Source organism: Salinibacterium sp. GXW1014 (assembly GCF_044769865.1).
GTDB lineage: Bacteria > Actinomycetota > Actinomycetes > Actinomycetales > Microbacteriaceae > Homoserinimonas.
In genome coordinates, this window is record NZ_JBIZWA010000001.1 from 841,582 (window position 1) to 895,872 (window position 54,291).

59 protein-coding genes and 3 tRNA genes (2 of these 62 cut by a window edge) are annotated in these 54,291 nt (G+C 68.0%); 29 read left to right on the forward strand and 33 right to left on the reverse strand.

Translation table 11 applies throughout. The features are described 5' to 3' along the window. Window positions 1-467 carry the 3' end of an o-succinylbenzoate synthase gene (locus ACIQK7_RS04145; protein WP_403021596.1) on the forward strand. Its footprint begins 517 nt before the window's first position, so 467 of the gene's 984 nt are visible here — the last part of the coding sequence; the start codon falls outside the window, past its left edge; the stop codon is at window positions 465-467. 3 nt (window positions 468-470) lie between these two features. Here the strand turns inward: ACIQK7_RS04145 and ccsB are convergent, their stop codons facing one another. The 5 genes from ccsB to ACIQK7_RS04170 are packed head-to-tail and all read right to left on the reverse strand — an operon-like array spanning window position 471 to window position 5,043. Then, complete coding sequence (ccsB, locus tag ACIQK7_RS04150; RefSeq protein WP_403023971.1) at window positions 471-1,382, reverse strand: c-type cytochrome biogenesis protein CcsB; 912 nt, start codon at window positions 1,380-1,382, stop codon at window positions 471-473. A gap of 47 nt (window positions 1,383-1,429) precedes the next feature. Beyond that, a complete protein-coding gene (locus ACIQK7_RS04155; protein ID WP_403021598.1) occupies window positions 1,430-3,064 on the reverse strand; it encodes a cytochrome c biogenesis protein ResB in 1,635 nt (544 codons plus the stop codon). Then, a complete protein-coding gene (locus ACIQK7_RS04160; protein WP_403021600.1) occupies window positions 3,048-3,800 on the reverse strand; it encodes a cytochrome c biogenesis CcdA family protein in 753 nt (250 codons plus the stop codon). Before ACIQK7_RS04160 ends, ACIQK7_RS04155 begins: the two co-directional genes overlap by 17 nt. Beyond that, complete coding sequence (locus tag ACIQK7_RS04165; RefSeq protein ID WP_403021602.1) at window positions 3,800-4,402, reverse strand: TlpA family protein disulfide reductase; 603 nt, start codon at window positions 4,400-4,402, stop codon at window positions 3,800-3,802. The genes ACIQK7_RS04160 and ACIQK7_RS04165 overlap by 1 nt, the downstream gene beginning before the upstream one ends. A 2-nt stretch (window positions 4,403-4,404) precedes the next feature. Further along, entirely contained in the window at window positions 4,405-5,043 is a 639-nt protein-coding gene (locus ACIQK7_RS04170) for a histidine phosphatase family protein (protein ID WP_403021604.1), read from the reverse strand. 129 nt (window positions 5,044-5,172) lie between these two features. On the opposite strand from ACIQK7_RS04170, the gene aspS reads away from it, so the two are divergent. Further along, a complete protein-coding gene (gene aspS, locus ACIQK7_RS04175) occupies window positions 5,173-6,501 on the forward strand; it encodes an aspartate--tRNA(Asn) ligase (RefSeq protein WP_403021607.1) in 1,329 nt (442 codons plus the stop codon). Between the two features lie 8 nt (window positions 6,502-6,509). Here aspS and ACIQK7_RS04180 read toward each other — a convergent pair whose 3' ends face one another. Both ACIQK7_RS04180 and ACIQK7_RS04185 read right to left on the reverse strand, forming a co-directional pair. Next, window positions 6,510-7,160, reverse strand: coding sequence for a hypothetical protein (locus tag ACIQK7_RS04180; RefSeq protein WP_403021609.1), 651 nt, complete (start codon window positions 7,158-7,160; stop codon window positions 6,510-6,512). Window positions 7,161-7,227: 67 nt separating this feature from the next. Then, a complete protein-coding gene (locus ACIQK7_RS04185) occupies window positions 7,228-7,626 on the reverse strand; it encodes a cupin domain-containing protein (RefSeq protein ID WP_403021611.1) in 399 nt (132 codons plus the stop codon). Between the two features lie 84 nt (window positions 7,627-7,710). Here ACIQK7_RS04185 and ACIQK7_RS04190 point away from each other — a divergent pair, with 84 nt between their 5' ends. Beyond that, entirely contained in the window at window positions 7,711-8,265 is a 555-nt protein-coding gene (locus tag ACIQK7_RS04190) for a hypothetical protein (RefSeq protein ID WP_403021613.1), read from the forward strand. Between the two features lie 4 nt (window positions 8,266-8,269). Here ACIQK7_RS04190 and ACIQK7_RS04195 read toward each other — a convergent pair whose 3' ends face one another. Continuing rightward, on the reverse strand, window positions 8,270-8,530 hold the full coding sequence (locus tag ACIQK7_RS04195; RefSeq protein ID WP_403021616.1) for a glutaredoxin family protein: 261 nt from the start codon (window positions 8,528-8,530) through the stop codon (window positions 8,270-8,272). Between the two features lie 84 nt (window positions 8,531-8,614). Between ACIQK7_RS04195 and ACIQK7_RS04200 the strand changes: the two genes are divergently transcribed. Then, window positions 8,615-9,373: an HAD family hydrolase gene (locus tag ACIQK7_RS04200; protein WP_403021618.1), complete on the forward strand. Its 759-nt coding sequence runs from the start codon at window positions 8,615-8,617 to the stop codon at window positions 9,371-9,373. An 80-nt stretch (window positions 9,374-9,453) separates the two neighbouring features. On the opposite strand, the gene ACIQK7_RS04205 is transcribed toward ACIQK7_RS04200, so the two are convergent. The 3 genes from ACIQK7_RS04205 to ACIQK7_RS04215 form a co-directional block, all read right to left on the reverse strand. Then, window positions 9,454-9,552 (reverse strand): 30S ribosomal protein bS22, encoded by a 99-nt coding sequence (locus ACIQK7_RS04205; protein WP_003792170.1) that lies wholly within the window; start codon window positions 9,550-9,552, stop codon window positions 9,454-9,456. A gap of 126 nt (window positions 9,553-9,678) precedes the next feature. Beyond that, on the reverse strand, window positions 9,679-9,873 hold the full coding sequence (locus ACIQK7_RS04210) for a helix-turn-helix domain-containing protein (RefSeq protein WP_325209672.1): 195 nt from the start codon (window positions 9,871-9,873) through the stop codon (window positions 9,679-9,681). Window positions 9,874-9,989: 116 nt separating this feature from the next. After that, window positions 9,990-10,526: an ArsR/SmtB family transcription factor gene (locus ACIQK7_RS04215; RefSeq protein WP_403021621.1), complete on the reverse strand. Its 537-nt coding sequence runs from the start codon at window positions 10,524-10,526 to the stop codon at window positions 9,990-9,992. A 95-nt stretch (window positions 10,527-10,621) separates the two neighbouring features. Between ACIQK7_RS04215 and ACIQK7_RS04220 the strand changes: the two genes are divergently transcribed. Both ACIQK7_RS04220 and ACIQK7_RS04225 read left to right on the forward strand, forming a co-directional pair. Further along, on the forward strand, window positions 10,622-12,046 hold the full coding sequence (locus ACIQK7_RS04220; protein ID WP_403021623.1) for a TrkH family potassium uptake protein: 1,425 nt from the start codon (window positions 10,622-10,624) through the stop codon (window positions 12,044-12,046). After that, complete coding sequence (locus ACIQK7_RS04225) at window positions 12,039-12,707, forward strand: potassium channel family protein (RefSeq protein ID WP_403021625.1); 669 nt, start codon at window positions 12,039-12,041, stop codon at window positions 12,705-12,707. Before ACIQK7_RS04220 ends, ACIQK7_RS04225 begins: the two co-directional genes overlap by 8 nt. A gap of 2 nt (window positions 12,708-12,709) precedes the next feature. On the opposite strand, the gene proC is transcribed toward ACIQK7_RS04225, so the two are convergent. Beyond that, window positions 12,710-13,543: a pyrroline-5-carboxylate reductase gene (proC, locus tag ACIQK7_RS04230; RefSeq protein ID WP_403021628.1), complete on the reverse strand. Its 834-nt coding sequence runs from the start codon at window positions 13,541-13,543 to the stop codon at window positions 12,710-12,712. 23 nt (window positions 13,544-13,566) lie between these two features. Here proC and ACIQK7_RS04235 point away from each other — a divergent pair, with 23 nt between their 5' ends. Together ACIQK7_RS04235 and ACIQK7_RS04240 are read left to right on the forward strand one after the other, a co-directional pair. Further along, a complete protein-coding gene (locus ACIQK7_RS04235; protein ID WP_403021630.1) occupies window positions 13,567-13,899 on the forward strand; it encodes a hypothetical protein in 333 nt (110 codons plus the stop codon). Window positions 13,900-13,958: 59 nt separating this feature from the next. After that, a complete protein-coding gene (locus ACIQK7_RS04240) occupies window positions 13,959-14,588 on the forward strand; it encodes a glutamine amidotransferase (protein WP_403021632.1) in 630 nt (209 codons plus the stop codon). On the opposite strand, the gene ACIQK7_RS04245 is transcribed toward ACIQK7_RS04240, so the two are convergent. After that, window positions 14,585-15,016 carry a nucleoside deaminase gene (locus tag ACIQK7_RS04245; protein WP_403023974.1) on the reverse strand — a complete coding sequence of 144 codons (432 nt, stop codon included), beginning with the start codon at window positions 15,014-15,016 and terminating at the stop codon, window positions 14,585-14,587. The two genes, ACIQK7_RS04240 and ACIQK7_RS04245, sit on opposite strands and share 4 nt — an antisense overlap. Before the next feature lie 51 nt (window positions 15,017-15,067). Here ACIQK7_RS04245 and upp point away from each other — a divergent pair, with 51 nt between their 5' ends. The 6 genes from upp (at window position 15,068) to ACIQK7_RS04275 (ending at window position 19,813) form a co-directional block, all read left to right on the forward strand. Continuing rightward, window positions 15,068-15,700, forward strand: coding sequence for a uracil phosphoribosyltransferase (gene upp, locus ACIQK7_RS04250; RefSeq protein ID WP_403021634.1), 633 nt, complete (start codon window positions 15,068-15,070; stop codon window positions 15,698-15,700). Window positions 15,701-16,037: 337 nt separating this feature from the next. After that, window positions 16,038-16,766 (forward strand): winged helix-turn-helix domain-containing protein, encoded by a 729-nt coding sequence (locus tag ACIQK7_RS04255; protein WP_403021636.1) that lies wholly within the window; start codon window positions 16,038-16,040, stop codon window positions 16,764-16,766. Between the two features lie 203 nt (window positions 16,767-16,969). Next, entirely contained in the window at window positions 16,970-17,413 is a 444-nt protein-coding gene (locus ACIQK7_RS04260) for a MarR family winged helix-turn-helix transcriptional regulator (protein ID WP_403021639.1), read from the forward strand. A 107-nt stretch (window positions 17,414-17,520) separates the two neighbouring features. Then, complete coding sequence (locus tag ACIQK7_RS04265; RefSeq protein WP_403021641.1) at window positions 17,521-18,747, forward strand: sensor histidine kinase; 1,227 nt, start codon at window positions 17,521-17,523, stop codon at window positions 18,745-18,747. Continuing rightward, a complete protein-coding gene (locus ACIQK7_RS04270) occupies window positions 18,744-19,409 on the forward strand; it encodes a response regulator (RefSeq protein ID WP_403021644.1) in 666 nt (221 codons plus the stop codon). The genes ACIQK7_RS04265 and ACIQK7_RS04270 overlap by 4 nt, the downstream gene beginning before the upstream one ends. Before the next feature lie 128 nt (window positions 19,410-19,537). Further along, window positions 19,538-19,813: an SHOCT domain-containing protein gene (locus ACIQK7_RS04275; protein ID WP_403021646.1), complete on the forward strand. Its 276-nt coding sequence runs from the start codon at window positions 19,538-19,540 to the stop codon at window positions 19,811-19,813. Between the two features lie 58 nt (window positions 19,814-19,871). Here the strand turns inward: ACIQK7_RS04275 and ACIQK7_RS04280 are convergent. Beyond that, window positions 19,872-19,944, reverse strand: a tRNA-Arg gene (locus ACIQK7_RS04280). Between the two features lie 137 nt (window positions 19,945-20,081). After that, window positions 20,082-20,402, reverse strand: coding sequence for a metal-sensitive transcriptional regulator (locus ACIQK7_RS04285; protein ID WP_403021648.1), 321 nt, complete (start codon window positions 20,400-20,402; stop codon window positions 20,082-20,084). Here ACIQK7_RS04285 and ACIQK7_RS04290 point away from each other — a divergent pair. Then, a complete protein-coding gene (locus tag ACIQK7_RS04290; protein ID WP_403021650.1) occupies window positions 20,401-20,619 on the forward strand; it encodes a heavy-metal-associated domain-containing protein in 219 nt (72 codons plus the stop codon). The two genes, ACIQK7_RS04285 and ACIQK7_RS04290, sit on opposite strands and share 2 nt — an antisense overlap. Then, a complete protein-coding gene (locus tag ACIQK7_RS04295) occupies window positions 20,616-22,877 on the forward strand; it encodes a heavy metal translocating P-type ATPase (RefSeq protein ID WP_403021653.1) in 2,262 nt (753 codons plus the stop codon). The genes ACIQK7_RS04290 and ACIQK7_RS04295 overlap by 4 nt, the downstream gene beginning before the upstream one ends. A 95-nt stretch (window positions 22,878-22,972) precedes the next feature. On the opposite strand, the gene ACIQK7_RS04300 is transcribed toward ACIQK7_RS04295, so the two are convergent. The 13 genes from ACIQK7_RS04300 to serS all read right to left on the reverse strand — a co-directional run bounded on the left by ACIQK7_RS04300 (window position 22,973) and on the right by serS (window position 35,841). Further along, a complete protein-coding gene (locus ACIQK7_RS04300; protein ID WP_403021655.1) occupies window positions 22,973-23,893 on the reverse strand; it encodes a carbohydrate ABC transporter permease in 921 nt (306 codons plus the stop codon). Then, on the reverse strand, window positions 23,893-24,837 hold the full coding sequence (locus tag ACIQK7_RS04305) for a carbohydrate ABC transporter permease (protein WP_403021658.1): 945 nt from the start codon (window positions 24,835-24,837) through the stop codon (window positions 23,893-23,895). The genes ACIQK7_RS04300 and ACIQK7_RS04305 overlap by 1 nt, the downstream gene beginning before the upstream one ends. A gap of 11 nt (window positions 24,838-24,848) precedes the next feature. Then, a complete protein-coding gene (locus tag ACIQK7_RS04310; RefSeq protein WP_403021661.1) occupies window positions 24,849-26,084 on the reverse strand; it encodes an ABC transporter substrate-binding protein in 1,236 nt (411 codons plus the stop codon). 164 nt (window positions 26,085-26,248) lie between these two features. Beyond that, on the reverse strand, window positions 26,249-27,397 hold the full coding sequence (locus ACIQK7_RS04315) for an NAD(P)/FAD-dependent oxidoreductase (protein ID WP_403021663.1): 1,149 nt from the start codon (window positions 27,395-27,397) through the stop codon (window positions 26,249-26,251). Window positions 27,398-27,504: 107 nt separating this feature from the next. After that, a complete protein-coding gene (locus ACIQK7_RS04320; protein ID WP_403021666.1) occupies window positions 27,505-27,846 on the reverse strand; it encodes a DUF6804 family protein in 342 nt (113 codons plus the stop codon). Between the two features lie 14 nt (window positions 27,847-27,860). Beyond that, a complete protein-coding gene (locus ACIQK7_RS04325) occupies window positions 27,861-28,859 on the reverse strand; it encodes a DUF2804 domain-containing protein (RefSeq protein WP_403021668.1) in 999 nt (332 codons plus the stop codon). Beyond that, window positions 28,859-30,643: a glycoside hydrolase family 2 protein gene (locus ACIQK7_RS04330; protein WP_403021670.1), complete on the reverse strand. Its 1,785-nt coding sequence runs from the start codon at window positions 30,641-30,643 to the stop codon at window positions 28,859-28,861. The genes ACIQK7_RS04325 and ACIQK7_RS04330 overlap by 1 nt, the downstream gene beginning before the upstream one ends. Then, entirely contained in the window at window positions 30,640-31,962 is a 1,323-nt protein-coding gene (locus ACIQK7_RS04335; RefSeq protein WP_403021672.1) for an MFS transporter, read from the reverse strand. Before ACIQK7_RS04335 ends, ACIQK7_RS04330 begins: the two co-directional genes overlap by 4 nt. Window positions 31,963-32,101: 139 nt before the next feature. Next, window positions 32,102-32,190: transfer RNA gene (locus tag ACIQK7_RS04340), tRNA-Ser, on the reverse strand. Between the two features lie 58 nt (window positions 32,191-32,248). Next, window positions 32,249-33,508, reverse strand: a complete 1,260-nt coding sequence (locus ACIQK7_RS04345) for an LCP family protein (RefSeq protein WP_403021674.1) — start codon at window positions 33,506-33,508, stop codon at window positions 32,249-32,251. A 28-nt stretch (window positions 33,509-33,536) separates the two neighbouring features. After that, window positions 33,537-33,624: transfer RNA gene (locus tag ACIQK7_RS04350), tRNA-Ser, on the reverse strand. A gap of 46 nt (window positions 33,625-33,670) precedes the next feature. Beyond that, window positions 33,671-34,576 carry an HAD family hydrolase gene (locus ACIQK7_RS04355; RefSeq protein WP_403021676.1) on the reverse strand — a complete coding sequence of 302 codons (906 nt, stop codon included), beginning with the start codon at window positions 34,574-34,576 and terminating at the stop codon, window positions 33,671-33,673. Then, window positions 34,573-35,841, reverse strand: coding sequence for a serine--tRNA ligase (gene serS, locus ACIQK7_RS04360; protein WP_403021678.1), 1,269 nt, complete (start codon window positions 35,839-35,841; stop codon window positions 34,573-34,575). Before serS ends, ACIQK7_RS04355 begins: the two co-directional genes overlap by 4 nt. Window positions 35,842-35,884: 43 nt before the next feature. Here serS and ACIQK7_RS04365 point away from each other — a divergent pair, with 43 nt between their 5' ends. The 8 genes from ACIQK7_RS04365 to ACIQK7_RS04400 all read left to right on the forward strand — a co-directional run bounded on the left by ACIQK7_RS04365 (window position 35,885) and on the right by ACIQK7_RS04400 (window position 43,911). Further along, window positions 35,885-36,859 (forward strand): diacylglycerol/lipid kinase family protein, encoded by a 975-nt coding sequence (locus tag ACIQK7_RS04365; RefSeq protein ID WP_403021680.1) that lies wholly within the window; start codon window positions 35,885-35,887, stop codon window positions 36,857-36,859. A 29-nt stretch (window positions 36,860-36,888) separates the two neighbouring features. Further along, entirely contained in the window at window positions 36,889-37,773 is an 885-nt protein-coding gene (locus ACIQK7_RS04370; protein ID WP_403021682.1) for a MurR/RpiR family transcriptional regulator, read from the forward strand. Between the two features lie 127 nt (window positions 37,774-37,900). Further along, window positions 37,901-39,028, forward strand: a complete 1,128-nt coding sequence (locus tag ACIQK7_RS04375; protein ID WP_403021684.1) for an ABC transporter ATP-binding protein — start codon at window positions 37,901-37,903, stop codon at window positions 39,026-39,028. 29 nt (window positions 39,029-39,057) lie between these two features. Then, window positions 39,058-40,410 carry an extracellular solute-binding protein gene (locus ACIQK7_RS04380; protein WP_403021686.1) on the forward strand — a complete coding sequence of 451 codons (1,353 nt, stop codon included), beginning with the start codon at window positions 39,058-39,060 and terminating at the stop codon, window positions 40,408-40,410. Continuing rightward, window positions 40,407-41,162 (forward strand): tyrosine-protein phosphatase, encoded by a 756-nt coding sequence (locus ACIQK7_RS04385; RefSeq protein WP_403021688.1) that lies wholly within the window; start codon window positions 40,407-40,409, stop codon window positions 41,160-41,162. The genes ACIQK7_RS04380 and ACIQK7_RS04385 overlap by 4 nt, the downstream gene beginning before the upstream one ends. 11 nt (window positions 41,163-41,173) lie before the next feature. Continuing rightward, window positions 41,174-42,070: a phosphodiesterase gene (locus ACIQK7_RS04390; protein ID WP_403021690.1), complete on the forward strand. Its 897-nt coding sequence runs from the start codon at window positions 41,174-41,176 to the stop codon at window positions 42,068-42,070. Continuing rightward, window positions 42,070-43,023 carry a carbohydrate ABC transporter permease gene (locus ACIQK7_RS04395; protein WP_403021692.1) on the forward strand — a complete coding sequence of 318 codons (954 nt, stop codon included), beginning with the start codon at window positions 42,070-42,072 and terminating at the stop codon, window positions 43,021-43,023. The genes ACIQK7_RS04390 and ACIQK7_RS04395 overlap by 1 nt, the downstream gene beginning before the upstream one ends. A gap of 9 nt (window positions 43,024-43,032) precedes the next feature. After that, entirely contained in the window at window positions 43,033-43,911 is an 879-nt protein-coding gene (locus tag ACIQK7_RS04400) for a carbohydrate ABC transporter permease (RefSeq protein WP_403021694.1), read from the forward strand. Window positions 43,912-43,949: 38 nt separating this feature from the next. On the opposite strand, the gene ACIQK7_RS04405 is transcribed toward ACIQK7_RS04400, so the two are convergent. The 4 genes from ACIQK7_RS04405 to pheA all read right to left on the reverse strand — a co-directional run bounded on the left by ACIQK7_RS04405 (window position 43,950) and on the right by pheA (window position 47,936). Next, window positions 43,950-45,131, reverse strand: coding sequence for an NADP-dependent malic enzyme (locus ACIQK7_RS04405; protein ID WP_403021696.1), 1,182 nt, complete (start codon window positions 45,129-45,131; stop codon window positions 43,950-43,952). A gap of 166 nt (window positions 45,132-45,297) precedes the next feature. Then, entirely contained in the window at window positions 45,298-46,455 is a 1,158-nt protein-coding gene (gene rlmC, locus ACIQK7_RS04410) for a 23S rRNA (uracil(747)-C(5))-methyltransferase RlmC (RefSeq protein ID WP_403021698.1), read from the reverse strand. Further along, entirely contained in the window at window positions 46,452-46,943 is a 492-nt protein-coding gene (locus ACIQK7_RS04415) for a hypothetical protein (RefSeq protein WP_403021700.1), read from the reverse strand. The genes rlmC and ACIQK7_RS04415 overlap by 4 nt, the downstream gene beginning before the upstream one ends. A 45-nt stretch (window positions 46,944-46,988) precedes the next feature. Further along, a complete protein-coding gene (gene pheA / locus ACIQK7_RS04420) occupies window positions 46,989-47,936 on the reverse strand; it encodes a prephenate dehydratase (RefSeq protein WP_403021702.1) in 948 nt (315 codons plus the stop codon). A gap of 35 nt (window positions 47,937-47,971) precedes the next feature. Between pheA and pgm the strand changes: the two genes are divergently transcribed. Beyond that, on the forward strand, window positions 47,972-49,630 hold the full coding sequence (gene pgm / locus ACIQK7_RS04425) for a phosphoglucomutase (alpha-D-glucose-1,6-bisphosphate-dependent) (RefSeq protein WP_403021704.1): 1,659 nt from the start codon (window positions 47,972-47,974) through the stop codon (window positions 49,628-49,630). Window positions 49,631-49,668: 38 nt separating this feature from the next. Here pgm and ACIQK7_RS04430 read toward each other — a convergent pair whose 3' ends face one another. Beyond that, window positions 49,669-50,505 carry a D-alanyl-D-alanine carboxypeptidase family protein gene (locus ACIQK7_RS04430; RefSeq protein WP_403021706.1) on the reverse strand — a complete coding sequence of 279 codons (837 nt, stop codon included), beginning with the start codon at window positions 50,503-50,505 and terminating at the stop codon, window positions 49,669-49,671. Window positions 50,506-50,715: 210 nt separating this feature from the next. Between ACIQK7_RS04430 and ACIQK7_RS04435 the strand changes: the two genes are divergently transcribed. From ACIQK7_RS04435 to ACIQK7_RS04450, 4 genes are all read left to right on the forward strand, one after another. After that, on the forward strand, window positions 50,716-52,023 hold the full coding sequence (locus ACIQK7_RS04435) for an ABC transporter substrate-binding protein (RefSeq protein ID WP_403021708.1): 1,308 nt from the start codon (window positions 50,716-50,718) through the stop codon (window positions 52,021-52,023). A gap of 85 nt (window positions 52,024-52,108) precedes the next feature. Next, the gene (locus ACIQK7_RS04440) at window positions 52,109-53,131 is read left to right on the forward strand and encodes a carbohydrate ABC transporter permease (RefSeq protein ID WP_403021710.1); all 1,023 of its coding nucleotides are present in this window, start codon (window positions 52,109-52,111) and stop codon (window positions 53,129-53,131) included. After that, entirely contained in the window at window positions 53,128-54,072 is a 945-nt protein-coding gene (locus tag ACIQK7_RS04445; protein WP_403021712.1) for a carbohydrate ABC transporter permease, read from the forward strand. Before ACIQK7_RS04440 ends, ACIQK7_RS04445 begins: the two co-directional genes overlap by 4 nt. Beyond that, a protein-coding gene (locus tag ACIQK7_RS04450; RefSeq protein ID WP_403021714.1) for a glycoside hydrolase family 1 protein crosses the window boundary here: on the forward strand, window positions 54,072-54,291 show its start. The gene runs 1,202 nt beyond the window's last position; only the first 220 of its 1,422 coding nucleotides appear in the window; the start codon lies at window positions 54,072-54,074; the stop codon falls past the right edge of the window. Before ACIQK7_RS04445 ends, ACIQK7_RS04450 begins: the two co-directional genes overlap by 1 nt.

Genomic DNA, 54,291 nt, shown 5'->3' on the forward strand with positions numbered 1-54,291 from the left:
TCGCCCAGCTGCGCGAGCGCATCCGCTACATGGGCATCGGCATCGCCGCCGACGAGAGCGTGCGCAAGGCCGAAGACCCGCTCGCGGTCGCGCGGGCCGGCGCCGCCGACCTGCTCGTCATCAAGGCGCAGCCCCTCGGCGGTATCGCGGCGGCAGAGCGGATCATCGCTGAGGCGGGCCTGCCCGTCGTCATCTCGAGCGCGCTCGACACCAGCATCGGCCTCTCGATGGGCGCCCACCTCGCGGGGGTCGTCCCCGTGCTCGACTACGACTGCGGACTCGGCACGGCCGCGCTGCTGGAAGCGGATGTCACGGAGGAGCCGCTCTTCCCCGTCGACGGCTGCATCCCGGTGCGCCGCATCGACGTGAGCTCTACCCTGCTCGACCGGCACGAGGCATCCGCAGACCGTCGCGACTGGTGGCTGGACAGGCTGCGCCGCTGCCACGCGCTGCTGGCGCGGGAGTGACGCCTACAGCCCGCTGTAGCTGTGCAGCCCCTTGAAGAACTGGTTGACGATCACATAGTTGAAGAGCACGGAGCCGAAGCCGATGAGCGCGAGCCAGGCCGAGCGGGCGCCGCGCCAGCCGCGGGTTGCGCGGGCGTGGATGTAGCCGGCGTAGACGGTCCAGATGATGAACGTCCACACCTCCTTGGTGTCCCAGCCCCAGTAGCGGCCCCAGGCGCGTTCGGCCCAGATGGCGCCGGCGACGAGGGTGAAGGTCCAGAAGACGAAGCCGACGACCGTCACCAGGTAGGCGAGGTTCTCGAGCCGGTCGGCCTTGGGCAGGGTGCGGAGGAAGCCGATGCCCTTGCCGCTCGTCTCGCGGCGCGACTGCAGCAGCTGCAGGAGCGAGAGTGCGGCACCGATCGCGAAGAGCGCCGTGCCGAGGGCGGCCACGAAGACGTGGATGACGAGCCAGTACGAGTCGAGCGCGTCGGGCAGCGGCTTGACGGGCACGTAGAAGTTGACCGTCGCGACACCGAGCGTGATGAGCAGGCCGCCGACGATGTAGGCGCCGAGGAACTTCAGGTCTTGCCAGAACTGCAGCAGCACGAACACGACCGCCACGATCGCCGAGGAGGTCAGCGAGAACTCGAACATGTTGGCCCACGGCACGAAGCCCTGGGCGACGCCGCGGAACACGACCGCGGCCACGTGCAGCAGCGTCGCAAGGATGGTCAGGGCGAAGGCGATCCGTTCGAAGCGGTAGCGGGGTGCCGCGACATCCGTCGTCGTCTTCTCGAGGGTGGCGGTGGCGCCGGATGCTGCAGCCACCTGTCGCTCCGACATGGCGAGCTGGTCGGCCGCGGCCGTCGCATAGGTCGAGCGCTTGGCGAGGTCGATCGTGAACAGCACGAAGGCGAACACGTAGACCGCCATCGCCGAATAGACGGCGACCAGCGAGTAGGAATCAAGCACGTCGGACACTAGCTAAGCCTAACCCCGAGCGCCTGGGCGTGCCGCTCGGCCAGGTCTGCCACGGCGCCCTCAAGGCCGGGGTCCTCGCCGCGGGCGAGACCCGCGTATTCGAGGCGGATGCCCTCATCGCCGTCGATCGCCTTGACCCACACCCGGCGGCGCGGCACGAAGAGCCCCGCGATGAGCCCGCCGATGACGAGGATCGTGAAGACGAGCACCCAGCCGGCGCTCGGGTCATGGTGCACGTCGAAGGATGCGAAGCGCAGCACGCTCTCGCCGTCGGGCGAGGCCTCACTCATGTCGTCGAAGGTGACGGTGCCGCGACCGCCCGGAAGCTCGTAGGACTCCCCCGGCCGCAGCTGGATCGAGTCGACGCCGGAGTCACCGCCGACGATCTCCTGCATGCCCTCGACATTGAGCGAGTACACCGAGCGGGGCGTGCCGTCGTCGAGGCCAAGGTCGCCCGTGTAGACGTTGAGCGTGAGCACGGGGTCAAGCAGGTCGGCGAAGTTGGAGGTGAGTGCTCCCGACTCGAGCACGGCCGCCGAGGGGTAGAAGAAGCCGCGCATGCCGATCTGCTCTGGCAGGGCATCCGTGACCTTGATGATGCCGAGGGAGGTGAGGTTGTCGTCCTGTGGAATGAACGGCACTGGGCCCGTGAAGGCGATGTTGCCGTCGGCATCCGTGACCGTCACGTGGGGTGCGTACCCGTTGCCGACGAGGTAGGTGTCGAGGCCCATGATCGGCACCGGCTCGTTGACACGAACCTGCGCCTCGTAGGGGCTGCGACCGTCTTCGTGCACCGTGACATCCGCGCGGAAGTCGCTCGCGAACCCGAAGGCGTTGACGTTCTCGGTCTCGTAGCTCGCGTCGAAATTGTCGAGGATGAGCCGGTAGGGCGGCAGCGAGCCCTCGTCGAAGAAGCGGCCGGGGCTGAACGAGTCGTAGTCGTTCAGCACGTTGACGAAGGGCTTTCCCTCCACGACGACCTTCTGGCCGTTGTAGGCGAAGCCGCCGCCGATGCCCACCGACACGAGCACGCCAATGAGCGCCGTGTGGAAGATGAGGTTGCCCGTCTCGCGCAGGTAGCCGCGCTCGGCCGAGACCGACAGCTCGCCCGCCTTCTCGAAGACCCGCACGCGGTATCCGGACTTGCGCAGCAGCGTGCGCGCCGACTCGATGGCGGATGCTGCGGTCACCCCTTCCGCCTCGGTCGAGCGGTAGGCCTCCAGCCGCGACAGGCGCGCTGGCGTCTTGGGCGGCGGCGTGCGGAGTGCCTTCAGATGGTGCAGCGTGCGCGGGATGACGCAGCCGATGAGCGAGACGAAGAGCAGCAGGTAGATGGCCGAGAACCACACCGAGCCGAAGACGTCGAAGAGCTGGAAGTCGTCGAGCACCGGGGCGAGGTCCGGGTGATCGCTGTAGTACTGCGTGACGCCGTTGGGGTCGGAGGAGCGCTGCGGCACGAGCGAACCCGGGATCGCCGCGAGCGCAAGGAGGAGCAGCAGCACGAGCGCCGTGCGCATGCTCGTCAGTTGCCGCCAGAAGAAGCGCAGGTAGCCGACGACGCCGAGAGAGGGCTGGTTGACGCCCTCGCGCGGCGCGGGCGCCGGGCTGTCGTGATGGTCAGATGGCCGGGACAAAGCTGCCGATCACCGATCCCAAACTCGAGATGAACATGCCCCACAGCCCCGTCACCATGGCGAGGCCGACGAGCACGAGGAGTGCGCCGCCAACGAGGTTGACGACACGGATGTTGCGCTTGAGCCACGCAACGGAACCCGCCACCCAGCCGAAGCCGAGCGCGACGAGCAGGAAGGGGATGCCGAGGCCGAGGCAGTACACGGCGCCCAGCAGCGCGCCGCGGCCCGGTGAACCACCCTCGAGGCTCAGGGCAAGCACTGCGGCCAGCGTCGGGCCGATGCAGGGCGCCCAGCCGAGGCCGAACACGATGCCGAGGAACGGCGCCCCCGCGAGGCCCGTCGCGACCTTCCAGCGCGGCTTGATCGTGCGCTGCATCGCGCCGAAGCCGCCGATGAAGACGAGCCCCATGACGATGATGATGACGCCCGCGATGCGCGTGATGATGTCCATCCAGCGGATGAGCAGCAGCCCCGCGACGCCGAAGAGCAGCCCGAAGGTGACGAAGACCACGCTGAAGCCGAGCACGAAGAGCAGCACCCCGAGCAGCAGGCGGTTGCGGGAGCGGCGGCGCGCGGCATCCGATTCGCTGACCTCAGTGACCCCGCCGATGTAGCCGAGATAGCCGGGCACGAGCGGGAGCACGCAGGGGGACGCGAAGGAGACGAGGCCAGCGAGGAGGGCAAGGGGAATCGCAAGGAGGAGATTGCCGTCGAGGACAATCTCGCCGACATCCACTAGAGCTCCTCCGCGACGAGCTCACGGATGATCGTGTCGAGGTTGCCCGGTGCGACGATCTGCCCCAGGAACCGGGCGGCGACGCGCCCCTCCTTGTCGAGCACGAGCGTTGTGGGCACGGCACTCGGGGATGCCTGGCCGGCGAAGGCAAGACGCACCTCGCCCGTCTCCCCGTCCATGATCGACGGGTAGGTGATGCCGTACTTGCGGGCGAAGGCGAGCGCGTTCTCGGGCTGGTCGAGGGTGTTGACGCCGATGAACGAGACCCCGTCGTCCTTGTGCTTCTGGTGCAGGGCTTCCAGGTCGGGGGCCTCGGCGCGGCAGGGGCCGCAGGCGGCGTACCAGAAGTTCACGACCACGACGCGGCCCTCATAGTCGGCGCTCGACACCTCGACGCCAGCGTCGGTCATGCCCGAGTACTCGGGGGCGGCAGCGCGGTTCTCTGGCGCGATCTCCAGGATCGCGCCGTCATTCGACTCCGTGTTGCTCGCGCCGCCATTTCCGTACTTCTGGGCCAGCGGGTCGCTGGCAGTGCAGCCAGTGAGGAGGAGGGCGCCGAGCGCGAGGATTGCCGCACCGCGGCGAAGAACGGATGCGCGCACGCTCACACCGCCCCGAAGTCGGCGGCCTGCGCGAGCAGCTCGGCGGCGGGCTCAGCGTAGGAGTGCTCGACGAAACGGTCGTCCTCCCGGCGAAGCGTCGTGATGCTCGAGAGGCTGCAGCGGCGCTTGCGGGGGTCGTGGTAGAGCTTGCGGCCCGTCACATAGCGCTGCACCATCACGATCGGCATCTGATGGCTGACCATGACGACCTCGCCGTCGTCGACCGAGTTCCAGGCGTCTTCGATGACCGCGAGCATCCGGTCGGCCACACTCGCGAAGGGCTCACCCCAGCTCGGCTTGAAGGGGTTCATGACCCACGGCCACGACTGTGGCTTGGTGATGATCTTGGGGCCGAACTCAAAGGTCTGGCCCTCGAATTTGTTGGTCGGCTCGATCAGGCGCTCGTCCGTTGTGACCTCGAGGCCGAAGCGCTCCGACCACGGCTTCGCCGACTCCTGCGCACGCTCGAGCGGCGAGGCGAACAACGCCTTGACGGGGTGACCCTCGAGATGCTGGGCTGCGGCATCCGCCATCCGGTGGCCAAGCTCCGAGAGCAGGTAGCCGGGGATGCGGCCATAGAGCACGCCCTCGGGGTTATGCACCTCGCCATGGCGAACAAGATGAATGAGGGAGGCAGGCACGCATCAAGTGTAGGCAGACGGATGCTTGTGAAATGCCTGCCCGCAGGCCGTTGAGGCGGGGTAGCGCGGTATCGAAACCGGAACGTGATGCTCAAGGACCCACACAGCCGCGCAACTACACTGGAGCGCGTGACTGAACGCACCCTCATCAAGGACCTCGCCGCGGCATCCGACGGCCCCACCTCTGTCTCCGGCTGGGTCGAGACGGTTCGCGATCAGAAGAAGGTGCAGTTCGTGGTGCTGCGCGACGAGAGCGGCGCCGTGCAGCTCGTGCACCCGCGCGTCTTCAACGAAGACGGCACTCCGGCGGAGGATGCCCTCGCCGAGACGATCTCGGGCCTCGCCCAGGGCACGTTCCTGACGGCGTCAGGAGACCTCAAGCACGACGAGCGGGTCAAGCTCGGTGGCGTCGAGATCAAGCTCGACGCGGTCGAGGTCGCGGCGGCCGCGATCCCCGAGACGCCCATCGCCGACGACAGCGGCATCGACAAGCGCATGGACTGGCGCTTCCTCGACCTGCGCGTGCCCAAGCACGCCCTCGTCTTCAAGATCCAGACGACCCTCGAGCACGCCTGGCGCAGCTACTGGGTCGACAACGACTTCATCGAGATCCACACGCCCAAGCTCATGGCGAGCGCCTCCGAGTCGCGCGCCGAGCTCTTCGAGGTCGACTACTTCGAGGGCAAGGCGTACCTCGCGCAGAGCCCGCAGTTCTTCAAGCAGATGGCGCAGCCGGCCGGCTTCGGTCGCGTGTTCGAGATCGGCCCGGCCTTCCGCGCCGACCCCTCGTTCACGTCGCGCCACGCGACCGAGTTCACCTCCGTCGACGCCGAGATCAGCTGGATCGACTCCCACGAAGACGTCATGCGGATGCACGAGGAACTGCTCGTCGCCGGCATCACCGCCGTCAAGGAGAAGCACGGCGAGGCGATCCTCGAGCACTTCGGCATCGACCTGCAGGTGCCGTCGACGCCGTTCCCCCGCATCCCGCTCGCCGAGGCGAAGCGCATCGTCGCCGAGCGCGGCTACGAGGTCCCCCGTCACGACGACGACATGGACCCGGAGGGCGAGCGCCAGATCGCCGCCTACGTCAAGGAGCAGTTCGGGCACGACTTCGTGTTCCTGACCGACTATGCCTCGAGCATCCGGCCGTTCTACCACATGCGCAACGCTCAGGATGCTGCGCTCACGAACAGCTACGACCTCGTCTACAACGGTGTCGAGATCTCGACGGGTGCACAGCGCGAGCACCGTGTCGATGTGCTCGTGGAGCAGGCGAAGGAGAAGGGCCTCGACCCGGAGGAGCTCGAGTTCTACCTCGACTTCTTCCGCTACGGGGTGCCGCCGCACGGCGGTTTCGGCATGGGCCTCTCGCGCGTGCTGATGCTCATGCTCGGCCTGCCGAACCTGCGCGAGACGACCTACCTCTTCCGCGGGCCGAACCGCCTGCTGCCGTAGCCGCGGGGCTACCAGGCTTCGGCGGGGGCCTTGATGACCTGCGTCGGGGTGTAGTGCCAGTGCGAGCCGTTGGCGTAGTGACTGCTCGCCCACGGTGACGCCCAGATGGCGGCCTCGGTCACCTCGGTGGGGGCGGATGCCGCGAAGCCGTCACGGATGCCCGCATAGCCCGGATGCGTGTGGAGCGCCTCCGCGGCGTTCTGCGCCGCAACGCGCAGGTTCGGGTAGGAGCCGAGCCCTCCCCCGCCGCCGGAACCCCAGCCGTTGTTGAGCGGGTTGTTGCGGTTCCACCAGGTCTTCTCGTAGTTCTCCTGGCGCATCCACCGCATGATGACGGTCACGTTTTCCTCCGTGACCGGCCACTCACCGTAGAGCAGCACGAGGCTCGCCCAGTCGCGGTTCGTGCCGCCCGCGACATAGGTCTCCTCGCCGGGCGTCGCCGTGTAGGTGTCGCGGGGGGTCGCCGAGAGCTGGGCGCCGAAGACCTGCAGCGACTGAGCGGCGGGCGGCGCATCCGTCTGTTCTGCGCCCGCGAGACCGGGCAGCACCGCGGCGGTGGTCAGCACCGCGAGCGCGACGGCGGCCGCCCCGAATGACGCGAGGACGGCGGGTCGGATGCCTCGGCGACGGTTGCGGGGACGGATCGGGGGCACAGTCATGACCGGCCGACTCTAGAACCCGACCCTGAAGATGGGCTCCGGATTGCCGATGCCCAGTGCGCGGAGGCTACTGCGGCGGCTCGTCCTTGCCCTCTTCCTCAAGGCGGTCGGCCTCTTCCTTGGTCTTGTGGACGGCGCCATCCGCGTGGTCCGGCGGGCCGTAGACCGTGTAGAGCACGAGCGGGTTGGGGCCCGTGTTGACGAAGTTGTGGTGCTGACCCGCGGGCACGACGACGAGGTCGCCCGACGCGATCTGCTTCTTGTTGCCCGAGACGGTCGCCTCGCCCGTGCCGCCCACGATCGTCAGGATCTGGTCGTTGTCGGGGTGGGTCTCCGCCCCGATCTCACCACCGACCGGGATGGTCATGATGACGAGCTGGGTGTGCTCGCCCGTCCAGAGCACGCGGCGAAAATCCGCGCTCTTCTCTGCTTCGGTCTCGATCGAGAAGTTGATGAGTTTCGTCATGCGGCGGACGTTACGCCCCCAACTGTGAGAACCCTGCAAAGCCCCCTCGCTGAGACGGCGCGGGGGTGGTGCTAGCGTGGCGGCATGAGCAGCACCGACCCCGCCCGCACGTCCGCCATCCAGGCCGGGGAGGCCCTCCTCGCGATACTGCGCCGGCACATCGATGTCGTCGCCTCCGGCAACGGCTCTGAGGACGAGGCCGAGGATGTCGACCGCCGCCTGTGGGAGGCCGTGGGCGAATATGGGGATGCGCTCGACGAGCTCTTCGACGAGCCGGAGGAGCCCGAGGAGGACGTCGCCGACGAACTCACCGTGACGGTGCGCACCCGCTACGACTACACGGTCGTCGACGAGAAGGCCCTCATGCAGAGCAGCGAGGGCATCGGCGCCGCGATCGGGCGCCTCATCGAGCGGCACGGCAAGGCGGTCCCGGCCCTCGAGGTCGATTCACTCGAGACCGGCAGCGGTCTCGTCACGGTGCACCTCGGCGGCGAGCCCCTGGCGGCCGCCGACTTCGACACGGCGGAGGAGCCCACAGACCTCCTCCTGGTTGCCCCCGAGGAGCGCCTCGCCTTCGTGCTCGACGAGCCCGTCTACGAGTCCCGGGCCGAGGCAGAGGCCGCCGCGAAGCGCCGCTGAGCGACTACCCCGCGGTGAGGGCGGTGCGGAGCCGCTCCGGGTCGATGCGCCAGATGTTGTGCACGCGCCCGTCGATCATGAGCACCGGGACCTCCTCCGAGTACCGCGCGAGCAGCGCCTCATCGTCAAGGATCGACTTCTCCTCGAGCGTGACCTGCACAGCGGATGCCGCGGCATCCAGCTCCCGGATCACCCCCGTCACGACGTCCCGCGCGTCGTCGCAGAGGTGACAGCCGGGCCGGGTCAGCAGGGTGAGGTGGGGCATACCCACAATGCTAAGTCGGCGTGACACCGGGCCCCCTGTTCGCGGGCGCGCCTAGCGCGAGTCTCAGCGGTTACGATGGCGCGGATGAATGCGCCCACCGCCAACGACGACGGCACCCGGCCGGTCATCGCCTTCTTCGACGTGGACAACACCCTCATGCGGGGTGCGAGCATCTACCACGTCGGGGGCGGTGCCTACCGGCGCGGATACGTCGGCGTGCGCGATCTCCTGCGGTTCGCGTGGCAGCAGGCACGATTCATCCGCGTCGGGGAGAACCTGCACCACCTGGAACGGCTTCGCGAACGGGCACTCGGCCTCGCGGCGGGCGTGCGGGAGGCCGAGGTGCTCGAGCTCGCGGAGGAGATCTTCGACCGCCAGATCGAGCGCAGGCTCTGGCCCGAGAGTGTCGGGCTCGCGCGCGAGCACCTCGCGAAGGGCCACCAGGTCTGGCTCGTCACGGCGACCCCCTCGATCGTGGCCGACGTCATCGCCCGCCGCCTCGGACTTACCGGCGCGATCGGAACCCGCCTTGAGGTGAGCGAGGGATGCTTCACCGGCCGCCTGGTGGGCGGCTTCCTGCACGGCGAACACAAGGCGAGGGCGGCACGTGAGCTGGCCGAGCGCACGGGGTCACCCCTCGAGGACTGTTGGGCCTACTCCGACTCGCGCAACGACATCCCGCTCCTCGAGCTCGCTGGCAATCGCGTCGTCGTCAATCCCGACACCGAACTGATGCGGCATGCGACCGGCAAGGGCTGGTCGGTGATGCGGCTCAACAAGTCGAGCATCCGTGCGGCACGCAAGCGGGTGCGCCGAGAGGCGAAACAGGGCACGAACGCCTGAAACCGAGCGCCGGATGCGCGTGCACTCCTTAAACGCAGAAGCGCCGAGTCTCTCGACTCGGCGCTTCGTGAACGCTTGCGCTACTTCTTGTTGCGGCGCTGGTGGCGGGTCTTGCGAAGCAGCTTGCGGTGCTTCTTCTTCGCCATACGCTTGCGACGCTTCTTGATTACGGAACCCATACGTACCTCACTGATTCTTGAACAGACGACCGGGTCCGTTCAGAACCGCGGAAAAATTGCCTCTCGACAGTGTAGCCGACATCGGCGCGCCTCGTTGACGGCCAGGCCCGAACGGGCAGCGGATGCTCAGCCGACGTCGGAGATGTGGCCCTCGATCGCAGCCTCAACCGCCGACTCGGGCACGCGGAAGGAACGACCGAAGCGGATGGCGGGCAGTTCGCCCGAGTGCACGAGGCGGTAGACGGTCATCTTGGACACGCGCATCATGTCGGCGACCTCAGCCACCGTCAGGAACTTCACGTCGGAAAGATCGCGTGCCATCGAAAACCCCTCATGCGGAACACCCGGTGCAGATGTGACTGGAGTGCTTGATCGCTACTCTAGAGCCAGAAGTGAAAGATTGTCCATGCCCCGATTCGGGGGCTGTGGAGAGTGCGTCAGTCCTTCTTCAGCTTCTTCTTGATCGGCTCGATCACGCGCCGCTCCACGTTGCCCGATGCCTCCTCCAAGCGGTGGCGCACGCCGTAGGTCGCGCCAGCGACCGCCCGCCCCACGGCGGCACCCGCCTCACCCGGATGCTGCAGCGTCTCGCCCGCGCGGCGGAGCGGCTCGGGCAGCGGTGCGCCCGACCACGCGGCGAAGGCACCCGCGCCCAGCGAGCGTGGGGAGCCCGAAGCATCCGTGCCGTAGTCGACGGCCATGAACGGCATCAGCCAGTCCTCGACAGTCTCGAGGGGCTGGGTCTCGAGACGGTAGTAGCGGTGCTGGCCCACCTCCCGCACGGCCACGAGGCCAGACTCGCGCAGCACCTTGAGGTGTTTCGAGACGGTTGGCTGGCTGAGCCCCAGTTTCTCCACCAGCTCGCCGACGCTGATGTCGCCGGTGGGCGAGTCTGAAGCCGAGTAGCGTTCGAGAAGAACCTGCAGGAGCTCACGGCGCGTCGCATCCGCAATCACGCCAAAAATGTCCGCCATGGCAACAGGCTAACGGGCACAGGCGGGGAGTACCATGACATGCTGTCCGCGAGGCCAGCGGCGCCGTACAGCGGAGTGGAGTGGCGAGGGAACGCATGCGTAGCAAGCCCGTATCCCGCAGCACGCGCGCCGAGCGCTTCCGCGATGCGCTCGATGACTTCGCCACCGGGTCGCCGGCACGGTTCGCAATCCTCGTCTTCACGAGCCTCATCGCGGCGCTCACAGTCGTGCTGCTCCTTCCGGCGTCGCACGCGAGTGGGGAGTCGACCTCCTTTGCCGACGCGCTCTTCACGGCCGTCTCCACCATCTGCGTGACGGGACTCACTGTCGTCGACATGGGCACGCACTGGAGTCTCTTCGGCAATATCGCCATCCTCGTCGGCCTCCAGGTCGGCGGTATCGGCGTGCTCACGGTCGCCAGCATGATGGGGCTCATCGTGTCTCGGCGGCTCGGGCTGCGCACCCGACTCATGGCGGCGAGCGACAGCAACCCCTCGCGCATCCATCACGGCCCCGTCTCGGAGTCGCAGGCCATCCGTCTCGGCGAGATGGGCGGGCTGCTCGCGACGGTGGCCCTCAGTGCCCTCATCATCGAGGTCGTCGTCGCCATCACGATCTACCCGCGACTGCTCGCGGCAGGGTTCGACGGGTGGACGGCCGTGTGGCAGTCGTTCTACTACGCGGCATCCGCCTTCACCAACACGGGCTTCACGCCCAACCCCGACGGGCTCGCACCCTTCACTGGTGACCCGTGGATGCTGTCGATGCTCGCGCTCGCGGTGTTCCTCGGCAGCCTCGGCTTCCCCGTGATCTTCGCCCTGGCGCGCGGATGGCGAAACCCCAAGCGCTGGTCGGTGCACGTCAAGCTCACCCTCACCACGACACTTGGGCTCATCGTGCTTGGCGGTATCGCAATCACGCTTCTCGAATGGAACAACCTCGCCACGCTTGCCGCCCAAGACCCATTGGAGCGACCGCTGACCGGCACCTTCGTGTCCGTCATGTCGCGTTCCGGGGGCTTCTCCACCATCGATATCGGCGCGGCCAACGGCTCGACCCTGCTCGTGCTCGACATGCTCATGTTCGTCGGCGGCGGCTCCGCGTCAACGGCGGGCGGCATCAAGGTGACGACGCTCGCCGTGCTGTTCCTGGCGGCGTTTGCGGAGGCGCGCGGCGACGAGGACATGCAGGCCTTCGAGCGCCGCATCCCCGTCGACGTGCTTCGGCTCGCCGTCAGCGTCACCCTGTGGGGCGCCACGATCGTGGCGGCCGCGAGCATCTTCATCCTCCACCTCACCAAGGCGCCGCTCGATCTCGTGCTCTTCGACGTGATCTCGGCGTTTGCGACCTCCGGGCTCACGACGGGACTCACTGAGACGCTCCCCGACCCAGGAAAGTACGCGCTCGCGGCCACCATGTGGGCCGGGCGCGTTGGTACAGTGACCCTGGCCGCCGCACTGGCGGCCTCCCAGCGCCGGCAGTTGTTCCGGAGAGCGGAAGAGAGGCCCATCGTTGGTTGACCGGATTCCCCACGACGCCCCCGTGCTCGTCATCGGCCTCGGGCGCTTCGGCGCGGCGACGGCCGGCCAGCTCGACCGCCTCGATCGCGAGGTGTTGGCGGTCGACACCGACCCGGCACTCGTGCAGAAGTGGGCCGACCGCGTGACACACACGGTGCAGGCGGATGCGCGCAGCATCGACGCACTCCGCCAGATCGGCGCGCAGGACTTCGCCGTCGCGGTCGTCGCGACGGGCTCATCCGTCGAGTCGAGCGTGCTCATCACCGCCAACCTCGTCGACCTCAAGATTCCGCAGATCTGGGCGAAGGCCATCAGCCAGTCGCACGGCAAGATCCTCGCCCGCATCGGCGCGAACCACGTCATCTACCCCGAGGCGGAGGCGGGCGAGCGCACGGCCCACCTGGTGAATGGGCGGATGCTCGACTTCATCGAGTTCGACGACGACTTCGCGATCGTCAAGATGTACCCGCCCAAGTCGATCCGCGGCATGACGCTCGCCGAGTCGCAGGTGCGCAAGAAGTTCGGTCTGACGGTGGTCGGGGTCAAGTCGCCAGGGCAGGACTTCACCTACGCGACCGCGGAGACCCACATCTCGAACCACGACCTCGTGATCGTCAGTGGCAACGCGGCCGACATCGAGCGCTTCGCCGCCCAGAGCTGACGCTAGGGCTGGGAGAGCTCGCGGGAGCGGGCAGCGGATGCCTCGACCGCGGCCGTGAGGATGGCCGGCAGGTCGGCCTCCTGCAGCACGGCGATCGCGCGCTCGGTCGTGCCGTTGGGGCTCGTCACGTCGCGACGCAACTGCTGGGGCGACTTGCCCGAGACGCGCAGCATCTCGAGGGCGCCGTGGAAGGTCTGCAGCACGAGTTTCTCCGCCTCCTCCGGTGTGAAGCCCTGCGCCTCTGCACCGCGGATGAACGACTCGACCATGTAGTAGACGTAGGCGGGGCCGCTGCCGGAGACACCTGTCACCGCCTCCATGCGGGTCTCGTCGACGACCAGTGCGGCGCCGACGGCCTCGAACATCCGCTCGACGAGTGCCAACTGCTCATCGCTCGTGCGGGTGCCGCGGCTGAGGGCCGTGACGCCGAGCCCCACAGCCGTGGGCGTGTTCGGCATGGTGCGCACGACCGCGACGTGCCCGGGCAGCGCCGCCTCCATGACCGAGGTCGAGACGGCCGCCGCAAGGCTCACGACGATCGCACCCTCGGCGAGCGCCGGCGCAACCTCGCGCAGGAGGTCGGTGACCATGTGCGGCTTCACCCCGATGACGACGACATCGGCACCCTCCACGGCGTCGAGGTTGGCGCGCGGGTTCGACTCCAGTGAGAGGGATGTCACGGGCTCTGGCCACCCGCGCGCCGCGGCACTCGCATCCGTGCGGTTCGTCACGCGGATGCTCGTACTCTCGAAGTCGCTCGCAAGCAGGCCCTGCAGGATCGAGGACCCCATCGAACCGGCGCCGAGGAAACTGATGGTGGGCCGCAAAGTCGTCATTGCAGCATCCTAGGATTAGGCGCATGAGTGCGAACGGCGGCGACAGTGCAAGCAGTGTGAGCAAGGCTGAAAGCGACGCGATCCGCGATGCGATCAACGCGCATCCCAGGGTGCAGTCGCTCGTTGACCTTCGAGTGGTGCGCATTGACACCGAAGAGCTCCTCGTGGGTGCGGCGATCGCGTTCCCCGCGCAGGACCGCTTGGCGGAGATCGCGGAGACGATCGACGAACTGAAGGCTGCGATTCGCGAGGTTGCCCCCACCGCGAGCGGAATCTACCTGGAGCCCGACGTCTATCGTCGGCCGGACGAGACCAACCCGCCGACCGACGTCTACTTCATCCGGGGCGTCGACTGAGCCGCACCGCGCTCGTACTGCGGCACGAGCCCCGCATCCACCTCGGCAACCTCAAACCCGTGCTCGTGGAGCACGGCTACACCGTGCGCAACATCGAGGTGCCCGAAGCTGACCTCGCGGCCGAGACATCCGCGATCCTCGAAGCCGAGCTGCTCGTCGTGCTCGGCGGGGAGATGGGCGTCTACGAGAAGGAGGCCTACCCCTTCATCTCGCAGGAACTCTCGGTGCTGCAGCAGCGACTGGATGCCGCTGCCCCCGTCTTCGGCGTGTGCCTCGGTGCCCAGCTCATGGCCGAGGCCCTCGGCTCACCCGCCTTCAAGGGGCCGAAGCGCGACATCGGCTACCGGGACATCCGCGTCACCGAGGCGGGGCAGGATTCGCCCGTGCGCCACGTCGCCGGCGTGCCGATGCTCGAGTGGCACGGCGACCACTTCGAGCTCCCGTCGGGGGCGGAACGGCTCGCGACCTCCGACGCCTACCCCAACGAGGCGTGGCGCCTCGGCGACCGCGCGCTCGCGGTGCAGTTCCACCCCGAGGTGACGGCCGAGATGAACGAGGCGTGGATCCGGCACAACGAGGCCGGGCTGCGCGGCGCCGACGAGCTGCGCGAGCAGGCCGCTCGCCACAATGCGGCCATGCAGGATGCCTCCCGCGCGATGTTCGGGGAGTGGCTGGGCGGGCTGTCCTAGCGCAGACGCTCGAAGAACTCGCGGAGCTGGGCCGCGCAGGCATCGGCCTCGACCCCAGCGTGTACCTCGGCGCGGTGCGGCAGCCGCCGGTCGCGCAGCAGATCGTAGACGCTTCCGGATGCACCGGCCTTGTCGTCCCACGCCCCGAAGACGACCACGGGCACCCGGGCGGCCAGGATCGCTCCGGCACACATGGGGCACGGTTCGAGGGTCACGATGAGCGTCGTGCCCTCGAGGTGCCAGTCGCCCGTGGCATCCGCCGCCTGTCGCAGCGCGAGCATCTCGGCGTGAGCTGTGGGGTCGTGGCGCAGTTCGCGCTCATTGCGCCCACGGCCGAGCACGGTGCCGTCGGCGGCGAGCACGACGGCGGAGACGGGCACGTCCCCGTGCTCTGTCGCGAGCGCGGCGTCACGAATGAGCGTGCGCATCCACTCCGTATACGTCGTCAACGACAACCCCTCTCGACTAGGTTTGAGCGTATGCGAGTTCACGTTGCCGACCACCCGCTCATCACGCACAAGCTGACCGTGTTGCGCGACGAGACCACCGCATCCCCCACCTTCCGCGCCCTCACCGAGGAGCTCGTCACGCTGCTCGCCTACGAGGCGACCCGCAACGTGCGCACGGTGCCCATGACGATTCAGACCCCCGTCGCCGAGACGACCGGTGTGGCGATCGCCGACCCGCGGCCGCTCGTGGTTCCCATTCTGCGGGCGGGCCTCGGCATGCTCGAGGGCATGACCAAGCTGGTGCCGACGGCGGAGGTCGGCTTCCTCGGCATGGTGCGCAACGAGGAGACCCTCGAGCCCACGACCTACGCCGAGCGGCTGCCCGAAGACCTCTCGAACCGCCAGTGCTTCGTGCTCGACCCCATGCTCGCGACGGGCGGGTCACTGCTCGCGGCGGTCAACTACCTCTTCGAGCGTGGGGCGCAGGATGTCACGGCGATCTGCCTCCTCGGAACCCCCGAGGGGCTCAGCGCGATCGACAAGGGCACCGACGGTCGCGACCTCACGATCGTGCTGGGCGCGCTCGACGAGCGACTCGATGAGCACGGATACATCGTGCCCGGCCTGGGTGACGCGGGCGACCGCCTCTACGGCACGGTCTGATCCCCCGTTTGCAAAACTGCCCCACCGGGCGGATACTTGACCGCATGACTACATTCGCGCGCACCTTGACCTCCTACGAGGCTTCGAGGAACGCTGGCATGATGATGCCGGCACGCGCCATGTGTTGTCGAATGTGCGCCTAGACGGCCACGGCTCCTCAACAGAACCGAACGCCGAGTCCCGCACCCTTCGCGCCATATCGCGGAAGTGCACGACGGACTCCGGGTGGCTCCCCTTCATGACGGGGCGTCCACTCCCAGCGCACACCTGAAGTAACACCGAAGGATCGCACCCTCATCATTAGAGGCCCTTCACCCCTTACGAAGGAATTCGACCGATGTCACTCGCACTCAAAATCTCCGACGCCTCCGCGAACGCGGCTGCCGCAGCATCCGCAACTCCCCCCGCAGCACCCGCCGCTGCCGAGCCGGCCCAGCGCCGCCGTCTGCGCGCCGTGCCGGAGGGCACCGAGGCGCGCGGCTTCGTGCTCTACGTGGGCGTCGACGAGCTCAAGGCGGCCGCGGCAGGCACCGACCTCGGCGCCATCGTCGAGGCACTCAAGACCCTGACGCAGCAACTCGTGCCGAACGCCGAGACCCACGCGGCCGTCGCCCTCGCCCCGCAGGGCGTCGGTGGCCGCGACGTCGATGTCGTGCGGCTCGCCCTCCAGGACCCGGCCGCGCTCGCCAAGCACCGCCAGCAGGACGAGGAGCCCATCGAGCCCGAGTCGCGCGGCGGCGTCATCATCGACCTCTCCCGCAAGCGCGTCGTGCTCGAGGGCGAGGTCGCGCCGCTGACCTACAAGGAGTTCGAGCTGCTGCAGTACCTCGTGCTGCGCGAGGGCCGCACGATCGACCGCGCCGAGCTCATCGCTGGCCTCTGGGGCGTCGACGACGAGGAGGCGCCAAACGTGCGCACGATCGACGTGCACGTGCGGCGTCTGCGCTCCAAGCTCGGCGGCTACGAGGAGATCGTGCGCACGGTGCGCGGTGCGGGCTACCGCTTCGACCGCCACGCGGATGTCTCGGTGCAGCACACGAGCACGCCCTCGCCCGACCGTTTCTAGCCTTTCCAGAAAAATAACGGATTGATAACTAGCGGGCGTTACCCTTCTGTTATACAGTCTTGGTTAGCGGAAGTTGTTTGCTGTGGCAGCTCCCGCGGAATGTGATTGCAGGACACTCTTGGTGCAAGGGAGAGGGCCCGTCGTTAGCCTCTACGACGGGCCCTCAATCACTTAACCTGTAGGCACCACGAGAAGGGGCGATCATGGCGTCGAAGACGACCGCGGTGTCGGCATGGGAGGCGCTCTTTCGCGCCCAGGTCACCGTCATGCGACAGCTCGGACGCGAGTTTCCGACCGACGAGATCTCGCTCACCGAGTACGACGTGCTCTTCAACCTGTCGCGACAGCCCACGCGAGCCCTGCGCATCCGTGACCTTGTCGCAGACCTGCTCATCACCCAGCCGAGCGTCAGCCGGCTCGTCGACCGCCTCGCCGCCCGAGGGCTCATCGAGAAGCGCCCAGACCCGAAGGATGCGCGCGGGGTCATCGTCTCGCTCACCGACGCGGGGTTCGAGCTGTTCCGTCGCGTCGCCGTCGCCCACATGGAGTCGATCAGTACGCACGTCGGCGCCGCGCTCGACGATGAGGAGCTGCAGCAGCTGGAAGCGTTGTGCGAGAAGCTGCGAAGCGGAGTCAAGCAGAAATAGGCGGGTCGTCACTGCGCGGGCGCGAGCGCCTGCCCGTCTCCCCGGGCAGTAGCGGGCTTACTCCCGTGGGCGGATGCGGTGCGCGCCCCCGCGAGTAGCATTCGAGCATGACAGCGCCCCCGCTCGGTGCCGGCGGCTCCGACAACGCGTGGGAGCTGGCTGGGGCGCGTCCGCGACCATCCCCGCGCGCCCGCCTGCGGCTGCCTGTCGCGATCTCGCTGCTCATCCAGGTCCCCGGGGCGCTCTTCGGATGGCGTGGCCCCGGCCCCCGCGCAGGTAGCCCCTCATTCGCCCTGAGCGCGGACTGGCCGCTCGCCCTCGTGATCACCGTCGTCGCGTGCCTGGCGCTCCTCGCCGCGCGGCGCTGGCCTGGGCCGGTTGTCGCGTTCGTCACTGCGGCTGCGATCGCTGACCTGCTCCTTCGCCCCGAGACACCCGGGCCGCCCTTCGTCGCCCTCGCCTTCGCGATCGTCGGGGCGATCGCCCGCAACGCCCGAGTGTGGGCCTGGGTCTCGGCCGGAGTCATGTGGGCAGCCGTGCTCCTCGCCTCGCTCGCTCTGGAACTCGCTCCGAGCCGGGTCGCGTTCTCGACGCTCGGGGTGTTGGCGGTGCTGGGCATCGGCGAGGCGGTGCGTGCCCGACGGGAGCGCGCGGCCGCCTATCGCCGCGCGATCGCGCAACGCCGCCAGACAGCGGCCGAAGCGGAACGCGTGCGCATCGCCCGCGAACTGCACGACGTGCTCGCCCACTCCCTGAGCTCGATCAATGTGCAGGCTGGCGTGGGACTCCACCTCATCGAGCGCGATCCCGCGGCGGGCGCTGCGGCGCTTGCCGAGATCAAGGCGGCGAGCAGGGTCGCGCTCGATGAGGTTCGTTCAGTCCTGGGGGTGCTGCGGTCGGACGGCTCCCCCGCCTCGCCGCTGGCCCCGGAGCCGGAGCTCTCGCAGCTGGAGCGACTCGCGGCATCCGTCACGGCGCAGGGCCTCTCCATCGACTTGGAGGTGGAGCCCGAGTCGCTGCAGCACGACGCACCCCGGCCGATCCAGCTCGCGCTCTACCGGATCGTGCAGGAGTCGCTCACCAACGTCGTGCGGCACGCGCAGGCGAAACACGTGCGGGTGAGCGTGCGAGCGAATGCCACGCACTACATCGCGGAGATCGTGGACGACGGCGCCCCCACGACCGCCGCCGACACTGCGGGCGGCGGGCGGGGCCTGCTCGGCATGCGGGAACGCGCAACGCTCCTGGGCGGCACCCTCGAGGCCGGCCCGCAGCCGGGCGGCGGCTTCCGCGTGCGCGCCCGCATCCCGAGACCTGAGGAGGAGCAGTCATGATCACGGTCGCGATCGCGGACGACCAGCAGCTCATCCGGGCCGGGTTCCGCAGCCTGCTGAGCGCCGAGCCGGACATCACGGTCGTCGGCGAGGCCGCCACGGGCACGGATGCTGTGGCCCTCGTCACGCGCACCGCCCCCGATGTCGTGCTGATGGACATCCGCATGCCCGACGGCGACGGGCTGGCCGCAACCGAGCAGATCGTGGCCGATCCCGCCCTCGCGGGCACGCACGTCGTCATCCTCACGACCTTCGAGCTGGACGACTACGTCACCCGGGCGATCCGCGCCGGGGCGAGCGGCTTCCTCGTCAAGGACACGGAACCCGTCGAACTCATCCGGGCGATCCGCGTCGTCGCGGCCGGCGATGCGCTGCTGAGCCCGAGCATCACCCGCCGCCTGCTCGAACGCGTGGCGGGCGACCTCCAGGACTCCGTCGACACCGCCGCCCTCGACGTGCTCACCGAGCGGGAACGCGAGGTGCTCGCGCTCGTGGGCCAGGGCCGCACCAACGCTGAGATCGCCGAGGAGCTGTTCCTCAGCCCCCTCACCTCCAAGACCCACGTGTCGCGCATCATGACCAAGCTGGGCGCGCGCGACCGCGTGCAACTCGTCATCGCCGCCTACGACGCCGGGCTCGTGAAGCCGGCGCACCGGGAGTAGTCGGGCGGCTCGCCTACTGCGTCGGGAGTGCGACAGGTGCCTCCCCCGGGCCGATTCGCCGCGGCATCCGCCGGACGAGTCTTGTCACGCGGGCTCGAGAGGCGAACCCGCGACGAAAGGACCACGCGATGACCGACGCACTCACGACCCTTGCAATGCACGGCGGACCGTTCACCGATGGAGGCGGGCCGGGGTGGCTGTTCTTCTTCATTCCCCTCTTCTGGATCGGCCTCCTCGTGCTGCTGTTCACGCTGGCGGGGCGGCGCTGGAGGAAGAACGGTGGCCCGTGGCGGATGCAGGGCTCACCCGAGCACACGCTCGGCGACCGCTACGCGCGCGGCGAGATCGACGAGACCGAGTACCGCAGCCGCCTCGAGGTGCTGCGTGCCGGGAGGAAGGGCTGACGCTGCGCCCGGAGCATGAAGAAGGGCCCCAGCGAAACTCGCTGGGGCCCTCTGCCTGTGCGCCCGAAGGGACTCGAACCCCTAACCTTCTGATCCGTAGTCAGATGCTCTATCCATTGAGCTACGGGCGCATGTCGGGTCAAAACCCAACTGAATGACTATATCAGGCCCTGCGGGCAGGTTCGAACCGGCACCCGAGTGGCCAAAGTTTCGGGCACCCGGGGGGGGTCTTGGCGCAAACTTTGGCCACTCGGGGAACTCGGCCGGGTTACGAGCGCACGAGCCTGGCGATCGCCGCCGATGCCTCCGCGATCTTCTGGTCTGCGACTTCCCCGCCCTCGCGGGTCGCTTCGGCGACGCAGTGCTTGAGGTGGTCGTCGAGCAGCGCCAAGGCGACCGTCTCAAGCGCCTTAGTCGCGGCCGAGACCTGCGTCAGCACGTCGATGCAGTAGGCGTCCTCGTCGATCATGCGGTGGATGCCGCGAACCTGGCCCTCCGCGCGACGGAGGCGCTTGAGCAACTGCTCCTTGTGTTCTTCATATCCATGCACATTGTCTTTTATACCCCCTGGGGGTATGGTTGTCCACATGAAGACCGAATACAGCGTGAGTGGAATGACCTGCGAGCACTGCGTCGCATCCGTCAAGCAGGAAGTCTCGAAGATCGACGGCGTCAGCACGGTTGACGTCGATCTCTCCTCGGGACTCGTGACCGTCGAGAGCGCATCTGCCCTCGACGCGGAGGCCGTCGCGGCGGCGATCGACGAGGCCGGCTACGAGCTGAGCGACTCGCCAGCAGCGCCATGACCCCGCAGCCCGCGACATCCGGGCTCATCGACCTGGACCTCGCAGTACAGGGGATGACGTGCGCCTCGTGCGCCGCCCGCGTCGAGAAGCGACTCAACAAGCTCGAGGGCGTTGAGGCATCCGTCAACTACGCGACGGAGAAGGCGAGCGTGCGGTTCCCCGAGACGCTCGACCCCGCGCTGCTCGTCGCCGAGGTCGAGAAGGCCGGCTACACAGCGCAACTGCCGCCACCCCCGCGCGAGCAGCACGACCCGCACGCCGAGCACATGGCCGACCTCGGCGAGCGCGAGCTGTCATCGCTCAAGCACCGGCTCATCGTGAGCGCGATCCTCGCCGTGCCCGTCGTCGTGCTCGCGATGGTGCCCGCATGGCAGTTCACCTACTGGCAGTGGCTCTCCCTGACCCTCACGGCGCCCGTCGTCGTGTGGGGCGGGGCGCCATTCCACCGGGCGACCTGGATCAACCTGCGCCACGGCGCCGCCACCATGGACACCCTCATCACGGTCGGCACCTTCTCGGCCCTCGCGTGGTCGCTCTACGCCCTCTTCTTCGGGCACGCGGGAATGCCGGGCATGACGCACGGCTTCGAGTTCACCCTCGAGCCCACCTCCGGCGCCGGCAACATCTACCTTGAGGTCGCCGCCGCCGTGACCGTCTTCGTGCTCGCCGGTCGCTACTTCGAGCACCGGGCAAAGCGCCGGGCCGGCGACGCGCTGCGCTCGCTCCTCGACCTGGGGGCCAAGGATGTCGCCGTCCTGCGCAACGGACAGGAACAGCGGATGCCCGTGGCCCAGCTCACCGTCGGCGACGAGTTCGTCGTGCGGCCGGGTGAGAAGGTCGCCACCGACGGTGTGGTCACCTCCGGGGCATCCGCCGTCGATCGCAGCATGCTGACGGGCGAATCGGTTCCCGTCGAGGTCGGCATCGGCGACTCGGTCGTCGGCGCGACCACCAACGTGAGCGGACGCCTCGTCGTGCGCGCGACCCGCGTCGGCACCGACACGCAGCTTTCCCAGATGGCGCGCCTCGTGGAGCAGGCGCAGTCGGGCAAGGCCGAGGTGCAGCGCCTCGCCGACCGCATCTCGGGCATCTTCGTGCCCATCGTCTTCGTCATCGCGGCCGTCACCCTTGCCGTGTGGCTGTTGTCGGGCGCGACCCCCGAGTTCGCCTTCACGGCGGCCGTCGCCGTGCTCATCATCGCCTGCCCGTGCGCGCTCGGACTCGCGACCCCCACCGCCCTTCTCGTCGGCACAGGGCGTGGCGCCCAGCTGGGCATCATCATCCGCGGCCCTGAAATGCTCGAATCCACCCGCCGCATCGACACGGTCGTGCTCGACAAGACCGGCACCGTCACTGAGGGGCGGATGTCGCTGGTCGAGGTGATCACAGGCGGTTCAACCACCCGTGAAGAGGTGTTGAAGCTTGCCGGTGCGCTCGAGGCGGCGTCGGAGCATCCGATCGCCAGGGCCATCGCGGACGCCGCGTCTGCCCAGGGCGAGCTGCCCGCCCCCGAGTCGTTCGAGAACGTTGAGGGCCTCGGCGTGCAGGGCATCGTCGACGGCCACGCCGTCGTCGTCGGCAGGCCGAGCCTGCTGGCCGACTGGGGACTCGCGCTCGATGAGACCCTCGCGGAGGCGCAGCGTGAGGCCGCGGCATCCGGTCGCACCTCAATCGCCGTCGGCTGGGACGGTGCCGCCAGGGCGGTGCTCGTCATCGCCGACACGATCAAGCCGACGAGCGCAGAGGCGATCGCCTCGCTCAAGGCGCTCGGGCTGACGCCGGTGCTGCTGACGGGCGACAACGAGGCGGTCGCGCGCGAGGTCGGCGCCGAGGTGGGCATCGAGCAGGTGTTCGCCGATGTGCTGCCCGGCGACAAGGTGGATGTCATCACCCGTCTTCAGAGTGAGGGCCACGTCGTCGCGATGGTCGGCGACGGCATCAACGACGCCCCCGCGCTGGCGCAGGCCGACCTGGGCCTCTCGATGGGCACCGGCACCGACATCGCGATCGAGGCGAGCGACCTCACCCTCGTGCAGGGCGACCTGCGCTCGGTGGCGGATGCCATCCGGCTCTCCCGCAGGACGCTCGGCACCATCAAGGGCAACCTGTTCTGGGCGTTCGCATACAACGTGGCCGCGATCCCGCTCGCGGCGCTCGGGCTGCTCAACCCCATGATCGCGGGGGCGGCGATGGCGTTCTCGAGCGTGTTCGTGGTGAGCAACAGCCTGCGGCTGCGGGGGTTCACGCCGCAGCGCTAGTTGCCTCGCGCGATGTGCGGGTGTGGTGGCGGTGTGCATGCTCTAGCACGCACACCGCCACCGAACCCGCACATCGCAGGTGTTGCGGCATCCGCTCAGCCCTTCACGGCGCCCTGCGTGACGCCCTCCATGACCCAGCGCTGCGTGAAGAGGTAGACGATGATCGCGGGCGCCATCGCCATCAGATACGACGCGAACGACACGTTGTAGTTGTTGCTGAACTGGGTCTGGAACATGTTCTGCACGACCGGCAGCGTCTGCAGGCCGGGGTCGGAGATGATGAGCGACGGCATCATGAAGTCGTTCCAGGAGGCGAGGAACGCGAAGATGCCGACCGTCGCTGCCATGGGTGCGAGCAGCGGGAAGATCAGCTGCCAGAACGTCTGCCAGGTCGTGGCCCCGTCGATGCGCGCGCTCTCCTCCAGCTCATCGGGGATCGATCGCAGGAAAGCCGTGAACAGCAGGATGCTGAACGATAGCTGGAACATGATGTGCAGCAGCGCGACCCCGGCAGGATTATCGAGCCCCGCGAGGCCCGTGAGCTGGATCTGCGGCAGCGCCACCACAGGGAACGGCAGGAACATCGCCGCCAGCAGGTAGAAGAACGACCAGCGGAACAGCCTCCTCTCCCAGTTGCGGGTGATTGCGAAGGATGCCGCGGCCGCGAGCACGACCGTGCCGACGACGGTCACCACCGTGATGAGCGTCGACACCGTGAAGGCGACCGGGAAGTCGGTGAGTTCCCACGCGGTGACGAAACCATCCACGCTGAATGGCGCGGGTATGGCGAAGGCATTGCCGTCGACCGCCTGCCCCGTCGTCTTGAACGACATCGCGATCGTCACATAGAGCGGCACGAGCACGGTGAGCGCGCACAGGAACAGGATGATCGTGCCCGGCCAGTTGACCCGCTCGGCACCCACCCTTCCGCGCCGCCGGTTCTGCACTCCCCCGGGCTTCTCCGGGTCGATCGCGTTGGCCTCCCGCGCCGCAGCGGCGGGCTGTGTCTGCGTCATCAGAGCACGCTCCTTCCCCGGGTCACCCGCAGTTGCGCGAGGGCGATCACGACCGCGATGACGAAGAAGATCGTCGCGTTCGCCATCTGGTACGCGTAGTCACCGCTGGTGAAGCCGGTCACGATCGTCATGGCGATCGAGCGGGTTGCCGTGCCGGGCCCGCCGTTGGTGAGGCCGACGATGATGTCGTAGGCGTTCAGGTAGTTCTTGAACCCCAGGATGACGTTGATGACCACATACCCGGCCACGAGTGGCAGGGTGATGCGGAAGAACTGCTGCCGCTTGCCCGCTCCATCGATGTCCGCCGCCTCATAGACGTCGCCGGGGATCGACAGCAGCCCGGCGATGTAGATCAGCAGGGTGCCGGGGATCGCCTGCCATGCGGTGACGATCACGATCGCCAGCCACGCGAGGTCGGGGTTGGCGAGGATGCTCTGGGTGAGCCATCCGATTCCGGTTGCCGCACCGAACTCCGGCAGCGAGTTGGAGAAGAGGAAGTTGAAGACGTAGGCGATGACGATGCCCGAGATCACCATGGGGATCACGAAGACCGTGCGCAGCGCCGTCTTGAACCGGATGCGCGACACCAGCAGCACCGCCAGGAACAGCGCGATCACGTTGACGAGGATCACCGTGACAGCCGCGAAGCCGAAGGTGAAGCCGTAGCTGGCCCAGATCGCCGGGTCGGAGAACACCGCCACGTAGTTGGTGACGCCGATGAACTCCCAGTCGCCGAAGCCGATCGAGTTGGTGAGGCTGAAGAAGATGCCGATCACGGCGGGCAGCGTGATGCAGAGGGTGAAGAGGATGAGCGCCGGGAGGAGGAACGCGTAGTACACCGGGTCGACCCCACGCCGCCGGCCCGCCTTGGTCGACCGGAGGGTGCGAATGGCGCCGCTTGAGGCATCCGGTGTCGTGATTGCGGTGGTGCTGTCGCTCGTCATCGTCGCATTCCCTACTGGCGCAGCGCGAGGCGCGCCCACTCCTCGTCGAGGCGGCGAAGCGTCGAGTCGACGTCGCCGCCCGTGATGAGGCCCTGCAAGAGGTTGTCGATCGGGATGGTCAACGGCACCGCCTTGGTGACGCCCTGATAGAAGAGCCCCTCGTCGTAATAGGGCTGCATGGCGAGAATGCGTTCGTCGGTCGCCGGGGCGGCATCCGTCGTCGTGCCGAAGCCAAGGAACTCGGCGTTGTACTCGTCCATGATCTCGGGCTGCATGATGAAGCTGAGGAACTCGCGGGCACCCTCCTTCTGTTGGGACGCCTCCGGGATCCACGCGGCCAGGTCGATGTTGACCCGCACCCTGAGGTCGTCGGGGTTGTCGGTCATCGGCAGGGGGAAGGTGCCCAGGTTGAGCTGGTCGTCGGTCTTCGCGATCTCCCCCAGCGCCCACGGCCCCTGCAGGTACATGGCCGCCTCACCTTGGGCGAAGGCAAGGTTGCCGTCGCCGTAGCCGCGGCTTGCGGCATCCGGGTTCGCATACTCGGCGAGCTGCACCATCCGCTCGGCCGGCTCCTTGAGGGTCTGCTGGAACGACACCTCCGAGTCGGGGCCAATCTCGGTGCCGAGCTCGTTGATCTCCTCGACGAACCCCGCGACGTCGACCATGCCGCCGACCGAGTAGTCGAACCAGCCCTGGCCGATCGACCACGGCTCCTTGAACGTTCCGTAGAAGGGGGTGACTCCCGCCGCTTCGAGCGCGTCGCAGACCGCGATGAGCTCGTCCCACGTCGTCGGCACCTCAAGGCCGTGCTGCTCGAAGATCTCGACGTTGTAGATGACGGATGCCGCCATCACCGAGTACGGCAGCACGCTCGTGCGCCCGGGGTAGGTCGCATACTGGTCGACGAGCTCCTGCACGTCGGGCCGGATGCGCTCCGCCTCGGGCATGTCGCCGAGGTCGCTCAGCGCCCCGCGCTCCATGAAGCGCGCCATCTCCATGTTGTAGTTGAGGAGGCCCAGGTCGGGCGGGTTTCCGCGGAGGAACCCCGCCTGCAGGTTCGAGCTGGTGTCGAAGACGACCTCGATCTCGTCCTGGGAATCGTTGTATTCCCTGATCAAGTCGCGAAAGTACGGGATCGCCTCCGGCTTGCTCAGGTGGAACCGCACCTCGGCGGGGCCGCCACTCGAGCATCCGGCCAGCACACCGCCGGCGAGCGCGAGCACGATGTGCCACAGCTTCCTCCGCATCCCAGGCGCTCGGCGGTGAGTGCCTGTTGCGACGGATGCTACGTCCGAAACGCTGCCGCGGGGCTGCGAGTTTTCGGCACCGAGAGGCGGGCGATGCGCAGCCTTGGTGGCGTTGTGCACGGTCTATCGTGCGCAACGCCACCAAACATGCGCATGGGGCCGGGCTACGCCGACTCGGTGAACCGCGCCGCGTCCCACTCCGGCGCGATCTCGAACGCGGGCTCCGTGATGCCGCGCACGGCGTCGGCTGCGAGGCGGCCGATCGCCGGGGAGAGCTGGATTCCCGAGCCACCGGCACCGAGCGCGCAGACGACACCGGATGCCGCGGGGTGCGCGCCCACGATGGGCTGGTGGTCGGGCGTCATGGGGTAGATGCCCTGCCAGCTGCGGTCGAGCTCGAGGTCGTCGGCATTACTGAGGCGCTCCGCGAGGAGCTCGACGATGCGCTCGAGCACGTCGTCACCGACCGAGCGGAGGAGCACGTCGGGGCTGACCGCGTCGCCGATGACCTCTTCTGTGTGGAGGCCGGCGATGAGGTGCTGGGTGCCCTCCGAGCGGAAGTAGACGCCATCGACACCCGAGCCGGGGATGTAGTCCATGACGAATGGCGTGGGGGTCTTGAACTCGGGCACGCGCACCGTGACGGCGCCGTGGAGCATGGGAAGCAGCGGGACGGGGGCGCCGAGCATCTCGCCGATCACGCCCGCGTGGGGGCCGGCCGCGTTGACGACGACGTCGGCCTCGTACTCGCCGGCCGCGGTCGTGATGCGCCAGACGTCGCCGTCGCGGCTTGCGCCCGTGACCTCCTGGCCGGTCTTGACCGTGCCGCCCTGCGAGCGGACCCACGCGGCGAGGTTCTGGCAGACCTCGAAGCCGTCGACGAAGCCGTCCCAGGTGCCGAGGAGGCCCCCGATGAGCCCCTCGGTGATGATCTGGGGCCAGCGGGTGGCGATGTCGTCGGCGCTGAGGATCTCGGCGTCTTCGATGCCGAACTCTCGCTGGATCGCGATGCTCTCGCGGAAGCTCTCCATGTCGGCCTCGGTGCGCGCAAGCCGCAGGTAGCCGCCGTGCGTGAAGGTGAGGCCCTCCTGCTCGAGCTGGGCGTAGTGCTCGCGGCCGTAGGCTCGCACCTCGACGGTCGGGCGCGTGAAGTACTGGGTCTCCACCATGCCGACCGAGCGGCCCGAGGAGCCGTCGCCGGGGTGCGCCTTATCGAGCACCGTGACCTCGATGTCCGAGTGCTGGAGGAGCTCGCGAGCCGTGAACAGCCCGAGCACACCTGCACCGATCACGACGACCCGCTGCTTCGACATTGTTTCTCCTCGTGCCTGCTGCGCATCACGCGCGATCTAAAACGACAGTACTGTCGTTTTAGATTATGCGCCTGAGTCGGGCCGCGGTCAATCTGAGCTGGCCGGAGCTAACCTGTCGTGCGCGCCGACTTGATCAGGATGCCCGCCGCGATGAAGAGCGCACCCGCGAGCGGTTGTGCCGCCGTCCACCAGGTGCCGGAGAACTCGAACGGCCAGACGGGGTTCCACAGCACGGCGACGACCGCGAAGACGGCCGTCCACCACCACTGCCCCGCCTGCCACGCAAACCACGCCACGACGAGCGCAAGGATCGCCACGATGAAGCGGATGATGATGGCCCCCGTGCCCTCAAGGAACAGCGGTGACACGAGCAGTGTGACGGCCGCGAGCAGCCCGGGGGCGAGGGCGTTGCGCTGAAAGTTCGGCTGGGTCTGCGATGAAGCGGGCATGGGACCAGTCTCGCTTACCAGCGGTTGTGCACGTGCTCCGCGAAGCCCAGGATGCCGTCGAACTCGACGCGCTCGCCCTCCCCCGTCGTGAAGCTGCCCGCCCAGTGCCCGAAGACCTGGTCGGTGGATGCCGCGACGATGCCGAGGTTGGTGCGGCTGACCTTGTCGTAGAAGGGCGTCAACGTGACATCCAGCCCACCACCGGTGAGGCGCCAGGGGCGGAGCCAGTCGCCGATCGTGTAGTCCCAGGTGAGTTCGGTGCTGATCTTGTGCATGCGCCCGTCGATCTGCACGCCATTCTCGGTCGATGGCGTACCGAGGGTCCACTTGCCGCCCACCTGGATGCCGATCGTGCGGCCGTTCGAGACGCCCGAGCCGGCACCCCAATTCCAGGTCACGTCGTAGGGCCAGCGGCCGCGACCGTGATCGAGCACGGCCCACGATTCGCCGTCGGGCAGCGGATGCTCGACCCCGTCGACCGTGAGGGTTCCGCTGGCGGGGCGCGCGACATCCTTGACCGTGTACTGGAAGCGGGAGTCGCTCCACGGCACGACAACCGCCAGGCATTCGTGCCCCTCCGGCTTGGCGGCGACGATGTCGAACGATGCCCCATCGATCGTCCCCCGCAGCCGCGTGCCGCCCGGTACCTCGTCGATCTCGATCTGCAGCCCCTTGGCGACCGCGCGCACGGGGGTGTCACCGAGCGACGGTCCAAGCGAGACCCCGCGGGCCGGGATGACGGTCGCGTTCTTGCTGCGGGCCGTGAGGGTGCGGCGATCGAAGACCCAGACCTCGTGCACAGCCGCGTAGTCGATCGACGAGGCGGTGAGGGCGATGAGGTGGGTGGGCGTCGTGACGCTCCAATACTCCCAGCGCTTGTTGCGACCCCACGCCTTGCCCGTGCCGATGCCGGAGGTGTCGACGAGCGAGGTGCGCGCCCAGCCGACCGCGTCCCTGTTGAGACGGCCGTCTGGGCCTGTGAGGGAGACCGGCTCCGTGAGTTCGCGTTCCATCAGTTTCCTTCCCCGGCCGCGGCCCGCAGCCTGTCGTTGACCGCACGTACGGCATCCTCCGGCAGTTTCACGACCCGACGGTCGTAGGTGACGAGCCCGTTGACCTCGTCCTCGACATCCGAGAGCTGCGTGTAGACGACCGCAGCGAGTCCCCGCGTGATGGCGGGCTCGATCTGTCGCTCGTGCAGCTCGCGGAACGCGGCCTCCAGCTTGTCGGCAGTGTCGTAGCGACGGTAGCCGAAGACGCGCGAGCCCCACTCGTGGCCCTCGACGGGCAGGCTGTAACCGCCATACTCGGTCAGGGCGAGCACGCGCCCATCGGGTCGGCGCGGCGCCCGCACCTTCGTGAAGTAGATGTGCAGACTCCGCAAGTCACCGGCGCCCTGGTCGTGCCATCCGCTCGCGTGGTCGATCGTGCGGGTGGGGTCGAGCGTGCGCACGAGTTCGGCGATGCGCGCCGCGTCGAACTGCCCCCACGCCTCGTTGAAGGGCACCCACATCGCGAGCGACGGCACGCTGCGCAGGTGCTCGACCATGTCGACGAGTTCTTCTTCGAAGTGCGCGCGGCCACGGGCATCCGCTCGGGAGAACACCCGATACCAGCGGTCAGGCAGGCGCGGCGAAGCGATCACGGGTGCGGTCACGACGGCGGGACTGTAGGCGCCGCCGCCGTTGACGGCGTCCTGCCACACGAGCATCCCGAGTCGGTCGCAGTGGTGGTACCAGCGCAGGGGCTCGACCTTGATGTGCTTGCGCAGCATCGTGTAGCCGAGGCGCTTCGCGAGGGCGACGTCGTATTCGAGGGCCGCATCGCTCGGCGCCGTGTAGCCGCCGTCGGGCCAGTAACCCTGGTCGAGCAGGCCGACATGCAGGTAGGGCGCGCCATTGAGGGTGAGCCTCGGATGCCCGTGCTCATCCTTCGCGACGCCGAACGATCGCATCCCGAAGTAGCTGCCCACGCGGTCTTCGCCGAGGGTGACCGTCACGTCATAGAGGTGAGGATCCTCAGGCGACCATGCGCGCACCGGCTGCGGGAGACGGATGCGCGTGGCCGCGTTCACGGGAATCGTCGCCGTCGCCACGACCGCTCCCCCGTCGAGCACCTCGACCGTGGCGTTCTCGCGTGCGTGGGAGCTCTCGACCGTGACCGCGATCTCGCCGGAGTCGAGGTGGGGCGTGAGCACGAGGCGGTCCACGGCGGCGTGCGGCACCCGCTCGATCCACACCGTCTGCCAGATGCCCGACTGCGGCGTGTACCAAATGCCGCCGCGCTTCGACGACTGCTTACCGCGCGACAGCCACGACGTGTCGCTCACGTCGCGCACGGTAACAACGAGTTCGTGCTCCGCGCGGCCGCGCATCGCCTCGGTCACGTCGAGCGTGAAGGGCAGGTACCCGCCCGTGTGGCCGCCCACCTCGACGCCGTTGACGCTCACCCGGCACGACTGGTCGACCGCCCCGAAGTGCAGCAGCACCCGCCCCTCGCCCGGCTCGAACTCGAGCGTGCGGCGGTACCAGAGCGTCTCGGCCTCGCCGAGGTGTCGCCCGACCCCCGACAGCGGCGTCTCGGGCGAGAACGGCACGACGATCTCGCCGTCCCACTCGCCCGGCACCGACGTCGGGTCGGCAACGTCAAGCGGGTCGGATGCCTCGAAGGGCGTGATCGCGTAACGCCACCGCCCATTCAGATTGAGCCATCCGTCGCGCACCAACTGCGGCCGCGGATACTCGGGCAGGGGCGCGTCAGCGTCGAGCTCGGCGCCCCACGGCGTCGTCAGGGTCACGCCTCGACCTCCCGAGACTGCGGCTCGGGCATCCGTCGCAGCACGAGGGCCGGGATGATGACGAGCACTGAGACAATGGCCGCAGCCACGAACATCCACGGCGTCGGCACCTGCTTCTCGACGCCGAGGTCGATGTAGGTTTCGTTGGCGCCGATGATGACGGCGGCACCGATGAACGGGCCCACCACCATGGGGATCAAGACGAGCGCGATCATCCGCAGTCCCTGTGTCATGCCGACGCGGTCGAGGGGTGTCGCATCGCGCACCGAGGCGGAGAGGGATGCCGCGGTCAGCATGAAGCCCGCCATCATGACGATGCCCGCCGCGATGACGGAGAGCATGTCGCGCACGAGCGCCATCGCAATGAGTCCGACGGCCATGATCATGATGGCGGGGATGATCGCGCGCACCTTGCCGACGCGGTCGATCACGCGACCACCGAGCACGCTGACGACTGACGCAACCGTCAGGACGCTCGCCAGCACGATCGCGTACCCGTCGATCAGCAGGTACCGCTGGATGTAGATGATGAGGTACGGGATGAAGATCTGCGTGCTCACGCCCAGCACGGCCGTCGCGATGAGCAGCACATAGAGGCGCGGGTTCGCGCGCACCGAACTCGGGCGAAGACCGTGGATGAGGGATGCAACGTAGCCATCGCTCGTCGTCTGGATCTGTGCCGGCTCCTTGACGAGGAACCAGGCGACCACGCCGACGACCGCCGTTGATCCGCCGACGATGCCGAAGAACAGGCCCCACTCCCCCGCCTGCGTCAGGCCGTCGAGCGCGCCGAACACGACGAGCATCGACAGGAGCGGCATCACCGCGAGCACACCGTCGACCCGGCCCCGGTTGCGGCTCGTCGTCGACTCGGTGACCCAGGCGTTGAAGGCGGCATCGTTCGCGCCGCTGCCGAACACCGTCATGATGCAGTCGAGCGCGATGACCGCGACGACGGCCAGGCCGACGGCCTGGGCTGCCTGTGCTCCCGCATCCGGTTGGATCAGGCCGAACGCGGCCGTCGTGAGGCCCCACAGCACGTAGCCGATCGCGATGAAGGGCTTGCGCCTGCGCGCGCGGTCGGACGCCGTGCCCAGGAACATCGTCGCGAGCGTCGCAGCGACAGCGGATGCAGCCACCATGAGCGCGATGACGGTCGGGTCGGTCGTGATCGTGTTGTAGACGAACACGTTGAGGTACATGTTCTCGACGGTCCAGGCGAGCTGGCCGACGAATCCGACGAGCACGACGGTCGCCCACACGCGGGGCCCCACCGGTTCGAGTCGGGCAGCGGCAGGCGTGGTCACAGTCTCGGTCATCGGCATCCTCGCTGATGTGCGGCCCCCGGCCGGTGGATATATCGAAGCGATCCTATTGGAGGGGCGGATGCTCGGGGCGCAGCGGCACGGACGCGAAAACCCCCGGCAACCAATGAGGTTCCGGGGGTTTCGATTTGCGCGGAGACGAGGGGATTTGAACCCCTGGTCCCCTTACGGGGACTCCACCTTAGCAGGGTGGTGCACTAGGCCGGACTATGCGACGTCTCCAGTTGCTCGACCCATCATAGCGGCATGCGGCCGAGACTCCGATTCGAGGGCGGGAGCGTCAGTGGCGGTTGACCTTGGCACACGTATTTTGCGCCGCTGACTGGCCAAGGAGACCCTCGATCGGTTCGGGTGCCGCCGGCGTCGCCGGGTCCGTGGGGGTCGCCGGATCTGCGGGCGTCGCGGGGTCGGCCGGAACCTCGGGCGTCACGGGATCGGTGGGAACCTCAGGCTCCGAATCGACCGAACCGCGGCCCGTCTCGGACGGGATGACCGGCTCGTCGTTCTGGAGTCTCTCCATGAGCTCCTCCGCGACGGACTTTATCGGCGCGACCTTTCCCTCATAGACGCCGCCAAGCCCAGTCGTGCTCGGGTACTGCACGAACGTGATGCGGTCGAGGCTCATGTTCCTGAACACGCTCGCCATCGACACGAGCGTCGTCACGTTCGTCATGCTGTTGGAGAGCGTCATGTTCTGCGTCGCGGCGTTCGCGAGGCGGTAGATCGTGGTGGGGTCGTCGAGCACGCCCTCAGACGTCACCTTGCGGGCGAGCGCCGAGAGGAACACCTGCTGCGAGCTAATGCGGCCGAGGTCGCTGCCGTCGCCGACACCGTGGCGGCTGCGGAGGAAGGCAAGCGCGTCGTGGCCTACAAGCGTGTGCTCGCCCGCCGTCGGCAGGTTGATGCCCGAGAGCCGGTCGACCATGGGGCCGGTCGTGCAGACGGTAACGCCGCCGACCGCGGTCGACATGTAGACGACGCCCGTGAAGGTCGTCATGGCCGCGTAAGGGATCTCGAGGCCCGTGAGCTCCTCGACCGTGCGGACGACGCAGTTAAGCCCGCCGTGCGAGAGTGCGACGTTGATCGGCTGGGCCGACATCGAGGGGAGGCGGCCCTCGCCGTCCTCGCGCTGGCACGCTGGAATCGGCACGACAAGGTCGCGCGGAAAGCTGACCGCAGTCGCATTGCTGTGGTCCTCCGACACGTGCACGAGGATGTTGACGTCATTGAGGCGGCCCTGGCGGTCGCGACATCCGCCCTCTGCCTCGCACTCATCACTGCCGACGATGAGCACGTTGAAGCCGCCCTCGGCTTCGCCGATCGCGGGCGGCGGGGCCTCGTTCTCGCCCTCAAGCGCGACCGAGGTGATGCTCGACTGCAGCTGCTGCACCGTCAGGCCCGCGACCGCGAGACCGCTGATGAGCAACACGACGAGGGATGCCCCCACGAGCTTCAGGAGACCGACGAACGTCCCCGGAGTGTGCAGGCGTCCGTGACGTGCAATCACGCTTGGCGCTGCACGCGGCGTCGTTCGGGTCACGCTGTCTCGCCTCCTGCAGTTCGGGCAATGGCGGAGGGCGTGGGATTCGAACCCACGAGACATTTCTGCCCACTGGTTTTCAAGACCAGCTCCATCGGCCGCTCGGACAGCCCTCCCGGAGTCTCCCCCGACCGCCGATTCTAACGGATGCCCGGCGGAACGCTACCCGTCGCGAGCGACAGTCGCGAGGGTTGCCGCCAGACCGTCCTCGTCGTCGCGGCCCGTCAGCTCGTTGGCCGCCGCCTTGACCTCGTCGGGCGCCTGCCCCATCGCGACGCCACGACCCTGCACGGCTGCCCACTCGAGCAGCTCAAGGTCGTTGCGGCCGTCACCGACGGCGATGATGCGCGACCGAGGCATGTCGAGCCACTCGCGCACGCGTTCCATGCCGGTGGCCTTGTTGACGCCGTCGGGGGCGATGTCGAGCCAGGCGGTCCATCCGATGTTGTAGCTCACCTTGTGGAGGCCGATCTCCTCGACGATGCTCAGGAACTCTTCCTGCCCGTGCTCGAAGGAGAGCACGACGACGCGGGTGGCCTCCACGTCGAGCAGTTGCTCGAACTCGACCTGCTCGCTCGAGATGCCGAGGGATGCGTTGGGAAAGTCGCCGACATAGCGGTAGTGCCCGTGCTCATCCTCGACCGCGAAGCTCGCGCCCTCGAGCCGTTCGTAGATCGCAGTGAGCACACCGGTTGGGTTGAAGGTCTCGACGTGGGCGCGCGTGTAGCCGAGCGGGGCATTCGGGTCGCGGCGCAAGGTGACGGCACCGTTCGAGCACACGAGGTACTCCGGCGCGATCTGCAGCTGCTCCACGACCGGGAGCGTCATCGACGCTGCACGGCCGGTCGCGATCATGACCTCGTGCCCCGCATCACGGAGGCGTGCCACCTCGGATGCGACGGCGGGAGTGATCGTGCCATCGGCCAGCATGATGGTGCCGTCGACGTCGAGAGCGACGAGCCACGGGGCATCCGTCGTCGGGGTCGGCGTTGGCGCGGTGGCCGTTGCGGGCGCGTCGGGCGCGGGAATCGTGTCGGGAACGTCTTGCTGCTTTACGGGGTCGGTCACTGCTTGATCGGCTCCATCGTTTCGAGGCCGCCGAGGTAGGGGCGCAGCGCCTCAGGCACGCGCACCGACCCGTCGGCCTGCTGGTGTGTTTCGAGAATTGCGACAAGCCACCGCGTCGTTGCGAGGGTGCCGTTGAGGGTGGCGACCGGCGCCGTCTTGCCCGACTCGCCGCGTGAGCGGATGTCGAGGCGACGCGCCTGGTACGTCGTGCAGTTCGAGGTGCTCGTGAGCTCGCGGTAGGTGCCCTGCGTCGGCACCCACGCCTCGATGTCGAACTTGCGGGCCGCGCTTGAGCCGAGGTCGCCGGCTGCGACATCGATCACGCGGTAGCTGAGTTCGCAGGCCTGCAGCATCTGCTCCTGGAAGCCGACGAGGCGCTCGTGCTCCGCCTCCGCATTCTCGGGCAGCGCGTAGCTGAACATCTCGAGCTTGTTGAACTGGTGCACGCGCAGGATGCCGCGGTTGTCCTTGCCAGCAGACCCGGCCTCGCGGCGGTAGCAGGTCGACCATCCCGCGTAGCGCATGGGACCGCCCGAGAGGTCGATGATCTCGTCCGCGTGGTAGCCGGCGAGCGCCACCTCACTCGTGCCCGTCAGGTAGAGGTCGTCGGCGGGGAGGTAGTAGATCTCATCGGAGTGCTCGCCGAGAAAGCCCGTGCCGGCCATGACCTCGGGGCGCACGAGCGTCGGGGTGATGAGGGGCACGAAGCCCTCCGCGATCGCCTTGTCGAGGGCCATGTTCATGAGCGCCAACTCGAGCCGGGCGCCGATGCCGCGCAGGAAGTAGAAGCGGCTGCCCGAGACCTTCACGCCGCGCGGGATGTCGATCGCGCCGAGCAACTCGCCCAGCTCGGCGTGGTCGCGCGGCTCGAAGTCGAAGCTCGCCTTCTCCCCCACCTCGCGAAGGGTGACGAAGTCCTCCTCGCCGCCCGAGGGCACGCCCTCGATGATGGGATTCTGGATGGCGCCAGCCAACCTTGTGAACTCGGCCTCGGCATCCGCCGTCACCGACGCAAGCTCCTTGACGCGTGCGGCCATCTGCTGGGCCTTCGCCAGCAGCGCCTGCTTCTCGTCACCCTTCGCCTGCGCGACCTGCTTGCCGAAGGCCTTCTGCTCGGCACGCAACGACTCCGACTCCGAGATGGCGCTGCGGCGGCGCTGGTCGGCGGCGAGCGCCTCATCGACCAGCTCGACGGATGCGCCGCGCGCTCGCTGGGAAACTCGGATGGCATCGGGGTTCTCACGAAGCAGCTGCGGGTCAATCACCCTCCCAGTCTATTCGGGCGTGTCATGACGTAGCTTGGGAGTCGTGGCAACCTCAACTCGACGCGCGGCCGTCGTCTACAACCCCATCAAGGTCGACATCGACGCGCTCCGCGAGGTGGTGGCGATGGTCGAGGGGCAGGCGAACTGGGAGGAGACCCTCTGGTTCGAGACGACGGTCGATGACCCGGGCGTCGGCCAGACCAGGGAAGCCGTCGCCCACGGCGCGAGCGTCATCATGGCGGCTGGCGGTGACGGCACGGTCCGCTGCGTCGCCGAGGGACTCCACGGCACGGATGCTCGGCTCGCCCTCCTTCCCTCCGGCACCGGAAACCTGCTCGCCCGCAACCTCGACCTCACCCTCGACAACCTCGAGCACTCGGTCGGTGCGGCCTTCTTCGGCAAGGACCGCCCCATCGACCTGGGCCTGCTCGAGGCGGAACGTGAAGACGGCTCGCGCGACAAGTTCGTCTTCGTCGTCATGGCGGGAGTCGGCCTCGACGCGCAAATGATCGCCAACACCAACCCCGAGCTGAAGAAGAAGGTCGGCTGGCTCGCCTATGTCGACGCGATCGCACGCTCGCTCCGCGGCAACCACCGACTGCGCATGCGCTTCAGTGTCGACGATTCCCCCAGCCGCGCCATGTCGGCCCACACGGTGCTCATCGGCAACTGCGGCTCACTCCCCGGCAACATCCTGCTGCTGCCGGAAGCCGCCGTCGACGACGGGATCTTCGATGTGGTCGCACTGCGCCCCAAGGGGCTCGTCGGCTGGGTGCAGATCTGGGTCAAGATCGTGTGGGAGAACGGCGTGTTGCGCCGCACCCAGGTCGGCCGCAAGCTCCTCAGCTACACGAAGGAGGTGCGCACCCTCCGCTATATGAAGGGGTCCACCTTCGTTGCCCGTCTCAGCCGGCCCGAGGAGTTCGAGCTCGACGGCGACGAGTTCGGCAAGGCGGTCGCGTTCAAGGCATCCGTCGAACCGGGCGGGCTCGTCGTGCGGGTGCCCGCGAACGCCTAGCGGATACCCAGCGTCACTACACTGTGCGCATGTTCACGCCGGAACTCGGGTCTACCGTCGCGGTCATGCGCGCCTCGCTGCCGAAGCTCAACCCGAGCGAGCGCCTCGTGGTTGAGCAGATGATCGCCGATCCCGGCGGGATTCCTGAGCTGGCGGCATCTGATCTCGCTGCCCGATGCGGCACGTCGGCGGCCACCGTGATCAGGGCGTGCCAGGCGATGGGCTTCAAGGGCTTCCAACACGTGCGCACGCTGCTCGTGCGCGACGCCGGGGCTGCGGCTGCCGCTGGCGAGTCGCTCGTGCTCGAGCAGGCCGGCATTGCTGGGCGCGCGGCACGGCAGCTTCGCGAGACCGCGTCGCTGCTCGAGGGCGCCGCGAAGGCGATGGACGCGGGGATCATCGAACGTGCCGTCTCGCTGTTGTCCGAGGCGCGGCGAATAGTGCTGATCGGTTCCGGGTCGTCTGCCGCGACGGTGCAGGCGCTGTCGCTGCGTTCCGCGTTCTCTGGCATTGCGGTCGAGGCGCCAAGTGATCCCGTAGTGCAGGCGCTCACCTGTCGCCTGCTCGATGCGAATGACGTGTGCCTCGCCGTGAGCGACTCCGGCATGACACCCGCGACGGTCACCGCCGCTGAGGCCGCGAAGAAGTCGGGCGCATCGGTCATCGCCGTCACCGGTTACGCGAGGTCTCGGCTGGCGCAACTGGGGGATGTCACGGTGACGGCTGGCGTCGCTGGGGCGTCGTGGCAGCACTCGGTGCTCGCCAGCAACATGGTGCAGATGGTGATTTTGAACGCGATGCAGCTTGAGGTGGCATCCCGCCGTTCGGTGCTGGAGCGCTCGACCGCGCTCGCGAGCGAGGAGATCTTCGAGAGCGTTCTCCCCGAGCCTGAGGGTGAATCGCCCCTCGGCTGATCCCTGTCCCAGTCTTCAACTCTGGTTCGCGCTGCCTTCACTCTCCGTTCACCCTCACAAAGCACGCTCACGGTGAAACGTCATTGCATGACTTACGCAGACGTGAAACGCCGATACAGGGAGCACTATGGGACGCATCGAGATCGAGAACCTCAGCCGGAGGTTCGCGAAGACGGTCGCCGTCGACCGCGTCAGCCTCACCATCGACGACGGCGAGTTCCTCGTCCTCCTCGGGCCGAGCGGATGCGGCAAGTCGACATTGCTCCGGATGCTCGCCGGGCTGCTTCCCGCGACATCCGGTCGCATCCGGGTCGACGACCGCGATGTGACGGCAGAACCAGCACGTGGTCGCGACCTCGCAATGGTGTTCCAGAGCTACGCGCTCTACCCCCACCTCACCGTCGCCCAGAACCTTGCCTTCCCCCTGCGCGCCCGGCGCCGCCCCCGCAACGAGATCCGCGATCGCGTCCAGCGCACCGCAGAGAGTCTCGACATCGCGCACCTGCTCGAACGACGCCCCAAGGAACTCAGCGGAGGCCAGCGCCAGCGCGTCGCCGTCGGCCGGGCACTCGTGCGAGACCCCCGGGCCTTCCTCATGGACGAACCGCTCTCAAACCTCGACGCGAAGCTGCGCACCGCGACCCGCCACGAACTCGTCTCGCTCCACCGCCGCCTCGGCGCCACCTTCGTCTACGTCACTCACGACCAGGTCGAGGCGATGACGATGGCCACCCGCATCGCCGTGCTCAATGCGGGCCGCGTCGAACAGGTCGGCACCCCTGACGAGATCTACCACCGCCCCACGAGCGTCTTCGTCGCCGGATTCATCGGAAGCCCCCCGATGAATCTTCTGCCAGCGACCGTCACGAGTCACGCCGGAAGCGTGCGAGTGGAAGGCAACAGCTTCGGCGGCACAGTGCGCGCGGGCGAGAGCCCCGAACTCTTCGTCACGCTCGGCGTGCGACCCGAGCACCTCCACGTCGGCCCGCTTCCAGCCGGAGCCGAGGGCATCGCGCTCGACGCCACAGTGTCGTCGATCGAGAAGCTCGGACACGAGACGCTCGTGCTTGCCTCGGTCGGCGACCGACCCGTCGCCCTCCGCACGCGTCCCGGCACGCAGTTCGACGAGGGCACCCCCCTCGCACTGCACGCACTCGCGACTGACACACACCTCTTCGATGCCGCCACCGGCATCCGCCTCGAATGGGTCGACGACGACGTCGAGGCTCGCCAACTCACGACCGCCCTCTCCTGACCCGCTCCACCCCTCACTGAAAGAGATCCATGGGAACCATCCACAAGACCACCGCGCTCACGGCCCTCGGCGTCGTCGCTGCGCTCACCCTCGCCGGCTGCACCGCTGGCGCTGGCGCCTCGTCGAGCGCCGACGCCGCCCCCGCATTCGACCCCGACAAGCAGTACGACATCGTCTTCGAGAGCTACAACCTCGGCAACGCCACCTGGGAACCGACCATCCTCGAGCTCATCGAGCGCTTCGAAGCGAAGTACCCCAACGTGTCCGTGACGGCGCAGGCCAGCGGCTCCGACTCGACCGCCGCAGGCGGCACCGCGCAGAGCGTGCAGCGCCAGGTGCTCGCCGGTAACGCGCCTGACGTCGTGCAGATGACGTTCGACACCATGGCCTACGCCGTGAGCGACCTCCAGGCGAAGCCGCTCGACGAACTCTTCGGCACCGATGCGATCGACGAACACTTCGGCGGTGAGTACCCCATGCACGAGAGCGTGCGCGACTTCGGAGCCTCCGGCGACCACGTCTACGGCATCCCCTATGTGCTCTCGACGCCGATGTTCTACTACAACGAGAGCGCGCTCGCGGAGATCGGCATCACCGACCCCGACTTCTCGACCTGGGAGTCGGTTGCCGAGGTCGCCAAACAGGCGACGGCCGCTACCGGCACACCGTCGCTCAGCGTCTCGTGCTTCGACCCCGTCGGCGAATGGTGTCTACAGTCGATCTTCCGCAGCAACGATGCCCGCGTCCTGAGCGAGGATGGCTCCACAATCACCGTGGCGGCGCCTGAGGCCATCGATGCGCTCAGCGGCTTCCAGCAGATGACCGCGGACGGCACGCTGCAGAACGCGGACTTCATGGCCCAGGTAGAAACCTTCGCCGGCGGCAGCACCCTCATGCACGTGAACTCCGCGTCCATGCAGAAGTCCTTCGAGGGCGGCGCATCGGCAGGCGGTTGGTCGCTCAGCGCGGTCGGCATGCCCGGATTCGCCGGTGAGGAAGTCATCCCGACGAGCTCCGGCTCAGCCCTACTCATGTTCTCGCAGGACGCCGACAAGCAGGCTGCCGCGTGGGAGCTTCTGAAGTTCATGACGAGCGAGGTCGCCTACGAGGCCATCTCCCCGCTCGGCTACCTCCCGCTGCGAACCGGTCTCATCGAAGAGGGCGCCCCGCTCGCTGAATGGGCCGCAGGCAACTCGCTCCTCACGCCGAACCTCGAGCAACTCGACCGGCTCGAGCCCTGGGTGTCCTTCCCCGGCACCAACTACGTGCAGGTGACGACGGCGATCATGGATGCGACCGAAGCGATCGTCTACAACGGCGCCGATGCCAAGTCCACGTTGACCGAGGCCGCCGAGCGCGCCCAGGGACTGATCTCCAAGTGACCTCCCAACTCGTCCTGGAGGGGGGCCCCGCGCGGGTTCCCCTCCGGGGTACCTACAACCTGCGCACCGTCGGGCCGTTTCCGAGCATCCACGGCGCCATCCAGGCGGAACGCCTCTACCGCTCCGACGCGCTGCACGCGCTCGACGATGCGGCCCGCAACGCGCTGGCGGAGCTCGGTATCCGCAGGATCGTCGACCTCCGCTCCGACGCTGAGGTCGCGCAACGCCCCGACCGGCTCCCGGCCAACGTCGACTACGTGCACCATCCGCTCCTCCTCGTCTCGCCCGAGAACGCCGGACAAGAGGAACTCACCCTCCCCCGCCTGTACCAGCGGATGGTTGAGCACGACGGCCGCCTGCTGGCCTCCGCTGTCGCCCTCCTCTCCACCCACGAAGGGGCAGTGCTCGTCCACTGCACCGCCGGCAAGGACCGCACCGGTCTCGTTGTCGCCCTCGCCCTGCTCGCGGCAGGGGCAAGCACCGACGACGTCATCACTGACTACGCGCAGACCGAAGCGCACCTCGTCGGCGAATGGACCCAGGGGATGCTGCGGGACCTCGCCCGCGCAGGCATCGCCGCCAGCGAGCGACTCGTCCAGATCCTCAACGGCAGCCCGGCCGAGCTCATGGCCGACACGATCCGAAGCATCGAGACGAGCCACGGGAGCGCGCAGGACTACCTCCTCGACCACGGCCTGGCAGAAACCGACCTCGACGCGCTCATCGCACACCTCACGACCCCGCGCCCCTGATGGGAGACCCAGTGAATACCCTCACCCTCGAAGCTCAGTATGGCAACCCGACCCACACGGTGCTGCACCTCAGCGACACCCACCTGGTGGAACACCGGCGCCCCCTCTACGGCGCGATCGACAGCGACGCGCAACTCGCCGCGCTCCTCGACAGGCTTCGCAACTCCAGCATCCGCCCCGACGCCATCGTGCTCACGGGCGACCTCGCAGACCACGGAGCACCCGACGCCTACGAGCGGCTTCGGGCCGCACTCGACCCCGTCGCCGCGGAATACGGATGCCCGATCGTCTGGGTCATGGGCAACCATGACAACCGAGGGGTGTTCCGCGAGAAGCTGCTTGACGAGGCATCCACCGACACGACGCCGATCGACTCGGTCACGACCGTCAACGGCCTGCGCCTTATCGCGCTCGACTCGACCGTGCCGGGGCACCACCACGGCGAGATCGACCCGGAACAGCTCGAATGGCTCACCCACGAGCTCGCAGTGCCCGCACCGCACGGCACCCTCATCGCCCTTCACCACCCGCCGGTCCCCACGCCCCTGCCACTCCTGCAACTCGTCGAGCTCCGCCGCGGTGAGCGCCTCGCGGCCGTCATCGCGGGCACCGACGTGCGGGGCATCCTCGCGGGCCACTTCCACTACTCGACCACGAGCCTCCTCGCGGGTGTGCCCGTCTCGGTCGCAGCCGCAACCTGTTACACGCAGGACCTCCTCGTCGCGGCCGGTTACACGCGGGCCCAGCAGGGTGGCGCCGGGGCAAACCTTGTGCACGTCTACGCCGACCGAGTCGTGCACTCCTCCGTGCCGCTCGAACTCTTCGACACCGTCTACGAGGTGACGCCGGCCAATATCGCCGCGCTGCTCGGCCAGGGCGGCGACGCCCCCGACCTCATGAACAGCTGATGTTCGCGCCCACACCCAGCAACACCTCCGCGCCCGCGAGCGAACCTGAAGACGAAGGGCCACGCGCGCGTCGCCGCTCGGTCCGCGTCGCACCGTACCTCTACGTCGCGCCAGCTCTCCTGCTGCTCGGCATCTGGACCTACCGGCCGCTCATCGAGACAATTCAACTCTCGTTCTACGACTGGAACATGCTGCCCACGAGTCCGAAGACGTTCGTCGGCGTGCAGAACTACCTCGATGTGCTCGCACTGCCCGACATGCAGCAGGCGGTCGTGAACACGGGCGTGTACGTGCTCGCCGCCCTCGTCTTCCTCGTCGCCGTCCCCACCGTCATCGTGCTCCTCGCGCGGGGCATCGGGCGGCGTGCATCCATGGCATACCAGGCCATCATCTTTCTGCCCTACCTCATGACACCGGTCGCGACAACGGCGGTATGGCGCTGGCTCTTCGCCGAGGAGACGGGACTCATCAGCCGCTGGGCCGCTGGCGTCGGCGTCGACCTCGGCAATGTGTTCCGCGACCCGGACCTCTCCCTTTGGGCCATCATCGCCATCCTCGGCTGGCAGATGATCGGCTTCGGGGTGCTCATGGTCACGGCCGGTCACACCGGAATCAGTCCCGACTACGCGGCGGCCGCGTCCGTCGACGGCGCCACCGAGTCCTACACGGTCAGGCGAGTCATCCTCCCCCTGCTCTCGCCGACACTCGTGTTCCTGGGACTCATGTCCATCCTCCTCGTCGCCCAGTGGTCATTCCCACTCATCGACATCCTCACGGGAGGCGGCCCAGGGGCATCATCGACAAACGTCTACCACGTGCTCTACGAATATGGCTTCCAGAGCTTCGACTCCGGCATCGCCGCAGCGGCCGGCACCCTCTTCTTCGTCGCCTTCGGCCTCATCGCCACACTCTTCGTGGAACTGAGCGAGCGCGTCAGCTTCTACGACGACTAAGGACACACCATGGCATTCACCCTCGTGGCCCAACCCGAACCCACCACAGATGCGGCACCCGTCAGGCAGCGCACCTCGCCGCTGCAGCTCGGGCGCATGTCGCTCGCGCACTTCGTCATGGCGGTCGTCGCCATCGCGAGCGTCTTCCCAATCGTGTGGCTGTTCGCGACCGCCGTCGCACCCGCGGCAGCGATCCTCACGGGAGACGTATTCTCCGGCAGCCCCACCCTCGACAACCTTCGCTACGTCTCGGAGGCCATCCCGCTCGCGCAGATGATGGTCAACTCGTTTCTCATGTCGGTCGCGATCACGGCGGCGCAGCTCATCGTCGCCGTCTTCGCCTCCTACGGCTTCGCCGTGTTCGAGTTCCCCGGCAAGAAGGCGCTCTACCTGCTCTTCATCGGCTCCTGGCTCGTTCCCTTCCAGGTCACGATGATTCCCAACTACGTGCTCATCGCACAGATGGGGATGCTCAACTCGATCCTCGGCATCATCGTGCCCAACCTGTGCTCGGCTTTCGCCGTCATCATGCTGCGCCAACACATGCGAGGCATCCCGCGTGAACTGCTCGAGGCATCAACCATCGATGGCCGCAGCAGCTGGGGCACCCTCTGGCTCGTCGTAGTCCCCAACCTCAAGGCCGCCCTCTCCTCACTCGCCGTGATCCTCTTCATCTCGGCGTGGAACGAATACCTGTGGCCCGTGCTCGTCATGCAGCAAGAGACGAGCGTCATCCAGGTGGGCATCCGGTCGTTCCTGAGCGCCGAAGGCAACAACTGGGGCGCAGTGATGGCGGCGAGCGGCATCGCCTGCCTGCCCGTCTTCCTGCTCTACGTGTTGCTGCAGCGACAGGTCGTCGACGGCTTCGTGCGATCCGGCCTCAAGTAACAGCGCCGGGCCACCCGATCAGCACAGCGCCCTCAACGTCACGCCTCGGGCACTGCCGCCTTCTGCACAGCGGATGCCACAGCATCCGCCACCCTCGGGTCGAGCGGCGACGGCACGATGAAGTCGGCTGCGAGATCCTCGCCCACCAGGTCGGCGATCGCATTTGCGGCCGCGAGCTTCATGGCGGGCGTGATGCGGCGGGCGCGCGCGTCGAGGGCACCGCGGAAGATGCCCGGGAACGCGAGCACGTTGTTGATCTGGTTGGGAAAGTCGCTGCGGCCCGTCGCCACGACCGAGGCGTAGCGGGACGCGACATCCGGAAGCACCTCGGGGTCGGGGTTCGACAGGGCGAAGACGATGGCACCCTCGTTCATTCCCTCGAGGTGGGCCTCGTCGACCTTCGCGGAGGAGACACCGACGAAGGCATCGGCACCATCGAGCGCTTCGCGCGTGCCGCCCTCGAGTGCGTTCCGGTTGGTGATGGATGCGTAGTGGGACTTGATGCCACCGAGGTCGGCGCGCGACTTCGAGATGATGCCCTTCGAGTCGAGCAGCACGACGTCGCCCACCCCCGCCGCCAGGAGGGCCTCCGCGATCGCGATACCAGCGGCACCCGCGCCGCTGATGACGACCCGCATGGCGGAGAAGTCCTTGCCGACGACGCGCGCCGCGTTCGTGAGGGCCGCGAGCACGACGACTGCCGTGCCGTGCTGGTCGTCGTGCATGACGGGGCAGTCGAGCGCCTCGATCAGCTTCTCCTCGAGCTCGAAGCAGCGGGGAGCCGACACGTCCTCGAGGTTGACGGCGCCGAAGCTCGGGCGCAGCCGCACGAGCGTCTCGACGATCTCATCGACGTCGGTCGTGTTGAGCACGAGCGGGATCGAGTCGAGCCCGCCGAACTCGCGGAACAGCGCGCTCTTCCCCTCCATGACGGGAAGGGATGCTGCGGCGCCGATGTCACCCAGGCCGAGCACGGCCGTGCCATCCGAGACCACGACGACCAGGCGCGACGCCCACGTGTGCGTCGCGTGCATGCCGGGGTCGTTCGCGATCGCGCGGGAAACCTTCGCGACGCCGGGGGTGTACGCGATCGACAGTTCGCGCTTGCTCGTCAGCGGCATCTTTGAGACGACGGAGAGCTTGCCTCCCTCGTGGGCGGCGAAGATCTCGGCGTCGGTGATGTCGGTCGTGCTGGTGTTGATGACGGCGTCAATGGTCATGGAAGTCTCCTCAGAAGACATGGAGCAAGAGGGGCGAGTGATGGCGGCGACAGTGAGCGCGATGTGCCAGAGAATCGAAGCCCTCCGGTCGGGCCTGTGGGCCTCGCCGGAGCTCCGTGCCCGCGGTCCTCAGTGAAGTGCCGTGGGGCGTTCCAGATCTTGCACTCTACCGGATCGTGCGGTGGAGGAGCACGATGACCTCGTAGTGGCCCGTGTGCGGGAACATGTCGAGCACCCGCGCCTGGTGCGGCGTGAACGATGGCATCTGCGCGAGGTCGCGCGCGAGCGATTCGGCGTTGCAGCTGGAGTAGATGACCGTCCGCACCCGCGACGACTCCAGCATCTGAGTCAGGTCGGGGCCGATGCCGCGACGGGGTGGGTTGACGATCACGAGCTCGGGGGCGTCGGCGCTGTCGTCGAGCGCGAAGGCCGCAGCATCCATCGCCCTGAACCGGGCGTCGATTCCGGATGCCTCGGCGCTCGCCTGCGCCGCGACGACCGCCTCCTCGCTCACCTCGACCCCCACGACGGTGCGGCTCGGCGCCGCGCAGTGGAGGGCGAAGCCGCCCACCCCGCAGTACAGGTCCCACACGCTCGCGGGAGCCGCGGCATCCACCCACTCGGCGGCCTGCGCGTAGAGGGCGCGCGCGACCTCGGTGTTGGTCTGGAAGAAGCTGCGCGTGCGCAACTGCAGCTCGACGACCCCGAGCCGCATGGGGAGGAAGTCGCGCTGCGTGAGCACGATCTCCTCGTCGCCCTCCAGCACGGCCTTGTGCTCTGGGTGAATGTTGACGGATGCCACGGCGAGCCGCGGGATTGCGGCCTGTAACCAGTCGAGGTGGTTGCGCACGACCTCGACGGCACGCCGGTCGGCGACGACGACGCGGAGCATGAGCTCGGCATCCGGTGACACCGTCACGATGAAGTACTTGAGCATGCCGCGCCGCAGCGGCACGTCGTAGGGCTCCAACCCGGAGCGGGTCACGAACTCGGCGAGCGCCGGAAAGCTCGACGCGAGCTCGTCGGGGTAGAGCGGGCAGTCCCGCAGGTCGATGCCGCCGCCCTGTCGGTCCAGGATGCCGAGGGTCGGCTCCGCGATGGAGCCGCCGACGACAAGTTTCGCCTTGTTGCGGAACCCCTCCTGGGCACTCTGCACGGGCGGCAGCCATTTGATCGCCGGGTCGAGTAGTTCTCGCACGCGCTGCTGCTTGGCCGCGAGCTGCATAGCGTAGGGCTGGTCGAGCAGCGCGCACGAACGGCAGCGGTTCGCGTCGAAGTGGTGGCAGTCGATCGCGACCGAGTGGGTCACAGGCGTCGCCGTCATCGGGGCTCGGGATGCCGCTGCGCCGCGATCGCTCGCCGGCGCCAGGCGGCCGCGTGCCAGAACAGGAGGCCGACGATTCCCACGAGCCCTGCCGTGACCGCCGAGGGCCCGACCATATAGCCGAACTGCCGGATGAGCACCTCAACGGGCACGCTGTCTCCGCTCCAGCCGTAGTTCATGCTGGAGTTTGCCCAGTAGACGAGCCAAGCGCCACCCACTGTGAGTGCGGCTGACATGATCGACGCCGCCGTGATGAAGGGATTCCGGCGAGGTTCTTCGTACTCGATGAGCTCCCGCTCGACGGCCTCGGAGGGTGCGGCGGCGGGTGCCGCTGCGGGCGGAGTTCCGATGGTCCCGTGAACCGGCGCCTGCCCCTCCGACGTTGCGCCCGGGTCATGCCGCGCCTCGACCCGCGTCTCGCCCCCACCCGCATAGCCGCGCTGGAACACGGCGGGAAACCGCGGGTCCACGCCTGGTTGCTCGCTCATAGGTGGTTCCCCCTCGTTGTCGTGCGCCGCGGCATCCGCTCGACCCTAGTCGTCCGGCTCGCCCGCGATGAGTCCGCGCAGCCAGTCGCGCGCCTCGATGAAGGCGGTGTCTTCGTAGCGCGTGATGACGGCGGGGCGCTTGCCGTCGGCCGCGGGGTACGAGCCCAGGAAGATGACCTTGGGGCTGAATCGCTTGAGGCCGAGCAGCGCGTCGGCGACCCGCTCGTCGAGGATGTGCCCCTCCAGGTCGATCACGAAGCGGTAGCGACCGAGGGCGTCGCCGATGGGCCGCGACTCGATCAGGCTCATGTTGACGCCGCGGGTCGCGAACTGCTCAAGCATCTCGAGCAGGCGACCGGCCTTGTCGTCGGGGAGTTCGGCGATGATGCTCGTCTTGTCGGCACCAGTGCGCGGCGGCACGGGAGCGGTGCGGCTCACGAGCACGAAGCGGGTCACCGCGTTGGGGTTGTCGCCGATGTTCTCGGCAAGCACCGACACGTCGTAGTGCTGGCTGATGCCGGGCGGGGCGATCGCGGCATCCGCCAGTTCGTTGTCGAAGAGGGATGCCGCCGCGGCCACGTTCGAACTCGCCGGGATGTGCGCGTGCCCCGGAAGGTTGGCGCCGAGCCAGCGGCTGCACTGCGCGAAGGCGACCGGATGCGCGTTGATGACCTTCACGTCGGAGAGGGGCGTGCCCGGCCGGGTCACCAGCACGAAGTTCACCGGCACGAGGTATTCGCCCACGATGCGGAGCCCCGGCATGGTGGCGAGCGCATCCTGGGTGGCGCTGACGCCGCCGTCGATCGAGTTCTCGATGGCGATCATGGCGGCCGTGCTGCGCCCCTCGAGCACGTCGGCGAGCGCCTCGCCGGCGTTGTTGACCGGTCGCCAGTTCTTGCCCGCCGCCTCCGGCACCTGGGCGAGGGCTGCCTCCGTGAACGTGCCGGCCGGACCCAGGTAGCTGAAGGTCTCATGTGAGCTGGTTTCGGGCATGCCCAAGAGTCTATTTGTGGGACAGTGTTGTAGTTATGAACAACCGCGCCGGAACCCCCGCCGACGCTGACGACCTCGTGAACGTCTCCGAGCTCATCAGCGCGTACTACAACATCACCCCTGACCTCACCGACCCGGCCCAGAGGGTCGCCTTCGGCACGTCCGGCCATCGCGGCTCCTCGCTCGACGGCTCCTTCAACCAGCAGCACATCGCCGCCATCACGCAGGCGATCGTCGACTACCGCCGCTCGCAAGACATCACGGGTCCGCTCTACATCGGCCGTGACACGCACGCCCTCTCGCGGCCGGCCGAGACGACCGCGCTCGAGGTGCTCGTCGCCAACCGCATCGACGTGCGGGTCGACGCCTACGCCGACTACGTGCCGACCCCCGCGCTGTCGCACGTCATCCGCCGCTACAACGGCTCCGGCCCCATCGTGCGCGGCGGCGTCAACCGCGGCAAGGGCAGCGGGCCCGGCTTCGCCGACGGCATCGTCATCACGCCGAGCCACAACCCGCCGCGCGACGGCGGCTTCAAGTACAACCCGCCCCACGGCGGCCCGGCCGATAGTCAGGCCACCAACTGGATCGCCGCTCGCGCCAACGAGCTGCTCGAGAACAACAACATCGACGTCAAGATGGCGGAGCCGAGCGGCGTCAAGACCTACGACTTCAGGAGCTTCTACGTCGACGACCTCGCGAGCGTCATCGACATGGACGCGATCCGTGACGCAGGCGTGCGCATCGGCGTCGACCCGCTCGGGGGCGCGAGCGTCAACTATTGGGCCGCGATCCAGGAGCGCTACGGCCTCAACCTCACGGTCGTGAACCCGATCGTCGACCCCACGTGGTCGTTCATGACCCTCGACTGGGACGGCAAGATCCGCATGGATCCGTCGTCGCCGTCGGCCATGGCATCCGTGCTGAAGCACAAGGACGAGTTCGACATCCTCGTCGCAAACGACGCCGACGCCGACCGGCACGGCATCGTCACCCCGGATGCGGGCCTCATGAACCCCAACCACTTCCTCGCCGTGGCGATCGAATACCTCTACACGCACCGCCCCGACTGGTCGGCGGATGCCGCGATCGGCAAGACGCTCGTCTCGAGCAGCATGATCGACCGCGTCGCAGAGTCGCTGGGCCGCAGGCTCGTCGAGGTGCCGGTCGGCTTCAAGTGGTTCGTCGAGGGACTCGTCGACGGCAGCATCGCCTTCGGCGGCGAGGAGAGCGCCGGCGCCTCCTTCGTGCGTCGTGACGGCACCGCGTGGACGACCGACAAAGACGGCATCCTGCTGTGCCTGCTCGCGGCCGAGATCCGTGCAGTCACCGGCAAGTCGCCCTCGCAGCTCTACGCCGATCTGGTCGAGCGCTTCGGCGAGCCCGCCTACGAGCGCACGGATGCCGCGGCCACCCCCGAGCAGAAGGCCAAGCTCTCCAAGCTCGACGGCGACGCCATCACGGCCACGGAACTCGCGGGCGACCCCATCACGGCCAAGCTCAGCGAGGCGCCTGGGAACGGTGCAGCGATCGGCGGCGTCAAGGTCGTCACGGAGCGAGCCTGGTTCGCCGCGCGCCCGAGCGGCACCGAGAACGTCTACAAGATCTACGCGGAGTCGTTCGCGGGCCCGGAGCACCTCAAGCAGGTGCAGGAGGAGGCCAAGGCGATCGTCGACGCCGTGCTGGCCGACTGAGCCCTTTCCTAACTCAGGAGTTTCCTGACTTGGGACAGCTAGACGCCCGGCGGGTAGTCGGGTGCGGGCGGCAGGCCGAAGAACTCCTCGAGCGTAGGGGTGCCGGTGGCGCGCAACTCGGCCGCGAGGTCGAGCCCGACGTAGCGGTAGTGCCAGGGCTCGAAGATGTAGCCCGTGACATCCGTCGCCCCTTGGGGATAACGCAGGTGGTAGCCGAAGCGCCACGCGTTCTCGACCAGCCACAGGCCCTCTGGCGTCGTGGCGAAGCACTCCTGGATCGTGCAGGCGCCGTTGGCCGCCATGATGTCGGCCGTGAGGCCCGTCTGGTGCTCGCTGTACCCGGGCATGGCGCTCTGGGCCCGCGCGCGCTCCCGGCCGAGCTGGCCGACGAGCCGGTCGTGGAGTGATACCTGGGTCGCATAGGAGCGATAGGCGTTCTGCACCACGAGCGTGAGTCCGGCCTCAGCGGATGCCGCGGCGAACATCTGCTCCATGGCGGCCGCCGCCTCGGCACGCATGGGGGCGCTGCCGGGCACATTCGCCTGCACGAGGTCGGCGGGTGCGTAGTCGATGGGCGCGAGCGGCCTGAGCTTGTTGTTGACCACCCAGGTGCTCGCAGGGTCGTCGATCGAGCGGGCGCTGCGGTTGAAGAAGGCCTTGGGTTTCTCTGGCTGCGGGGTGGGAGCGAGCGAGGGAGAGCTGCTCGGCGACGCGGATGCCACGGGCGCGACGGTGTCGTTTGGTGTCGGTTTCGCCGCCCACCACACGGTGCCGGCGAGCGCTGCCGTGACGACGGCGACCGCCAGAGCCCCGGCGATGGCGCGGTTGCGTCGCACGCGCGCGCTCGGCCCGGTCGAGGGTCGCTCTGAGGTCATCCGGCCAGTGTATTGTGCGGCTTTCATGGGAGCGCTCCCAAGAATTTTCACCGCTCTGACCTGCGGTTTTCTGATCGAAGATGAATCGATGGTTGACAGCCGCTGGCGGCATGCCTATCGTGAACTCGATTCCTTGGGAGCGCTCCCATGCCCGATCTTGGGAGCGCTCTCACGGAGCCCCTCACCCACCACGCACACAAAGGAGTGACCGTGAAGCTTTCACGAGGCACCACCGCTGGCAGCGTCATTGCCGGCGCAGCAGCGTTTGCCCTTCTCGCCACCGGCTGCGCATCAGACGCCGGCGCGAGCGACGGCGACGTCGAACTCACCATCACCACGTTCGGCACCTTCGGCTACGACGACCTCTACAAGCAGTACGAGGACGAGAACCCGGGTGTCACCATCAAGGCGACCAACATCGACACGGGCGGCAACGCGCGTACCGACGCCTTCACCAAGCTCGCGGCCGGCTCTGGACTCTCCGACATCGTCGCGGTCGAGGAGGGCTGGCTCGGCCAGATCATGGAGGTCTCCGACCAGTTCGTCGACCTGGGTGACCACGGCGCCGACGACGTCAAGGACCGCTGGATCGACTGGAAGCTCTCGCAGGCCACCGACCCCGACGGCCGCATCATCGGTTACGGCACCGACATCGGCCCGACCGGCCTCTGCTACAACGGAGCGCTCTTCGAGGCTGCCGGCATGCCGAGTGACCGCGAGGCTGTCGCAGAGCTCTTCGGCGGCGAGGACGCCACCTGGGAGCAGTACTTCGACCTCGGCAAGCAGTACTTCGACGCGACCGGCAAGCCGTGGTTCGACCACTCCGGCTTCGTGTGGAACTCGATCGTCAACCAGCTTGACGAGGGCTACTACACCGCCGACGGCAAGCTCAACGTCGAGGGCAACGACGAGCTCAAGACCCGCTTCCTCGAGCTCGCCGAGGCTGCCCAGTACGGCCTCTCCGCCGACCAGGCGGCATGGGACTGGGGCGGGGGCAAGGCCTTCGTCGATGGCACCTTCGCCACCTTCGTCTGCCCCGGCTGGATGCTCGGAGTCGTGCAGGGACAGGTCGAGGCCGGCGGCGGCGACGCCAGCACCGGTTGGGACTTCGCTGACGTCTTCCCCGGCGGCGCCGGCAACTGGGGCGGCGCGTTCCTGAGCGTGCCCAAGACCTCGGAGCACCCGGAGGAGGCGGCCAAGCTCGCTGAGTGGCTGACCGCCCCCGAGCAGCAGATCAAGCAGTTCGAGGCCGCGGGAACCTTCCCGTCGACCACGGAGGCGCAGGAGAAGCTGGCCGCGGATGCAACGCCCAACGAGTTCTTCAACGACGCTCCCGTCGGTTCGATCCTCGCCTCGCGTGCCGAGGGCGTCGTCGCCCAGTACAAGGGTCCGCACGACTCGCTCATCCAGGAGAACGTCTTCGGCCCCGCGCTGAAGTCGGTCGACGAGGGCACGAAGGACGGCCCGGCCGCCTGGGACGAGGCCATCTCGCTCCTCAACGAGGTTGTCCCCGACTAGGCAGCCCGAGTAGCACCTAGCAACGGCGCGGGTCCCGCCCTCCGCGGGGCCCGCGCCACCCGCACCGAACTTGAGAGCGCAGGCCATGTCAACACTGACTCCCCGCCAGCGGCTGAGCCGCCTCGACGTCAAGGCCTCGCCCTACCTCTATATCGCGCCGTTCTTCATCCTCTTCGCGCTCGTGGGGCTCTTCCCACTCCTCTACACCTTCGTCGTCTCGCTCTACGACTGGCACCTCCTGAAGGGCCAGGGCGACTTCGTCGGCCTCGGCAACTTCACCGCCGTGCTGCAGGACCGGTTCTTCTGGAACTCCCTCTTCAACACCTTCAGCATCTTCCTGCTGTCGGCGATCCCCCAGCTGCTTGCGGCCGTCATCATCGCGGCCGTGCTCGACGCCAACATCCGCGCCAAGACCTTCTGGCGCATGGCCGTGCTGCTCCCCTACGTCGTCACCCCCGTCGCGGTCTCGATCATCTTCAGCAACCTCTTCGGCGACGACTACGGTCTCGTCAACAACCTGCTGCAGAACTTCGGCCTCGATCCCGTCGCCTGGCACCGCGAGACCTTCGCGAGCCACTTCGCGATCGCCACCATGGTCAACTGGCGCTGGACCGGCTACAACGCCCTCATCCTCCTGGCCGCCATGCAGGCAGTGCCGCGCGAGCTGCACGAGTCAGCGGCGATCGACGGGGCGGGCGCGGTGCGCCGCTTCGTGTCGATCACGATTCCGAGCATCCGGCCCACCATGATCTTCGTCATCATCACGGCCACGATCGGTGGCCTGCAGATCTTCGCCGAGCCGCGCCTCTTCGACCCCGCCACGGCAGGCGGCGTCGGCGGCTCGCACCGGCAGTTCCAGACGACCGTGCTCTACCTCTGGGAGATGGCGTTCTTCCGCCAGAACTTCGGCGAGGCTGCGGCGATCGCCTGGCTGCTCTTCATCATCATCATCGTCATCGGCCTCATCAACTTCATGCTCACCCGGCGCATCGCCACGGGCGACAGCGCCAAGTCCCGCCGCGCCCTGCCGTGGGTGCGGCGGCGGCACGAGCAGGTCGAGCAAACTGTCACGACGCCGGGAACGATCTCAGAGGACGTGAAACTATGAGCATCCGCACCGCACCAGAAGCACGGCCCACGGATGCCGCGGCCGCGACGCCCCCGACGGGTGCCAGCCCGCGCGACACGGGTGCACCGCAGGTTCCCCGGCGCAGGCGCGGCGGTGGACTCGGCATCAACCGCCGCCCCGGCTGGTTCGTCTACGCGATCCTGCTCGTGGTGCTGTTGGGTTCCGCCTACCCGTTCTGGTGGTCATTCGTCATCGGTTCGCGCAACAACCAGGCACTGGGTTCCGCGTGGCCGCCCCTCATCCCGGGTGGCAACTTCTGGAGCAACGCCGCCAAGGTCTTCGACGCGATCCCGTTCTGGCAGGCACTCGCCAACAGCCTCATCGTGTCTTCCGTCATCACCGTCTCGGTCGTCAGCTTCGCGACCCTCGCGGGCTACGCCTTCGCGAAGCTCCGCTTCAAGGGGCGCAACGGCCTCATGGTCGGCGTCATCGCGACCATGGCGATCCCGACACAGCTCGGCATCATCCCGCTCTTCATCCTGATGCGGCAGTGGGGCTGGACGGGCGAGCTGGGCGCCGTGATCGTGCCGACCCTCGTGACGGCCTTCGGCGTGTTCTTCATGCGCCAGTACCTCGTCGATGTCATCCCGGACGAGCTCATCGAGGCCGCCCGCGTCGACGGCGCCAACATGATTCGCACCTTCTTCCACGTCGGCCTGCCCGCCGCGCGCCCGGCCATGGCCATCCTGGGTCTCTTCACGTTCATGACCGCGTGGACCGACTACCTCTGGCCCATGCTCGTGCTGCCCAACAACCCGACCCTTCAGGTAGCTCTCGGGCAACTGCAGTCTGGTTACTACGTGGACTTCTCGATCGTGCTCACGGGCGCGATCCTCTCGACCCTCCCGCTGCTCATCCTGTTCCTCATCGCAGGCAAGCAGCTCATCTCAGGAATCATGCAAGGAGCAGTGAAGGGCTAGTGCCTCAGCAACTCGAACTCTCGAACCTTCCCCAGAACTTCCTCTGGGGTTCGGCGACCGCTGCCGCCCAGATCGAAGGCGCCGGGCACGAAGACGGCAAGGAAGACTCGATCTGGGATGCCTTCGCCCGCGTTCCCGGTGCCGTCGCGGGAGGCGACACCCCCGAGGTGGCGGTCGACCACTACCACCGCATGCCCCAGGATGTCGCGCTCATGAAGC

What these genes read in the sequence shown, in the direction of transcription:
- ACIQK7_RS04380 (WP_403021686.1), top strand. Translation starts at nt 39,058, where the DNA reads ATGGGAACCATCCACAAGACCACCGCGCTCACGGCCCTCGGCGTCGTC.
- ACIQK7_RS04275 (WP_403021646.1), top strand. Translation starts at nt 19,538, where the DNA reads ATGACCGACGCACTCACGACCCTTGCAATGCACGGCGGACCGTTCACC.
- ACIQK7_RS04235 (WP_403021630.1), top strand. Translation starts at nt 13,567, where the DNA reads ATGAGTGCGAACGGCGGCGACAGTGCAAGCAGTGTGAGCAAGGCTGAA.
- ACIQK7_RS04320 (WP_403021666.1), bottom strand. Translation starts at nt 27,846, where the DNA reads ATGCCCGCTTCATCGCAGACCCAGCCGAACTTTCAGCGCAACGCCCTC.
- ACIQK7_RS04270 (WP_403021644.1), top strand. Translation starts at nt 18,744, where the DNA reads ATGATCACGGTCGCGATCGCGGACGACCAGCAGCTCATCCGGGCCGGG.
- ACIQK7_RS04445 (WP_403021712.1), top strand. Translation starts at nt 53,128, where the DNA reads ATGAGCATCCGCACCGCACCAGAAGCACGGCCCACGGATGCCGCGGCC.
- ACIQK7_RS04210 (WP_325209672.1), bottom strand. Translation starts at nt 9,873, where the DNA reads ATGGCACGCGATCTTTCCGACGTGAAGTTCCTGACGGTGGCTGAGGTC.
- ACIQK7_RS04325 (WP_403021668.1), bottom strand. Translation starts at nt 28,859, where the DNA reads ATGGAACGCGAACTCACGGAGCCGGTCTCCCTCACAGGCCCAGACGGC.
- ACIQK7_RS04285 (WP_403021648.1), bottom strand. Translation starts at nt 20,402, where the DNA reads ATGTGGACAACCATACCCCCAGGGGGTATAAAAGACAATGTGCATGGA.
- ACIQK7_RS04205 (WP_003792170.1), bottom strand. Translation starts at nt 9,552, where the DNA reads ATGGGTTCCGTAATCAAGAAGCGTCGCAAGCGTATGGCGAAGAAGAAG.
- ACIQK7_RS04400 (WP_403021694.1), top strand. Translation starts at nt 43,033, where the DNA reads ATGGCATTCACCCTCGTGGCCCAACCCGAACCCACCACAGATGCGGCA.
- ACIQK7_RS04305 (WP_403021658.1), bottom strand. Translation starts at nt 24,837, where the DNA reads ATGACGAGCGACAGCACCACCGCAATCACGACACCGGATGCCTCAAGC.
- ACIQK7_RS04335 (WP_403021672.1), bottom strand. Translation starts at nt 31,962, where the DNA reads ATGACCGAGACTGTGACCACGCCTGCCGCTGCCCGACTCGAACCGGTG.
- ACIQK7_RS04290 (WP_403021650.1), top strand. Translation starts at nt 20,401, where the DNA reads ATGAAGACCGAATACAGCGTGAGTGGAATGACCTGCGAGCACTGCGTC.
- ACIQK7_RS04415 (WP_403021700.1), bottom strand. Translation starts at nt 46,943, where the DNA reads ATGAGCGAGCAACCAGGCGTGGACCCGCGGTTTCCCGCCGTGTTCCAG.
- ACIQK7_RS04375 (WP_403021684.1), top strand. Translation starts at nt 37,901, where the DNA reads ATGGGACGCATCGAGATCGAGAACCTCAGCCGGAGGTTCGCGAAGACG.
- ACIQK7_RS04430 (WP_403021706.1), bottom strand. Translation starts at nt 50,505, where the DNA reads ATGACCTCAGAGCGACCCTCGACCGGGCCGAGCGCGCGCGTGCGACGC.
- ACIQK7_RS04190 (WP_403021613.1), top strand. Translation starts at nt 7,711, where the DNA reads ATGAGCAGCACCGACCCCGCCCGCACGTCCGCCATCCAGGCCGGGGAG.
- ACIQK7_RS04310 (WP_403021661.1), bottom strand. Translation starts at nt 26,084, where the DNA reads ATGCGGAGGAAGCTGTGGCACATCGTGCTCGCGCTCGCCGGCGGTGTG.
- ACIQK7_RS04220 (WP_403021623.1), top strand. Translation starts at nt 10,622, where the DNA reads ATGCGTAGCAAGCCCGTATCCCGCAGCACGCGCGCCGAGCGCTTCCGC.
- ACIQK7_RS04315 (WP_403021663.1), bottom strand. Translation starts at nt 27,397, where the DNA reads ATGTCGAAGCAGCGGGTCGTCGTGATCGGTGCAGGTGTGCTCGGGCTG.
- ACIQK7_RS04300 (WP_403021655.1), bottom strand. Translation starts at nt 23,893, where the DNA reads ATGACGCAGACACAGCCCGCCGCTGCGGCGCGGGAGGCCAACGCGATC.
- pheA (WP_403021702.1), bottom strand. Translation starts at nt 47,936, where the DNA reads ATGCCCGAAACCAGCTCACATGAGACCTTCAGCTACCTGGGTCCGGCC.
- ACIQK7_RS04395 (WP_403021692.1), top strand. Translation starts at nt 42,070, where the DNA reads ATGTTCGCGCCCACACCCAGCAACACCTCCGCGCCCGCGAGCGAACCT.
- ACIQK7_RS04195 (WP_403021616.1), bottom strand. Translation starts at nt 8,530, where the DNA reads ATGCCCCACCTCACCCTGCTGACCCGGCCCGGCTGTCACCTCTGCGAC.
- ACIQK7_RS04440 (WP_403021710.1), top strand. Translation starts at nt 52,109, where the DNA reads ATGTCAACACTGACTCCCCGCCAGCGGCTGAGCCGCCTCGACGTCAAG.
- ACIQK7_RS04370 (WP_403021682.1), top strand. Translation starts at nt 36,889, where the DNA reads ATGTTCACGCCGGAACTCGGGTCTACCGTCGCGGTCATGCGCGCCTCG.
- ACIQK7_RS04295 (WP_403021653.1), top strand. Translation starts at nt 20,616, where the DNA reads ATGACCCCGCAGCCCGCGACATCCGGGCTCATCGACCTGGACCTCGCA.
- ACIQK7_RS04180 (WP_403021609.1), bottom strand. Translation starts at nt 7,160, where the DNA reads ATGACTGTGCCCCCGATCCGTCCCCGCAACCGTCGCCGAGGCATCCGA.
- proC (WP_403021628.1), bottom strand. Translation starts at nt 13,543, where the DNA reads ATGACGACTTTGCGGCCCACCATCAGTTTCCTCGGCGCCGGTTCGATG.
- ACIQK7_RS04255 (WP_403021636.1), top strand. Translation starts at nt 16,038, where the DNA reads ATGTCACTCGCACTCAAAATCTCCGACGCCTCCGCGAACGCGGCTGCC.
- ACIQK7_RS04260 (WP_403021639.1), top strand. Translation starts at nt 16,970, where the DNA reads ATGGCGTCGAAGACGACCGCGGTGTCGGCATGGGAGGCGCTCTTTCGC.
- ccsB (WP_403023971.1), bottom strand. Translation starts at nt 1,382, where the DNA reads ATGGCGGTCTACGTGTTCGCCTTCGTGCTGTTCACGATCGACCTCGCC.
- ACIQK7_RS04405 (WP_403021696.1), bottom strand. Translation starts at nt 45,131, where the DNA reads ATGACCATTGACGCCGTCATCAACACCAGCACGACCGACATCACCGAC.
- rlmC (WP_403021698.1), bottom strand. Translation starts at nt 46,455, where the DNA reads ATGACGGCGACGCCTGTGACCCACTCGGTCGCGATCGACTGCCACCAC.
- upp (WP_403021634.1), top strand. Translation starts at nt 15,068, where the DNA reads ATGCGAGTTCACGTTGCCGACCACCCGCTCATCACGCACAAGCTGACC.
- ACIQK7_RS04200 (WP_403021618.1), top strand. Translation starts at nt 8,615, where the DNA reads ATGAATGCGCCCACCGCCAACGACGACGGCACCCGGCCGGTCATCGCC.
- pgm (WP_403021704.1), top strand. Translation starts at nt 47,972, where the DNA reads ATGAACAACCGCGCCGGAACCCCCGCCGACGCTGACGACCTCGTGAAC.
- ACIQK7_RS04265 (WP_403021641.1), top strand. Translation starts at nt 17,521, where the DNA reads ATGACAGCGCCCCCGCTCGGTGCCGGCGGCTCCGACAACGCGTGGGAG.
- ACIQK7_RS04185 (WP_403021611.1), bottom strand. Translation starts at nt 7,626, where the DNA reads ATGACGAAACTCATCAACTTCTCGATCGAGACCGAAGCAGAGAAGAGC.
- ACIQK7_RS04245 (WP_403023974.1), bottom strand. Translation starts at nt 15,016, where the DNA reads ATGCGCACGCTCATTCGTGACGCCGCGCTCGCGACAGAGCACGGGGAC.
- ACIQK7_RS04215 (WP_403021621.1), bottom strand. Translation starts at nt 10,526, where the DNA reads ATGGCGGACATTTTTGGCGTGATTGCGGATGCGACGCGCCGTGAGCTC.